Here is a 57671-nt window from a genome sequence, read left to right as displayed (position 1 = left end):
TCAGTTTCCCTTCAATCGGCTGATCTTCGTTGTAGGTAAAGCCTTCAGCGCCATTCCAGCCGAGCAGCCTGTGAATCGTAACAGCCGGCAGACCCGTAGATTCGCTCATCCGTTTTGCGGCTCTTCCGGTCGGCGCGGCAAGCAGCACCGGAAACGCCTCGTCTTTTTTATAATCACCGGGGTCAAGGGATACGCCGTGCAGTTCACTGTATAATTCCACGATTCCTTTAATAACGGTCGTTTTCCCCGTTCCAGGTCCTCCGGTCAGTAAAAGCATCGGTGAAGACAGCGCTTTTTGAATGGCATCCTTTTGGCTTGGTGCGTATTGAACATTCATCCGTTCTTCCAGTTCACCGAGTGCAAGCAGAAATTCCGATTCAGGAAATTGATCGGCATACTCCGTCTGAGCGGCAATGTCGAGCACGCGTTTTGCGACGTTTTGTTCCGCGTAAAACAAGGACGGAAAATAGCAGCGCTCTCCTTCGATGACGATATCCTTACTCTCCCCGAGGGCGATGATGCCGTCAGCCGCATCCATTTCCGTGACGCGGCCGCCTTCAGCTGACTGATTCAGAAGCGTTTGCGTATTGATAATCAGCTGCTTTGTTTCTATGTACGTGTGGCCCTCTGAAAGACATGTCGATTCAATCGTATATAAGATAGCCGCTTTGATCCGCTCCGGGTGGTTTCCTGACAGACCCATTTTTCCGCCCAGCTCGTCAGCTTTCACAAAGCCGATGCCCTCAACGTCTTTTACAAGCTGATAAGGATTTTCCTGAATTTTCTCCAAGGTTTCCGTTTCGTAGGCCTGATATATTTTCATGGATAGCTGGGGCCCGAAACCGTATTGGTTCAGAGAGATCATAATCTGCTCAAGACCCTGATGCCGCTGCAGCTCTCCGGCAAGCTTATCCGCTTTCTTTTTCGACATTTTCGGCACATCGTAAAGCACCGACGCATCCGACAGAATTTTATTGAGCGCGCCGTCTCCAAGCTTTTTGACGATTTCTTCCGCCGTTTTTTTTCCGATTCCTTCAAACAGATCACTTGATAAATAGTGAATGATTCCTTCTTTTGTGGTCGGAATTTCTTTTTTAAAGTGTTCAGCCTGAAATTGCAGGCCGAACTTAGGATGCGTGGCAGTTTTTCCGTAAAATGTGTAGGTCTCATCTTCTTGCAGCAGAGGGAAGTAGCCCGTTACGGATACGACCTTGTCTTCGATCGCCTCAGACGTTTCTGCAACCTTGACTTTCAGCACTGTATACAGGTTGGTGTCATTATGATAAATGACCGTATGAATGACGCCTTTTACATACGGCTGTTCTTCGATGTTCAGCTGATCCACGAGCCTTCCCTCCTTTTGTTATGACTGGGTGATAAGCTGTTTCGCATGAAGCGCAAGCATATGATCAGGCTGTATGCCGATTGCGCCTTCCAGCATCTCAAGCGCCTTTTCACGATTTTCTTTGTACGCGTAAGCGACCCCGGCATTATAAAATGCGTCCGCGTGGCCTGGATCCTGCTCGATCACCGTCTCAAACTGCGCAAGAGCTTCATCCAGCATTTCTTCATTTGCAAGACACATTCCGAACTGGAAGCGCGCTTCCGTGTCATTTTCGTTTAATTCAACGGCACGCTGCAGATACGGCAGTGCAAGCTTCGGCCGCTCTAATTTAACGAGAACGGTCCCCAGCATATAAAACAAATCTCCGTTTTCCATTCCGGAGCGAAGCGCTTTTTCAAACATATCCTTCGCTTCGGAAAACGATTCTTTCATCACATATACGTTTCCCGCACCGTAATAAGCGGCTGCCGCCGAATTGTCCAATTCAAGCGCTCTGTTATAGAATGCAAGCGCCCGTTCGAGTTCGTTCACAGAAGAAAGCAGATTTGCGAAGTTGATGTACGGCACCGGGTCTTGGCCGTTTTCCTCAATCGCTTTCGTAAAAGCCTCTGCCGCTTTTTCAAAATCGCCCTCCTGCATGGCGTCAATCCCGATTTTATTATAATCCATTTTTAACTTCCTTTCGCTAAAAAACCCCAACATGCGAGTTGAGGTTTTTTACATGTGTTATACGTACCACAGTTTTGTTCCGTCTTTATAAACGTCATCTATCGTTCCGCCGCCGAGGCACTCTTCTCCGTCATAAAAAACGACGGCTTGTCCCGGCGTAACGGCGCGTACCTGCCCGGCAAAAATGATTTCCGCTTCATCATCACCCGTCATTTTCACCGTTACTTTGTGATCTTCCTGACGGTAGCGGAATTTCGCCGTGCATGTCATTTCGCCGCCGTCCATCAGACCCGGACGCGTCCAGCTGACATTTGTCGCCGTGATCTTATCGGAATACAGAAGCGGATTATGGAACCCTTGATCAACATACAGAATGTTTTTTTCAAGATCTTTACCGACGGCGAACCACGGCTCGCCGCTTCCGCCGATTCCAAGACCGTGGCGCTGTCCGATTGTATAATACATCAGACCGTCATGACGCCCTTTTATTTCTCCGTCCATTGTCATCATATCGCCCGGCTGAGCGGGGAGATATTGGCTGAGAAACGTTTTGAAGTTGCGTTCGCCGATAAAGCAGATTCCCGTGCTGTCTTTTTTCGCAGCTGTCGCAAGTTCTGCTTCTTTGGCAATTTCCCGCACGCGGCTTTTTTGCAGATCACCGATCGGGAACATGACTTTACTGAGCTGTTCCTGATTGAGCTGATTCAGAAAATAAGTCTGGTCCTTGTTTTCATCCAGACCGCGGAGCATGCGCACTGTACCTGCGCTTCTGTCCACGCGGGCGTAATGGCCCGTCGCAAGATAATCCGCGCCGAGTGACAGAGCATGATCCAAGAAAGCCTTAAACTTAATTTCTTTATTGCACATGACATCCGGATTGGGGGTTCTTCCGGCTTTATATTCATCAAGGAAATATTGAAATACCTTTTCCCAATATTGCTTCTCAAAATTGACGGCATAATACGGAATTCCGATCTGGTTGCAGACCCGGATGACGTCTTCATAATCTTCCGTCGCCGTGCAAAAACCGTTTTCGTCCGTATCATCCCAGTTTTTCATAAAGATTCCGATTACATCGTAGCCCTGCTCCTTCAGCAGAAGGGCCGCCACGGAAGAGTCCACGCCGCCGGACATGCCGACTACGACTCTTGTATCCTCCGGCCGTTTTTCCATTTGCATTCACTCCATTAAAAACGTAAGTCCGCCGTTTTAAGCAAGCCGTTTAACGACGGCGGCAAGCTTTTCGGCGGCTGTTTCGATTTGTTCCGCCGTATTGCCGAGGCCGAAGCTGAGGCGGATTGACGAAGTCAGCCTGCCGCTCTCACTTCCGAACATGGCCGTAAGCACATGGGACGGAAGAACGGATCCCGCTGTACAAGCAGATCCGCTGGATACGGCAATGCCTTCCATGTCAAGATTGACCAGCAGCGCTTCCACCGGCACACCGGGAAAGTAAAGGTTTAAAATATGAGGCAGGCATTTCTCGGCATCTCCGTTCACCTCCGCTGTAACGCCGGCTTCTTCCAGCGTGCTCATGATGATGTTCTTAAACTCCTTATACTTCGCTGTTTTCTCTTCCCTCTCACGGTTTGAAAGGACGACCGCTTCTTTTAAGCCGGCGATGCCCGGTACATTTTCCGTCCCCGCGCGGCGCTTTCGTTCCTGCTCTCCCCCAAGAAGAATCGGTGACAGCTTCACCTCTTGATTTACATATAAAAAGCCTGTCCCTTTAGGCCCGTTAAGCTTGTGACCGGAAACAGACAGCATGTCAATTCTGCTTTTTTTCACATCAATCGGCATATAACCGAATGCCTGGACGGCATCTGTGTGAAAATAGGCCTGATGCCCGCTTAACAGCTCTCCGATTTCGTCAATCGGCTGAATGGTTCCGACTTCGTTATTGCCATACATGACGGTAACAAGGATTGTATCATCACGGAGCGCTTCTTTCACCTGATTTGCACTGATCCGTCCTGAAGGGCCGGGCATGAGGTATGTCACCTCAAAGCCGTCTTCTTCCAGCTTTTCGCAGGCGTGCAATACAGCATGATGCTCAACAGCGGTCGTAATGATATGCTTTCCTTCATTCTTCCGGGCGGCAGCCGTTCCGAAAATGGCTAAATTATCAGCCTCCGTACCGCCGCTTGTGAAAATAATTTCCTGTTCTTTCGCACTGATTTCGCGCGCGATGTCCGCTCTCGCTTCATCGACCCATTTCCGGGATTCTCTCCCGAATGAATGAATGCTTGACGGGTTGCCGAAACTGCCGAAGAAATGGGGCTTCATTTCTTCGAGCACACGTTCATCCATGGGGGAAGTCGCGGCATGATCTAAATAAATCCGTTCCATTGTCTGTACACCTCTGGTTTAAATATAGAACATATAAGCTTCCTGCTCGCCGTCCGTGTAGCTCGCAAGGTCTTCTAACGTCGTGCTGTCCAGCACGTCTTTTACAGCGTCGCGGATGCGGATCCATAACTCCCGCTTGGCAGGCTCTTCATCCTCAAGCACTTCTACCGGGCTGATCGGCCCTTCCAGCACTCTGATAATATCTCCGGCCGTTATCTCTTCAGGCTGACCCCCGAGCACGTAACCCCCGTAAGCGCCTCTGATGCTTTTTACGAGTCCGGCGTTTCTGAGCGGTGATACAAGCTGTTCCAAGTAATGCTCAGAAAGGCTGTTTGTTTGGGCGATGCTTTTGAGCGACGTCGGACCGTCTCCGTGCTTTTTCGCCAATTCAATCATAATGGTGAGCCCGTATCTTCCCTTTGTCGATATTTTCAATATGAACACCCCAGTCAATTCTAATTGTTAATTTATACAAGTAAATGGATATGAATAATCTGTTTAGTATCTTATAGACCAACTGTTATTATAACATAACTTATCCTAATTTTCATTGAAACACGGGGCCCGCCGCAATTCGCTTTTCTAATCGTCCGTTTTCCGTTACCCTGTATATGTAAGGAGAGATGTTCATGAAACCATTGGCGTATCGGATGCGGCCTGCCAATATCGAAGACATTATCGGTCAGGAACATTTGGTCAAAGAAGATAAAATCATCGGCAGAATGGTGCGTGCGAAGCACTTATCATCCATGATCCTGTACGGACCGCCGGGCATCGGAAAAACGTCCATCGCCACAGCGATCGCAGGATCGACAAGCATCGCATTCAGGAAATTGAATGCCGTCATTCATAATAAAAAAGACATGGAGATTGTCGTACAGGAAGCGAAAATGTCAGGCCAGGTCATTTTAATCCTTGATGAAGTGCACAGACTTGATAAGGGAAAGCAGGATTTTCTGCTGCCCTATTTAGAAAACGGCATGATTATTTTAATCGGCGCGACGACCGCCAACCCTTATCATGCCATTAACCCGGCCATCAGAAGCCGGACCCAGATATTTGAGCTTGAACCGTTAACACCCGATCTGATCAAGCAGGCATTGAAAAGAGCGCTCACAGATGAACACCGGGGACTCGGTTCCTACAGCGTTTCGGTGGACGACGACGCGATGGATCATTTCGCACAAGGGTGCGGAGGAGACGTCCGCTCCGCTTTGAACGCACTGGAGCTTGCCGTGCTCTCCACAAAGGAATCAAGCGACGGCACGATCCGGATTACACGGGAAACGGCGGAAGAATGTCTGCAGAAAAAAAGCTATACCCATGATAAAAACGGCGATGCGCATTATGACGTCTTATCCGCGTTCCAAAAATCGATCCGGGGCTCGGACGCAAACGCCGCCCTTCATTATCTGGCCCGTCTGATCGAAGCCGGAGACCTTGAAAGCATATCAAGAAGGCTTCTCGTGATCGCCTATGAAGATATCGGCCTCGCAAGCCCGCAGGCAGGCCCCCGGGTGCTGAGCGCGATTCAGACCGCAGAACGGATCGGCTTTCCGGAAGCGAGAATTCCGCTGGCCAATGCGGTAATCGAATTATGCCTCTCGCCGAAATCAAACTCCGCCATTTCAGCCGTTGATGAGGCGCTCAAAGACATCAGGACGGGTAAAATCGGCGATGTGCCGAAACATTTAAAAGACGCCCACTATAAAGGGGCCCAAGAGCTCGGACGCGGGATCGGCTATCAATATCCCCACGATTTCGAGAACGGATGGGTCGAACAGCAATATTTGCCCGATCCGTTAAAAAACAAGCAATACTATAAACCGAAACAAACGGGGAAATTTGAAGCCGCCATAAAGCAAGTGTATGAAAAACTGATGAAGCAGAAAAAATAACCGGACAAGATCTTTCGTGTAAACGGCGGATTCAAATAAAAAAACAGCCTTTCCTGAAGAAGGCTGTTTTTCTTTTTACTTATCTTTAACCCGTTTAATGTCGATGTCCTTTAAGAGCTCCATGACAACATGTCCGCCCATAATCAGACCGGCCACTGACGGAACCCAGGCGTTGGAAGACGGCGGCATTTGCGCTTTGCGGATTTTCGCTTCATCATTCCCGACTTCTTTTCTGACGTCTTCACGGATGACGATCGGGCTTTCATCAGAAAAAATGACCTGTACGCCTTTTTTAATGCCCTCTTTACGAAGCCTTGTGCGGACGACTTTGGCAATCGGATCAGTATGGGTTTTTGAGATATCAGCAATCTGAAAGCGTGTCGGGTCTGTTTTATTCGCCGCTCCCATGCTTGAAATCAGCGGAACATTCCGTTTCAGACATTCTTTCATCAGATGAATTTTATAATGAATCGTATCCGACGCGTCAATGACGTAATCAAGCGGATACTCAAAGAACTGCTCATACGTCTCTTCTGTATAAAACATTTTTAAGGCGACGACGTCACAATCAGGATTAATATCAGCGATCCGCTCTTTCATCAATTCTGTTTTCGGCTGTCCCACCGTCGACAATAGCGCATGCAGCTGGCGGTTTACGTTTGTAATGTCAACATCATCTTTATCGACAAGCACGATCCGCCCCACTCCGGACCTCGCCAATGCTTCGGCTGCGAATGAACCGACTCCGCCGACGCCGAGAACGGCCACCGTGCTGTTTTTTAACGTGTCCAGCCCTTCTTTTCCAATCGCTAGCTCATTTCTGGAAAACTGATGTAACAAGAACCTCACTCCACATTCTGGTTTTATAAACTCGGCTTGTCAAAAAGCCGCTGGTTTTAGCGCACAAAAAATAAAGTCCCAATTGTGCCGTTGCAGCTTTCCTTCGTTTTGAACCCGCTCTCAGCAGGTGGGTGCCCTTTTTTAAATCTTGTAAGTCCTCTTTAGCGAATGAAAAGAGGCATGTACGCCATTTAAAAATGCGGGCTCCCAAATCAAAAAAATGTTCGGTCAAAACTAGGTGTACAACTAACACATCAGGACTTTATTTAACTTGTCAAAATCATATCACAGCAGATTTTGATTTTCAAGAAACAAACTGCCGATCTTTACTGTTTCACTTTTCTTTTGACAGAAAGGTGAAGTTCTTCAAGCTGGGCGTCGCTCACTTCGCCGGGCGCTTCCGTAAGAAGGCAGCTTGCGCTTGCCGTTTTCGGGAAAGCGATCGTATCTCTTAAGTTAGTGCGGCCTGCAAGAAGCATAACCAACCGGTCTAAGCCGAGCGCGATTCCGCCATGCGGAGGAGCGCCGTATTCAAAGGCTTCAAGAAGGTATCCGAACTCCTCCTCCGCTTCTTCTTTTGTAAAGCCGAGAAGCCCGAACATTTTTTCCTGAACGTCTTTTTCAAAAATACGGATTGAGCCTCCGCCGAGTTCATAGCCGTTTAAGACGAGGTCGTAAGCCTGCGCTTTCATATCTTCAGGCGCCGTTTCAATCAGGTCAAGATCTTCACGGACAGGCATTGTAAACGGATGGTGAGCCGCATAGAAACGGCCTTCTTCCTCGTCATGCTCCAATAACGGCCAGTCCACAACCCACAGGAAGTTGAAGAGGCTTTCGTCAATCAGGCCGCGTTCTTTGCCGAGCTTTAAGCGAAGCGCGCCGAGGGATTGAGCCACAACCTCAAACTTATCAGCGCCGAACAGGAGCAGATCGCCTTCAGAAGCATCAAGCGCTTCAGCCAGTTTTGCCTGCTTCTCTTCATCAAAGAATTTCGCAATCGGGCCTTTTACGCCGTCAGCTTCTACTTTCACCCAAGCGAGACCTTTCGCGCCGTAATTTCCGGCAAAAACGCCGAGCGCATCGACATCTTTTCTGGAATAGTCGCCGGCAGCGCCTTTGACATTGATCGCTTTTACAACGCCGCCGTTTGCCACGGCTGATGAGAACACCTTAAATTCAGTATCTCTCACTATGTCTGACACGTCCGTCAGCAGCATGCCGAAGCGGGTATCGGGTTTGTCGGAACCGTAGCTGTTCATCGCTTCTTCATATGTCATTCGCGGAAGCGGAAGCGATACTTCAACGCCTTTTGTTTCGAGCATGACTTTCGCCATCATCTCTTCCGCCAGAGCCATGATGTCCTCTTGACTCATAAAGGACATTTCAATATCAATCTGCGTAAATTCCGGCTGGCGGTCGGCACGCAAGTCTTCATCGCGGAAGCAGCGGGCCACTTGATAATACCGTTCAAAGCCCGACACCATCAGAAGCTGTTTAAAAATCTGCGGCGATTGCGGAAGGGCGTAAAATTCCCCTTCATGCACCCGGCTCGGCACTAAGTAATCACGGGCGCCTTCGGGAGAACTTTTTGTTAAAATCGGTGTTTCAATATCAAGAAATCCGTTTTCATCCAAGAAATGGCGGATGGATTTTGTGACTTGATGCCGCATTTGCAATGTTTGAAACATCGCCGGGCGGCGCAAATCCAAATAGCGGTGTTTTAACCGGACGTCTTCAGAAACCTCAGCCGCCTGGTCACTGATCGGAAACGGAGGCGTTTTCGCCGTACTGAGCACCGTCACCGCTTCAGCTTTGATTTCAATTTTACCGGTTTTCAGGTTGGGATTCACCGTGCCTTCTTCACGGGCAGAAACCGTGCCTTCGATATCAAGCACATATTCGTTTCTGATTGCTTCCGCTGCGGCAAGGGCTTCCTTCGATACGTCAGGGTTGAACACGACTTGCACAATACCCGAGCGGTCACGCAAATCAATGAAAATCAAGCCGCCGAGATCGCGCCGCTTCTGCACCCACCCTTTCAGTTTGACGGTTTCGCCAATCGCTTTTTCAGTTATCTCGCCACAATAATATGTTCTTCCAAACATAGCGTTCCTCTCCTTCACTGCTTTTGATCTGCCTTTAACACTTGTATCAGCTCGTCTAACACCACTTCACGCTGCTCTCCTGTTTCCGCATCTTTTACATTGATTTTATTTTGGGCAAGCTCATCTTCCCCTAAAATCGCAATAAAACGTGCGCCGAGACGGTCAGCCGTTTTGAATTGGCCCTTCATCTTTTTATTTTCATAATCGATTTCACTTGAGATGCCCGCTTCTCTCAGTTTGTACACGAGGGAAACGGAATAATCCTTCGCTTTTTCTCCGAGCGTCACGATGTAGCAGTCGATCCCCTGATTGACGGGAAGGTCTGTTTTCTCAGCGTCAATGGCTGCCAGCAGTCGTTCGATGCTCATCGCAAATCCGATACCCGGCGCTTCAGGTCCGCCGATCTGTTCAACAAGCCCGTCATAGCGGCCCCCGCCGGCAAGGGTTGTAATCGCTCCGAATCCTTCGGCATTGCTCATAATTTCAAAAGCGGTATGGTTATAATAATCAAGCCCTCTGACAAGGTTCGGATCTATTTCGAACGGGATGCCGAGACCGTTTAAGTATTGTTTTACTTTCTCAAAATAAGCGGCTGATTCTTCATTTAAGTAATCAAGAATGGACGGAGCCGTTTTCATCAGTTCATGCTCTCTGTCTTTCTTGCAGTCAAGAATTCTGAGCGGGTTTGTGTGCAGACGCGACTGGCAGTCTGAGCAAAATTCTCCGATGCGCGGTTCAAAATGTTTGACGAGCGCTTCCCGGTAGGATTTGCGGCTCTCCTGGTCACCAAGGCTGTTCAGCACAAGCTTGACATGTTTCAAACCGGCTTTACGGTAAATACTCATCGCAAGCGCAATGACTTCTGCATCCACGGCCGGATCTTTGGAGCCGATCGCTTCAATTCCGAATTGATAAAATTGGCGGAAACGCCCTGTCTGCGGACGTTCGTAACGGAACATCGGTCCGACATAATAAAGCTTCGTCGGCTGCACCGGGTTCGCAAATAATTTATTTTCATTGAACGCGCGGACTGCGGCGGCTGTTCCTTCCGGCCGAAGCGTCAAGCTTCTCCCTTTGCGGTCTTCAAACGTGTACATTTCTTTCTGCACGATATCTGTAGACTCACCGACGCCTCTTGCGAATAATTCCGTATGTTCGAAGATCGGCGTGCGGATTTCTTTATATTGATAAGTGCGGCACGTCTCCCTCATAATTTGTTCGACGAACTGCCATCTGTCTGATTCACCCGGCAGTATGTCCTGTGTGCCTCTTGGAATGTGATATGCCATGTTACAGGCCTCCTTAATGTCTTTCTTCAAATAAAAAAACTCCCGCTCCTACTATACATGTATAGTAGGGACGAGAGTTATACCCGTGGTGCCACCCTAGTTGGAATGCCGAAGCATCCCCGCTCTGACCTTTAACGCAGGTTCACGTCCGCTGCCTAATGACTTGCAAAAGCGTTCAGCAGGGAACCTCCGGAGTGTTGTTTCGAGAAAGATGCAGTGCGGATCCGCTTTCAGCCCGGGACGGTTCCTCTCTTTTCCATGCATTCTGACCTACTCTTCTCCATTATCGGTTCAAAATCGTTATCATGAGTTATGTACATCAATTTCTATTATAATAATGGGATTGCACTCCCCTGTCAAGTTTTATTCCGTCTGCTTTTCCTTGCGACCGCTTCTTTCGATAAGAGACCGAACTCCGTCGCCGTCTCTTCAAGAAAACCCGCCTTTTCTCTATCGCTCTGATCACTGAAGTGCAGATTTCCTTCCGCATCGTGCAGCGCGCGTCCCATTTTTGGTTGATATTTCATGATTTGCACACCTTTTCGCTGTATTTATGACTAGTATAAACAAACCATTTTATTTTTATTTAACATTCAGCAAGGAAAATACGATATTATACAAGAATGTATTTTAGTTAGTTCAGAAAGGAGGACAGCCATGAAGAAGAGAACTCTTGCTCTTATTTTATGCGGCGTCATCATCACAGCGCTTCTTCCGTCATTTCACACCGCAATCGCCGCAGAGGGAGAAGCGGTCATCGCGACAGACAAGATCAATGTCAGAGGCGGTCCCGGCCTGAGCTACGGAATAAAGGCTGAAGTAAAAAAAGGGGAAAGATACCCGATCGTTAAAGAAGAGGGAGACTGGGTACAGCTTCAGCTGAGCCCCGGTAAAACCGGATGGGTCGTTTCCTGGCTGATATCAAAAACAGCCGGGGGAGCAGACAATTCATCCGCAAAAAGCGGAACGGTCACTTCCACCGATCCTGACCTCCGCATCAGAAAAGGCCCGGGGACATCGTATGAAGTCATCGGCAAACTTCCGCAAGGCGCGCATGCATCCGTGCTGGACAAGAACAGCGGATGGGTGAACATTTCTTATCAAGGCACAACCGGGTGGGTTTCTTCCGAATACGTCACCGCGGACAGCGGCGGATCGGATACGAAAGCAACTTCGGCCCGAAGCGGGTCAAAAAGCGGGACGGTCGGCGTTTCTTCATTGAATGTCAGAAGTGCAGCGTCACATGATTCAGCGATTATGACTAAATTATCACGCGGAACAAAGGTTTCCATCTTAAGTGAAGACCACGGCTGGCTGAAAATTGAAGCAAACGGTCAAAAAGGCTGGGCAGCAAGCCACTACATCATAAAGGATTCTGACTCATCGGGCAGCGCATCCGGCTCGGGAGACGGTTCTGCGGGCTCAGGCTCCTCGAAAAAAGCGTATATTGTTTACAGCGGCACCAACTTAAGGAGCTCGGCCTCGACTTCCGCTTCTATCGTAAAAAGAGCAGATAAAGGCGCAGCCTACCCGATTGTCGGCTCAAGCGGCAAATGGTATGAAGTCCGGCTTGAAAACGGACAAACCGCATATGTGGCAGACTGGGTCGTACAAACGTCAAAAAGCGGTGAGGAAACAGGCGAAGCACCTTCTCCCAACACGTCAGGCGGCAGCGGCTCACTTAAAAACAAAACGATCGTCGTTGATCCCGGACACGGAGGAAAAGACAGCGGAACGATCGGCTACTCCGGAAAGTTTGAAAAAAACGTAACGATTAAAACCGCTAAGCTGTTAGCCGGAAAATTGAGAGCGGCCGGTGCAAACGTGTATATCACCAGACAGGATGATACATTTATCAGCCTGCAGGCCAGGGTTTCAACCTCTCATTACCGGAATGCGGATGCCTTTATCAGCATTCACTATGACAGCTATGCCGATACGTCAACGAGAGGAAGCACGGCTTATTATTACAGTCCGTCTAAGGACCGCCAGCTTGCCTCAGACGTCCATTCTGAAGTAGTGAAGCGTTCCCCTATTCCTGATCGCGGCGTTCTGTTTGGCGATTATTACGTCCTGAGGGAAAATAAACGGCCTGCCATGCTGTATGAGCTCGGCTATCTCAGTCAACCGCAAGAAGAAACAATCATACATAGCGGCTCTTATCAGGAAAAAGTGACAGACGGAATTGAAAGCGGATTGGAACATTATTTTCAATCATAAAAAAAAGCTGCCGAACGGCAGCTTTTTTATTGTTTAGAATCCATAATCAATGTAATCGGCCCGGAATTCGTCAGCTGAACATCCATCATGGCTCCGAATATTCCGGTTTCCACTTTGACTCCTTTTTCCCGAAGGAGTCCGTTCCACTTTTCATAAAGGAGCACAGCCTGCTCCGGTTTAGCCGCATTCATAAAATTCGGGCGTCTCCCTTTCTTCGTTTCGCCGTAAAGCGTAAACTGGGAAACGGATAAAATCTCCCCGCCCGTATCCAATAGCGATAAATTCATCTTACCGCTTTCATCATCAAATATCCGAAGATTCACGATTTTATCCGCCAAGTAAGCGGCATCTTCTTCTGTATCTTCATGAGTGATGCCGACAAGCGCCATAATACCGGGTCCGATCCGGCCGGCGACAGCGCCGTCAACCGTCACACTCGCTTCTGTTACACGCTGAACAACTAATTTCATAGCAAGCTCCTTTTAGTTCATTACCCGCCGGACTGAATAGATGTCTCTGATCTGCTTAATCCGCTCGACCACTTTGTGCAGGTGATTGATGTTTTGAATAAAAATCGCCATATGAATCGTAGCGACTTTATTGCGGTCGGATTTGCCGGAGACAGAGGAGATGTTGGTTTTCGTTTCATTTACGGCTTGGAGCACCTCATTTAAAAGCCCGAGACGGTCATACCCCAAAATCTCAATCTCAACGTTATATTCTTTGCGTCTTTGAACCTGTGATTCATGCTCCCATTCAACAGGGATCAGACGTTCCTGCGCTTCATTCGTTTTGACGTTCGGACAGTCGTCCCGGTGAACGGATACACCGCGCCCTTTTGTAATAAATCCGACAATATGGTCGCCCGGCACCGGGTTGCAGCATTTCGACAAGCGGACGAGAAGGTTGTCAATGCCTTTTACGCGCACACCCGCTTCCCGTTTTCTCCCTTGAGGATAATGTTTCGGCTCGGAAGTGACTTCCTGAACGATTTTTTCCTGCTCTTCCTGGTCACGCAGCTTCCGTTCTTTTTCGGTGAGCCTGTTGGCCACCTGAAGAGCGGTAATGCCGTTATATCCGACCGCCGCGTACATATCCTCTTCATTTGAGAAATTGAACTTGTCGGCAACTTTTTGAAGATTTTCGAGCGTTAAAACATCTTTCACTTCAAAATCAAGATTTTTAATTTCTTTCTCGACAAGCTCACGGCCTTTTTCGACATTTTCTTCACGGCGCTGTTTCTTAAAGAATTGGCGTATTTTGTGTTTCGCCTGGGACGTCTGCGCCAGTTTGACCCAGTCTTGGCTCGGACCGTAAGAATGCTTGGACGTCAGAATCTCGACGATGTCGCCCGTCCGGAGCTTATGGTCAAGCGTCACCATTTTTCCGTTCACTTTCGCCCCGATTGTTTTGTTTCCGATCTCTGAGTGGATCCTGTAGGAAAAATCAATCGGCACAGAGCCTGACGGCAGTTCAATGACATCGCCTTTTGGCGTAAATACGTATACCATGTCAGAAAACAGATCGATTTTCAGCGATTCCATAAATTCTTCCGCATCCGTAGACTCGTTTTGGAATTCCAGAATTTCACGGAACCAGGACAGTTTTTTCTCAAATGTCGCTTCTTCGTTTGCAGCCTTGCCTTCTTTATAAGCCCAGTGTGCGGCCACCCCGTATTCAGCGATCTCATGCATCTCAAACGTTCTGATCTGCACTTCCAGCGGATCGCCTTTAGGCCCGATTACGGTCGTATGCAGAGACTGATACATATTCGGCTTAGGCATCGCAATATAATCTTTGAATCTGCCCGGCATCGGCTTCCAGCACGTATGAATAATGCCGAGTACGGCGTAGCAGTCTTTAATGCTTCCGACAAGAATACGGACGGCGAGCAGATCATATATTTCATTGAACTGTTTATTTTGCAGCGCCATCTTGCGGTAAATGCTGTAGATGTGCTTCGGACGTCCTGAAAAGTCCGCTTTAATATTCACTTCTTCAACGCGTTTTTTCACTTCATTGACAACCTCTTCAACATAAAGTTCGCGTTCCGCGCGCTTTTTCTTCATGAGGTTGACGATTCTGTAATATTGCTGAGGATTCAAATAACGGAGAGCGGTGTCTTCCAGCTCCCATTTGATCTTAGAAATCCCGAGCCGATGGGCCAGCGGAGCGAAAATCTCCAGCGTCTCATTTGAAATTCTCCGCTGCTTTTCCTGCGGAAGATGCTTTAACGTCCGCATATTGTGAAGGCGATCCGCCAGCTTGATCAATATGACTCTGATATCCTGAGCCATAGCGACAAACATTTTTCGATGGTTTTCCGCCTGCTGCTCCTCTTGAGATTTATACTTAATTTTACCGAGCTTCGTCACGCCGTCGACAAGCATCGCCACTTCTTCAGAAAATGCTTCCTTCAGGTCGTCGAGGGTGACATCCGTGTCCTCCACCACATCATGCAGAAATCCGCCCGCAATTGTGGAAGGGTCCATTTCCAGATCGACGAGGATCCCCGCCACCTGAATCGGATGAATGATGTACGGCTCACCTGATTTGCGGTACTGTTCGCGATGCGCGTTTTGCGCATACAGGTAAGCTTTCTCAACAAACGCAATCTGCTCCTCCGGCAGATAAGTGCGCGCTTTATCTATTACTTGCTCGGCAGTCAATACTTGTTCGTTCGCCATGGAATCACCTTTTTTAAATGTAAACTGTATTAGTTTATTATCAAGAAAAAAACGAGAGATGTAAAGGGCAGAAGTTCAAAACACCTAAAGAATCTGTCAGGATGATGAAATAATAGGAAAAAAGCACCCTGACACGAGTGCTTTTTTCCATATGCGGTTAATATTTCATTAATGTTAAAATATCATAATCGTCAAGCTTGTCTCTGCCGTCAAGGTAAGAAAGCTCGATTAAGAACGCAATACCGGCTACGACGCCGCCCAGTTCTTCGACCAGCTTAATCGTTGCTTCGATCGTGCCGCCTGTTGCAAGCAAGTCATCAGTAATCAGCACACGCTGTCCCGGCAGGATCGCATCTTTATGAATCGTCAGTACGTCTTTTCCGTACTCCAAACCGTAATCGACTTTAATGACCTCACGCGGAAGTTTTCCTTCTTTCCGAACCGGCGCAAAGCCGACTCCGAGTGCGTATGCAACCGGACAGCCGATAATAAAGCCGCGCGCTTCAGGCCCGACAACTAAATCAATTTCTTTTTCTTTTGCATATTCAACAATTTGGTCAGTGGCGTAACGGTATACGTCGCCTTTGTCCATCAATGTCGTAATATCTTTAAATTGTACGCCTTCTTTCGGGTAATCGGGCACAATTGTTACGTATTTTTTAAGATCCATCTGTTCTATGTCCTCCTCGTACTTTCATAAGCCTCTGAACCTTGGTTCATCAGCTTATTCAGCCATTCCTTCAGCTCATGGGCTGCGGAATAATTGAGCTTCTGGTCTAATTCCATCAGCTGCTGTTTTACCTGATAGGTTTGCGAATCTGCCAGGTCGCGTTTTTTCGCACCGCTCACGACAGACAGCACACCATCTTCTATTTTAACAAAACCGAGATCAAAAAACACCTTTGTCATGAAATTGATTGTGTCAATTGACCATCCTCTGTGTCTCGCAAGCTCTGAACCATGCTTGCCGAAGTCAAAAGCGCCCCTTTTCAAGAGAAATGCGTAAAACCACTTGAAATCATTCCGCGATGGAAATGAGGACAGGAAATGTTCTTCATGATTGATAAAAACAAAATAAATCCGTTCCGGCTTCTTTCCGTCAAGCAAATGCTGCAGGCGATCCGCTGACGGCGGCACATCCAGAAAAACGGCATATTTTCCGTCAAGCTGGAGAGCTTCCGCCTCGGATTCCGAAGTGATCTCGGCAAGCTCGCCCGTCAGCTCTTTTTCACGGAGCTTCTGAGCGGTTTTTTCGTTAAAGCTGATGAGCACCCGTTTCTCCTTCGGCAGCGCGGTGACCGTATCTTCCCACGTCCGCTTGCCCCGGATATCAAAAAGCTGCCATTCCGGCACCGCAGCATCTTTAATCATCAGCTGGGGCTTCTTTCTGTTGTTCCATTCATTAATGGACATCTCGCCGACAATGGAAATCGTTGATCCGGGAACAACACCGGCTTCCAGCTCTCCTTTGTTAAAGCCGACGCAGTCAAGGACGGCGGAATCACTTTTCACCGTCATTTTCACGTGGTTTTTATTCGCTCCGATCAGGCGCACATCATCAAGCACGGCATTTTTCACCATCACATGCGGTTTAGGGTTAAGCATGCCGAACGGCGACAGCATATTCAATTCTGTAATGCTTTCAACGGTTATGTCTTCAACGCCGCAGACAAGATCAACCTCCTGAACGGGAATAAAATCCTCTTCCGTAAGGGTTTCTTCAGCCATTTGATTCAGCCTGTCCCTTAATTCCGCCACATCTTCAGCCTTCAGCGTCATTCCGGCCGCCATCGGATGCCCGCCGAAATGAGGAAGAATGTCTCTGCACTGTGAAAGGCTCGTAAAAAGGTTGAAGCCTCTGATGCTTCGCGCCGACCCTTTAGCGATTCCCTGCTCCTCATCTATCCCCAGCACAACAGCGGGCCGGTAAAAACGTTCAGCCAGCTTCGATGCGACAATACCGACGACGCCCGGATTCCAGCCGGCTTTTGCCACTACAATGGCAGACGGGTTTCCGCCTTGCTGCTGAACCATTTCAACAGCCTCTTCGGTCATGGTTTTCACCATTTTCTGCCGCTCTTTATTCAGCCGGTCAATTTCCGAAGCCAGTTCCTCCGCTTCAAACTGATCTTCAGTCATCAGCAGGTGTACGGCAGGATCGGCCTGTTCTATTCTTCCGACAGCATTGAGCCTCGGTGCGACCTGAAATCCGATCGTTTCCTCATCAGCTTGTCCGATATCTCCGCCGGAAAGCTTAATCAGAGCTTTGAGGCCCGGCCGATTTGTCGTCCGAAGCCTTTCAATTCCGAGTGACGCAATTAATCTGTTTTCATCATGAAGGGGCACCAGATCTGCAACCGTACCGATTGCCGCCAAGTCCAGCATAGCTTCCGGCAAAGAACCCGTAAGCGCGTGGGCAAGCTTAAACGCCACACCGACGCCGGCCAATTCTTTAAACGGATAGCCGCATCCCGGCTGCTTCGGGTGGATGATCGCAAATACGTCAGGAAGCTCGGGTCCCGGCTCATGGTGGTCGGTAATAATGACGTCTAAGCCCAGCTCTTTTGCGACTTCAGCTTCATGGACGGCGGCGATTCCCGTATCCACTGTAATGATCAGCGAAAATCCCCGCTCTTTTATGGAACGGAAAGCTTGTTCATTCGGGCCGTAGCCTTCTGTAAAACGGTCGGGAATATAAAAGTCAACGTCCGCCGACAGCTGTCTGAGTGCCGTCAGCATCACTGACGTGCTTGTAACGCCGTCTGCATCGTAATCTCCGTAAATCATAATCGGTTCCCCTTGAGAAACCGCCAGTTTTATCCGATCAACTGCTTCCCGCATTCCCTTTAATTCATACGGGTCATAAAAGTCTGCATCCTTTGTATGTAAAAACAGCCTTGCGCTTTCGGCAGTATCAAAACCTCTTTTTACAAGCAGTGATGCCACAAGAGGTGTTATGTCCAATTGTTCTGTGAGTGATTTGACTTTTTCCTGATCCGGCTGCTGGATTTCCCAGCGCATTTTTGACGCTAACATAAATTCACCCCTCAACCACCCTATTATACTAGAGCGGACTGAGGGGTTTCAAATGTTATTCTGATCCTTTTTTCTCTTCAAGCATTTCTTCCGGCGGCGCGGCTGTTTTTTTGCCGTCCGAATCAGCCGTCAATTCACCTGCGGATCTGTTTTCTTTCCGCAGCATTTTAATTTCGCGCTTCAGTTTCATCACTTGAAATATACCGGCTGAAAACACGATCAGCGCTCCCATTAACACAGAGCCTAAAATGACTAAAATCAGCGGCCATTCAGCGGTTCCGAACAGATAATCAACCTCAACCGCACGCACGTTAATGACAGCAAAGATGGCGACAATCAGAGTAAATAGTAAAGCGAATATAATAGTCCATTGTTTATTCATGCGTCTGCCCCCAATTATTGATTCTTATCTTTTCCCCCATTTTCCCGGGAGTAAACCCCGGTCTCAGGAAATCCGGGCCGTTAATTGCTCGCGGACCAGCTTTTTCAGTCCGCTTCTTTCTCCCGATATAACGAGGGTGTCCCCTTCTTCAATTACGGTATCAATGCCGGGGCTCAGCTGTTTTTGCCGGTTTTTCTTCACGATCGCAATAATCTGGACGTTGTAATGTTTCTTGATCTCCAAATCTCCGATTGTGCGGCTGACAGCCGGTGCATGAGATTCGGCTTTAAACCACTCAATGACGAGGTCATCAAGCGCGACTTCCACAGATTCCAGCGCTTTCGGCTTATACGTCATCCCGCCTAAAATAGCGGAAATCTGCCTCGCCTCTTCGTCGTTAAATTCAACAGATGCCAAGCATTCGTCATAATCATTCTCATCGAAGTAATAGAGCTCTTTTCTGCCGTCATCATGAAGAATAATACTGATTTTATCGTGATTTTTCGTAATGACTTCTACTTTCTGGCCGATGCCCGGAAGCTCCGACTCACGAACGTTCATAAGAACCCCCCTACATGTTTTTACAATGATGATTGATTATGTAAGCGTATGTCATTATAGCAAATGCAGGTTTTAAGTTCAATGCGGCCTAAAAAAAACAGGCTGCCTTCCGGAAGACAGCCTGTTTCCTTTTACTCTTCGATTGATTTTTTCCCTTTAAATTCTTTTCCTTTCCATACAAGCCACAGCTGCGCGGCGATGTAAAGAGAGGAATAAACGCCCGTCAATAAACCGACCAATAAAGCGACGGAGAAGTTTGTAATTGACGATGAGCCCAAAATGAGCAGCACGACGACCACAATCACAACGGTCAAGACCGTATTGATCGAACGTGTAAAGGTTTGCTGCAAACTCAGATTCACGATATGTTCCAGATCGGCAAATGACTTCGGCTTGCGTTTTTTCATCTGCTCGCGTATCCGGTCAAATGTAACGATCGTATCATTTATCGAGTAACCGATTATGGTGAGAATAGCGGCGATAAAGGTTACGTCAACCTCCAGCCTTGTAATGCTGAAAAACGCGACGATAAAGAAAGCGTCATACAGCAGGGATACAATCGCGGCGATTGCCATTCTGTACTCGAAACGGATTGACACGTAAATAATGATGCCGATTGATGCAATTGCCACGGCATATAAAGCATTACGGGCCAGTTCTTTTCCGACTGTCGGCGATACCGTGCTGACGTTCGGTTCAGATCCGTATTTGTCCTTAAAGTACGTTTTGATTTCAGCGATTTTTTCTTTGGATGGCTCTCCGACAAACCGGGCCGCGGCAACATGGTTCTCTTTACCCGAGAGCACGATGTTTTCCGGATCCATGCCGAGAGAGTCAAAGTCTTTTTCAACCTGCTGCGCCGTCAATGCATGATTGCTCTGCACGTCAATCCGCGCACCGCTTGCAAAATCGATTCCCAGGTTGAGTTTAAAGACCAGTAAGATGATAATTCCCGCAATGGTTACAGCGCTTGAGAAAATAAAGAAATATTTTCGTTTGCTCGTGAAATCCCATTTCTGGAATGCCGTATGCGGTTCAGTATTTTCATCTGTTTTTTGAATGTCCATAATATGTTTTTTCTTGACGCCGAACCAGCTTTTTTTCCGGTCAAGCCATCTGCTTTCCACAAGAAGGGCGAGCAGGAATCTTGAAAGGAAGACAGCTGTAATAAAGCTTGTCAGTATTGACAAAATCAGCATCGTCGCAAACCCTTTTACAGAGCTTGTCCCGAAAATAAAGAGCACGACCGCTGCGATGATCGTTGTGATGTTCGCATCAAAGATCGTCGCAAATGACCGTCTGTTCCCTGAACGGAAAGCTGAGCGGACGGATTTGCCGAGTTTCAGTTCTTCTTTTATCCGTTCATAGGTGATGATGTTGGCGTCAACCGCCATCCCGACACCCAAAATGAGCGCCGCAATACCCGGAAGCGTCAGCACCGCCTGCATCCAGTCAAACACTTGAAGCGTAATATACACGTATACAGAAAGCGTAATGACCGCTATGAGTCCAGGCAGTCTGTAATAAAGCAGCATAAATAAGAAAACAATTGCAATACCGATGATGCCGGCCTCTACCGTATCATGCAAAGCCTGCTGTCCGAATTGCGCCCCTACTGAAGTAGAGTATTTTTCGGTCAGTTTCACAGGCAGCGCACCCGCGTTTAAAATATTGGCCAAGTCCTTCGCTTTTTGAACGGTGAACTGACCTTCAATCGTGACATCCTTCGTGTTTAATTCCTGGCTCACATTCGGAGCGGATACATATTTCGGATGTTTTTTGCCGACTTCTTTTTTAAATGAATCGCCCTTTTGGTAATCAAGCCAGATCACAAGCTGATTATTAGGGGCCATTTTCTTGACTTTTTTCGTCACTTCTCCGAACTTATCCGCATCCTTCAGCTTAACGCTGACAATCGGTTCGTTCGTCGTCGGATCAAAGGTTTGCTTCGCGCCGTTTTCCACGAGATCAGAGCCGTTTAACAGCTCTTTATCATTCGTATCCCTGAACGAGAGCTGCGCTTCCGTTGACAGAATTTCGCGCGCCCTGTTCTGATTCGTGACGCCCGCCAGCTGAACGCGTATGCGGTTATTTCCTTCAATCTGAATGTTCGGCTCGCTTACGCCGAGAACGTTAGCCCGGCGGTTCAGCGCCTGCACCGTGCTGACGAGCACGTCTTTTGTGATTTTATCGCCTTTTTTGACGGGCTGCACATCGTACAGAACTTCAAACCCGCCGCGTAAATCCAATCCTAACGTAATATTATTGGCAGCCGGTTTTGTAAAATACCCCAGCCCTGTGCCGATCAATAATACGATCAGGAAAAACGCAATCAAGCGTCCTTTTTTCATTATGTATTTCCTCCTTAAACCTATGCCGTCAAATCATTATCTCAGCAGTTCATCCAAAGCTTCCTGACCCTCATCGCTTTCCAGCCAATTAGACGACTTAAAAGCTTCAACGGTTGCATAGTTCATAAAATCGCCAATTTTAACTGATAAAATATTACCGGCCAATTCATGCAGCGGCAATTCCTTTTTCTGTTTCCACTTTTTATGTATTAAGTATGACCATAAACTCTCGTGCTCAACATCATCGTATCCGAGGATTTTGAACTCTTCAAGTTTACTGTACAAGAAAGGCCGCAAATGATCTTTGTACATTTCGGCGGGATGTTTCTCCACTGGGCGCTCGCTCCTTTTTCCATTTTTCTCGAAGACTTGTCATGCTCGGACGACATCGGCGCATATCTTTATTGTATATGATTCCAGGTAGTTTGAGAAGGCAGGGGTTTATAAAATGGCAAAACAGACTTTTTTAAGGGGCACTCTTATTCTCATTGCAGCCGGGATGATTACGAGAATGCTCGGCTTTGTCAACCGGGTGGTTATCGCCCGGTTTATCGGTGAAGAAGGGGTCGGTTTATACATGATGGCTGCCCCGACATTTTTCTTGGCCACCACTTTGACTCAATTCGGCCTCCCCGTTGCCATCAGCAAACTTGTCGCTGAAGCAAGCGCGCGGGGGGACCGGCAGAAAATGAAACACATTTTAGTGATGGCGCTTACCGTCACCGGGATATTAAGTCTCATCTTCACGCCGCTGTTTTTATGCTTTGCGCCGATTATGTCAGAAACGATGCTGACGGATCAGCGCACGGTTTACCCGCTTCTGGCGATTACGCCCGTCGTGCCGATTATCGCGATCTCCAGCGTGCTGCGCGGTTACTTTCAGGGCAGGCAGAATATGAACCCGCTGGCGTTTTCCCAAGTGCTTGAGCAGATCGTGCGGATTTCACTTGTCGCAGTCTGCACGACGGTGTTTCTGCCGTACGGGATTGAATATGCCGCAGCAGGAGCCATGATTTCGTCTGTCATCGGGGAGCTTGCCTCTCTAATTTATTTATTCATTTGTTTTAAAGCAAATAAAACAATCAGAATCAGAAAACAATTTTTCAAGTCGATTGCAAATGGAAAAGAAACCTTCCGCCAGCTGATGAGCGTGTCGCTCCCGACAACCGGAAGCCGCTTCATCGGAAATTTATCTTGGTTTTTTGAACCTATTGTCGTCGCGCAGAGCCTTGCGATTGCAGGAGTGGCCACCGCTGCCGCCACCAGCCAGTACGGGGAGCTGACCGGATTTGCCATGACGGTTTTGACGCTGCCCAGCTTTATAACCTATTCTCTGTCAACAGCGCTTGTTCCTGCGATCAGTGAAGGAATGGAGCAAAAAAAGCTGCAAGTTGTCGAATACCGTCTGGAACAGGCGATGAGGCTGTGTCTTTTAAGCGGAGGCATTTCGGTGGTTATTTTATTCTCTTTCGCTGATGAACTGATGTCCGTCATGTACGGATCAACTAATGCGGCGGTATTTGTTAAAGTGATGGCGCCGTTTTTTCTGCTTTACTATTTTCAGGGGCCTCTTCAGGCGGTGCTGCAGGCTCTCAATTTAGCCGGGGCCGCCATGATGAACAGTTTTATCGGCGCCGCTGTCAAAACCGGCCTAATTTTTGTTTTGGCGACCAGGCCTTCCTTAGGCATCATGGGCGCCGCACTTGCGATTGTAACGGGGATGGTCCTTGTCACCCTGCTGCATGCGGCCACCGTAAGCAAGGTGCTTCCGATCAGCATTAAAATAAAAGAATACGCGCTCTGTTTTGCCGTCATATTCATTTGCGGTTATGTCAGCCGCATCATCAAGCACACCGTTCATTTTTCAGGATCAGAAGCTGTTAATCTCACAGGCTGGATTGCAATGACGGCGGCTTTGTACATTGCGCTTCTTCTGTTATTCAGGCTGATTAAAAGGGAAGAGCTGATCCGGATTCCGGTCATCGGCAAGTTCGTGACGCGGTGAAACCGATTTATGGCTCCCCTTTTTCATCTTTAAGATCAATAAAAAAAGCGCCGTCCGTAAACGTGCAGAATGATATAACCGAAAGATCGCGATATCCTCTTTTTGCTAAATTTTTTTCAAGCCAGTGTTTATCTTTCCCGATTCTGTCCAGATGCTCGTTCTGAATGACCCCGTCAACGATAAGCGATGTTTCCATCTGCTTATCCTTATTGTTTTTCTTTTTGACGATTGACAGTTTGCCCGAAGACTCCAAAATGGCGTACGACACGTCAGAGATTCTATCGATGTTATTCTCCCTCAGCTGCATAAGAAGATCGTCAAAATTGTAGCGCTGCGATCTCATCGCCCGTTCATCAATTTTTCCCTGTTTTATAATAATGGTGGGTTTTCCGTCAAGCAGCTGCCGTATTTTTTGGCTTTTGAGCGAAATAAAAGCAAGGCTTACTTGAATAATCATTAAAACGACAATCGGCACTATTGTGTGCAAAAGCTTATCTTTTACATTTTCAATTGCCAATACGGCAATCTCGGCAATCATAATGGAGACGACAAGGTCTAAAATGCTCAGTTCTCCGATTTCCCGTTTTCCCATCAGTCTGAAAATCACAAGAATGATAAAATAAAGCACAATCGTACGAAACGTAATAATGAAAATATCTTCCATATCGCACCTCCAACGGTCATAGCATTTGCCATCGGCTCTGAATTATGTAATAAACGGGCTGAACATCATGCATTTACGTCTAATTCGAACATTCAGAGAATACATTTAGAAAAAGACGGGCTCCGGCTTGTCATATATCAGGCCGCAGAGCGGAGAGGAGATAAAAATGGAAGAAACGAAACAAGTGGGAAGAGGCGTCTTGTACGGCTTAGTGGCTATTTTTGCGGTGATGCTTCTTACGAGTTTGGCGTTTTCGCTTTTACTGACAGTCACCTCAATGGAAGAATCATCTTTCAGCTGGCTGATCACCGCGCTTTCTTTTCTTTCTTTATTTGCGGGAGGTTTTATATCGGGCGGCAAAACGAAGGAAAAAGGCTGGATGATCGGAGCGTTAACCGCCGTCTGTTTTTCATTAATCATCTTGCTTTTTCAATATTTAGGGTTCGGAAAAACGTTTACATCCGGTCAGCTTTTGTTTCATCTCGGCTTTTTGGGAGTCAGTATGCTGGGCGGCATTTTCGGAGTGAATTTGAAAGGAAGCAGATCAGCGTAATAAAAAAAGAGCGGATTCTCCGCTCTTTTTTTGTATGTATGAGCTTCGCTGTTATTCAGCGGAAGCTTCTCTGATTGCGCGGCGGTCAAATGTTAAACGGGTGTTATCACCTGTTTTAATGACGACCTTGCTTTCATCAATTGAATCAACAGTGCCGTGCAATCCTCCGATTGTCACCACTGAATCCCCTTTTTTCAGCTCTTCCTGCATCTGGCGGACGGCCTTCTGCTGCTTTTGCTGCGGACGGATGAGCAGGAAATAAAGCACTGCAAACATTAAAATAATAGGAACGATTGTGCCTAAAGTACCCATCTGTTTCCCTCCTTTCATGAATGGTTTTATTTAGAAGCTTTTCGCATTTGGCTTATTATAGCCGTAACGCTCAAAGAACTCTTCTCGGAAATCACCAAGACGATCCTCCCGGATGGCTTGTCTGACCTGCTCCATTAAGTGTAACAGAAAATGAAGGTTATGGTAAGTTGTTAATCGAATTCCAAACGTTTCATTACAGCGGATCAAATGTCTGATGTAAGCGCGGGAGTAATTTTGGCATGTATGGCAGCTGCACTCTTCGTCAATCGGACGGAAATCACGCTCATATTTGGCGTTTTTCATATTCAGACGCCCTTCATTCGTAAACACCGTGCCGTTTCGGGCAATCCGGGTCGGCAGTACGCAGTCAAACATATCCACGCCGCGGATGGCGCCGTCAATTAAGGCATCCGGTGAACCCACACCCATTAAATATCTCGGCTTGTCCTTCGGTAAAAGCGGGGTTGTAAACTCAAGCACTCGGTTCATGACGTGCTTCGGCTCGCCGACAGATAATCCGCCTATGGCATACCCCGGAAAATCAAGCGAAACCAAGTCTTTTGCACTTTGTGTCCGCAGGTCTTCGTATTCTCCGCCCTGTACGATTCCGAACAGCCCCTGCTCATCTGAGCGCCCGTGCGCCTCCAGGCAGCGTTCCGCCCAGCGGCTGGTCCGTTCCACAGAGCGTTTCATGTAATCATACTCTGCCGGATACGGCGGACACTCATCAAACGCCATCATGATATCAGAGCCGAGGGCGTTTTGAATTTCCATCGCTTTTTCCGGAGATAAAAACAGCTTGTCTCCGTTTAAGTGATTGCGGAAATGAACACCTTCTTCTTCTATATTACGAAACTTGCTCAATGAAAAGACCTGAAAACCGCCGGAATCTGTTAAAATCGCGCGGTCCCAGTTCATAAACTTATGAAGCCCGCCCGCTTCTTTTACAATGTCGTGTCCCGGGCGGAGCCATAAATGGTACGTATTGCTTAAAATAATGCCCGCATCCATAGATTTCAGCTCATCCGGAGACATCGTCTTTACCGTAGCAAGCGTGCCGACCGGCATAAATACAGGCGTCTCAAAGGAGCCGTGGGGCGTATGAACTCTGCCCAGCCGCGCTCCCGTTTGTTTGCATTCCTTTATAAATTCATAACGTATCGGTTGTTCAGCCACTTTGTATGAGGCCTCCTGTCATTCAAATTAGATAATCAGCATGGCGTCGCCAAAGCTGAAGAAACGGTATTCCTCCTCTACCGCATGACGGTAGGCGGAAAGAACATGCTCTCTGCCGGCAAGCGCAGAAACGAGCATGATAAGGGAAGATTTCGGCAGATGAAAATTGGTGATCATGCCGTCAATCGCTTTAAATTCATATCCCGGATAAATGAAGATGGACGTCCAGCCGCTTGAAGCGGTAAATACGCCGTCATGCTCGCCGGCAATGGTTTCCAGGGTGCGCGTTGATGTCGTCCCGACCGACACGATGCGCCCTCCCGCCTTTCTGACCTCGTTTAAAGAGGCGGCGGTTTCTTCCGTCATTTCATAAAATTCCGCGTGCATGTTATGCTCTTCCACATCATCCGCACTGACCGGGCGGAATGTGCCGAGTCCCACATGAAGTGTGATAAATTCAATCCGCACACCCTTTTGCTTCAGCTCGTCCAGAATCTCTTCCGTAAAATGAAGTCCGGCCGTCGGAGCTGCGGCAGATCCGATTTCTTTTGAAAAGACGGTCTGATACCGTTCTTTATCATCAAGCTGCTCTTTAATATAAGGAGGCAGCGGCATTTCACCGAGTGATTCAAGCACTTCGTAAAAAATCCCGTCATACCGGAATTCTATTTTTCTGCCTCCGTGATCAAGCTCCTCCGTGCAGACCGCTGTCAGCCGGCCGTCGCCAAATGTCAGGACCGTTCCTTTTTTTACGCGTTTCGCCGGCTTTACGAGCGTTTCCCATGTATCATTTTCTTCCTGTTTTAATAACAGAAGCTCCACTTTCGCTCCCGTATCTTCTTTTGTGCCGAATAATCTTGCAGGCAGCACACGGGTATTGTTCAAGACGAGACAATCCCCTTCATTAAAAAAGCTTACAATCTCTTTAAATGAACTGTCCGTCAGCCCGCCCGTCTGTTTGTCGAGCACCATCAGCCGCGATGCGTCACGCTCTTTCAGCGGCACTTGGGCAATGAGGCGTTCAGGCAGTTCAAAATCAAATAAATCGACTTTCATCATTTCACCTTTATTCTGTCTATTGTTATTTCATTCTGCCGAAAAAATTAAGCAGAATGGATAGTATCACACTGATCACAATACAAGTGACAACGGGAAAGAAAAATGTAACATTTCCCTTCTTAACGAAAATATCTCCGGGCAGCCTTCCGACAAAGTGCCAGACTGCGCCGGCAATAAGCAAAACGGCACCGAGAACCATGAGAACCTTCGGAAAGTCAGTCACGGGCGGGCGCCTCCAATCGAAAATGTTCATACACAGCCGGAGTCACGACCCGTCCCCTCGGCGTCCTCTGGAGAAATCCGATCTGCAGCAGATACGGTTCGTACACATCCTCTATTGTATGCGGTTCTTCGCCGATTGTCGCGGAAATCGTATCAAGGCCGACGGGACCGCCGCTGAATTTTTCGATCATGCCCATCAGCAGCTTATGGTCGATATGGTCAAGGCCGAGCGCATCGACTTGAAGACGTTCGAGCGCGTCGTGAGCGATTTCTTCCGTGATGCGGCTGTCGCCGAGCACCTGGGCAAAATCCCTCACCCTTCTGAGAAGCCGGTTTGCAACCCGCGGCGTTCCCCTTGACCGTCTGGCGATCTCCAGAGCCGGAGCTTCTTCGATATCCACTTCAAAAACGTCAGCCGTTCTTGACACGATATCTGTCAGCTCTTCCTGCGTATAGTATTCAAGGCGCGACAGCACCCCGAACCGGTCTCTGAGCGGTGCGGTCAATAATCCGACCCTTGTCGTCGCTCCTACAAGCGTAAAAGGGGGAAGATCGAGACGGACGGAGCGGGCGGACGGGCCTTTTCCAATGACGATATCAAGGCAGAAATCCTCCATCGCCGGGTACAGCACTTCCTCAATTGAGCGGTTCAGCCTGTGAATTTCGTCAATAAACAGCACATCCCCTGGTTCGAGCGCCGTCAAAATGGCTGCCAAATCTCCCGGTCTTTCGATGGCGGGACCTGACGTCGTCCGCATCTCCACCCCCATCTCATTGGCCACGATAGACGCAAGCGTTGTTTTCCCGAGACCCGGAGGCCCGTATAAAAGAACGTGGTCCAGTGTTTCCTGCCTCATTTTCGCCGCATCGATAAACACGCGCAGATTTTCTTTCACCTTCTTTTGGCCGATATACTGGGCGAGATTCTGCGGCCTGAGGCTTTGCTCGATTATTGATTCATGGCTGTCTGCTTCACTTGAAACGAGCCGTTCATCCATGAACATCACCTTACTTTAATAATTTTTGCAATGCTTTTTTCACATATTGATCTGTTGAAAGCGCCGTTTCCTCTTTTAAGTGAGGAAGCACTTTTTTAATTTCTTTTTCGGCGTAGCCGAGAACCCTAAGAGCTTCAAGCGCCTCGTCAAGCGCCGTTTCAGCCTCTTGTTTTTCAATGCGCGCTTCATGATTGAACAGGTTGTCAATCATTTCAGGCACGACGTCGGCCAGTTTGCCTTTCAAATCAAGAATAATCTGCCGCGCCGTTTTTTTGCCCACACCCGGAAATTTCACCAAAAAGGCTTCATCTTCCTGTTCGATCGCTTCGATGACGGCTCCGGGGTCACCGGAACCGAGGATGGCGAGGGCCCCTTTCGGCCCGATGCCGGTGACGTTCAGCAGCTTTGTGAAAAGCGCTTTTTCTTCCCGGGTTGAAAAACCGTACAAAGAAAAGGCGTCTTCTTTTATATGATGATACGTAAAAATGGTCTCTTGATTGCTTACCTTATAAATAAACGGATTCGGAGTGAAGACCTGATAGCCGATTCCGCCGTTTTCAATCACGATGTATTGGGGAGATACATAATCAATCGTCCCCTTCACGAATTCAATCACACCTATTCACCTCTTTGACTGCTTATCATTGTAACACAAAAACAGCCAAAGTCTTATAGAAAAGTTAACGTATGTTCGCTTTGACATCTTCCATTCAGAAAAAAAAGACATGTGTCACATGTCTTGCGTCAAAGTCAGCCGCTGTAAGTCTTAATATGATCGATCACGCTCTCAAACTCCGCTTTTGTCCTGTACGGTATGCCGTGTTCCAAGTGCTTTTGCAATCGGCTTTCCAGCCTTTCTATATCAATCTGGAAGAAAGATTGAATCGGCTCGGCCAGCGATCCGGGACGGCCGTGAAAAGTGGAGATGACGCCTCCGTCCGTGACGCCGATATAACCGTTAACCTTACTGAGCGGAGAAATGTCATCAACATGCTTACGGAAAAGAACGAAGCCTTTTTTCTGCTCAACGAGCGTCCAGCCCGCATATGCGGCCCAAAAATCCTCCATCGCCAAAACGGTTTCATCCGTATGTTCGATGCCGACATCACCGTCCAGATAGACCTTTTCCAGCTGGACGTGCACCCGAAGCGGCCCGTAATGCTCAACCTCCGCCCCGTATGCGCCTTTTCCTCCGCAAATCAGGACTGCAGCCGATAAGATAAGCATAAACAATAGACGAGCACCGTAAATTCGTTTCACCAATAACACCTCTTTATTCAATCAAACTCTTGATGCTAGTTTGACCAAAGATGCCGGTGCTTAACCGTTTTCTTTCATTTGTCTGTTTCAGCCGAATAAAAGCAGCCTCTATTATGAAGGCTGCCCCGATGATTATGCCCGGCCGGCTGAAATCAGTTTCATTTGTCCGGACGTCAGTTTGAGCCGGTATCCCCTTACGGTCAGATACACAGTTTTTTCTCCGCGGCTTTTGTCATGCTCCGTTTTTTTCATTCCGGCCCCTCCGTTACGTTTTATTACTTTTATGTTAACACCGCAACATAAAGAGCGTTTTAAGAATATGTAAAGAAATGATGAAGCTTTATCCATAAAAATACTGCCGGATGAAATCATCCGGCAGTCCCGTTTAACGGCTGTTTCTGTTCATGTCTTGCAGCTTTGTAAAAGTAGCGTTGTCGGTAAACACTTGAATTGTACGGCCGTCCGCAAATCTTTTGGCCGCATGTTTGACATGTTTATCATCATTTTTCGTAAAAGGATGATTTGTTCTGACGGCAATGACGACTCTCGTGTCAGTCACGATGACCTGACTATCCTGTACGCCTTTTACTTTTTTCACGCGGTTTGCAACTTTTGCCGCCAGCCTGATGTTTTCGGCGTTGTCATACCCATTATAAGACATAGCTGCCGGCGGCGTATTGACATTTCGGCCGTTATATGTGCCGTCCGTCGTTAACGGAACCCCGTCATTAGGCGCATACTGGTCGGACACGTTTGTCGTATTATGACGGCCGTTTCGGTTTTCCATCATTTCAGAAACGGGTCCTTGATGGTCCATTCCGTACTGGCGTCTGCCGTTATCATTATCATTCGAATAATATCCGACCGGACGTGTTGACTGATTGTAGCGTCCGTCATTCATGGCATTATTTGCTCCGCATGCCGTTAAGCTTGCCGTCACGGCTAAAACGCCTGCGATCGTCATCAGTTTTTTACCCAATGGAAAAACCCCCCGTGGATTCATCGCTGTTTGAGCGTTTTCCGCTCATGTTTAGGATGTGCGGCCGACGGCGGGTTTAAGCTTGTCAGTTATGTCCATTCCTCAGTTGGACATAAAAAAAGGAACGACATACATCGTCCCGAAACATTAATCTTCTTCTTCCTCCGGCCGTCCGAATACTTGATTTGGACTCGGCTGATTCGGTGCGGCATTAGGATTTGCTCCGCCGTAAGGCATAAAATATCCGGCGTTTGCACCCACATTCGGATACGGCTGCACAGGCATATTTGCGTGATGGTGATGTGAACCGTGGTGATGATGGTGGTGGTGATGTGAATCATGGCAGCCGCAATCATCATCCTTAAATTTCCCATCATGATGAGGCGCGTTTGCGTAATGTGACGAATATCCGCCGTAATACGGCATTTGACCGTACGGAGCACCGCCGAAACCGGATCCAGAACCATCATAATGCTCTGCATTTTCATGGGCCTGGTTTTCATATTCACCGTAACCCGCTTGCGGCCAAAATCCCGGATGATGGAATCCGTGATGATGGAATCCGTACGGTAACGGCATCGGCATTACCGGAAAGCCTCCATAACCTCCTCCAAAACCGCCGAAACCTCCGCCTACCGGGAAGCACGGATGGCATAGTCCCGAACCCGGCAGCATCGGTGTCACCGGAACCGGACAAGGACAAGGCATGCACGGCATCGGGTAATGCATAAAAGGCGGTTCAACGGCCGGCATATTCGGAAACGGGACATTCGGAATGTTTGGCATGTTCGGCAGATGATAAGCGGCGTTTTCTTCTTCCATCTTTCCGGCTTCAGGCGCCTTCGGCATATTCGGGTAATTCGCGTTTTCCATGTTGATCATTTCCTCCTGTTGTGGAATGTTATTGTCATGCTCTTTTTCTTTCGGCTCGACAAAATGTGTCACCGGTTCCTCCGGCTTAGGAGGCGACCACGGCTGAAACAGCTGATTGGACGGATAATATTGGTTCATATCAGCTTCCGGCAGCACATTTTCATGCTTTTCAGGGATTGGCGGCACATACGGAATTGACGGCTTCGGTTCTTCCGGTATGGTGTCTTCAATGTCCACAACTGATTTCGGTTTTTCTTTGGCATATGGATGCTCATGCTTATGCGCAGACGTTCCGAAGCCGGCCTTGGGTTCTTTTCTGACCGGAACGGCTTCTGAAGGCACCTTTATCTTCATTCCAGGCATAATTAAGTCTGGATTGCTAAGCTGATGATTCAGTTTTTTTAACTCTTCAAGATCAACTCCGTATTTTTCAGCTATTTTCCAGAGCGAATCGCCTTTTTGAACGATATGAATTTTCAACGTTTTCCCCTCCTATGCACAAAACGTGAACGGTACATTTGTCATTACAATATGTTTCTTCACACTATATGCCGGTGGACTGGGCATGATGATAAAAAATTTGGGAAGGAGGGGAAATTTTTATGATTACGTATGACTCAGCATTCTGTTCAAAGCACGAAGCGCTTCTGTCCGAACCGCTTCCGGAACTTTAATGACACCCTTCGGCTCGCCTTTTTCAAGCTGCTCAAGCGACCACAATAAATGCGGCAGGTCGATTCTGTTCATTGTCAGACACGGACACATATCGGGATTCAATGATTCAATCTGTTTATCCGGGTGCGAGTGAATGAGGCGCTGAACAAGATTCATTTCCGTGCCGATCGCCCACTTGCTTCCCGGTTCAGCCTGTTCAATCGTATCAATAATATATTTGGTAGACCCGCTGTCGTCACTGAGCGAGACCACTTCCCGCGAACATTCCGGATGAACGATAATGCGGATGCCGGAATCCCGCTGCCGCAGCTGAGAAATATTTTCCGCTGTAAACTTTTCGTGTACGGAGCAATGTCCTTTCCAAAGGATGACTTTAATGTTTTCCGGATGGTCAGTAAGCAATCGGTTCTGCCCCGGGTCCCATACAGCCATTTCTGTCAGCGGAATGCCGAGGTCATAGGCCGTATTTCTGCCTAAATGCTGATCCGGCAAAAATAAAATTCTTTCTTTTTGTTTAAAAGCCCATTTCAGCACACTCCGGGCATTCGAAGAGGTGACGGTCGCTCCACCGTGCCGACCGACGAATGCTTTAATTTCCGCCGTCGAGTTAACATATGTTAACGGAATGATGGTGTTACCGTACAGTTCTTGAAGCTCTTGCCATGCTTTGTCCGTCTGCTGAATATCTGCCATATCAGCCATCGAGCATCCGGCGCGCATGTCGGGCAAAATGACGGTTTGGTTATCATCAGTCAGCATATCAGCGGTTTCCGCCATAAAATGCACGCCGCAAAACACAATATATTCCGCCTCTTTATTTTTTTCTGCCACTTGAGCAAGCTGCAGGGAGTCACCTGCCGTATCGGCGAATTGTATCACTTCGTCTTTTTGATAGTGATGCCCCGGAATGAACAGGCGCTTTCCGAAATCCCGTTTTATGGCGGCGACACGCTTTTCCATTTCTCCGGTGCTCATGTCTTTATAATGGCTCGGCATCATTTCGGCTGATGCAGTTAACACGTCAAAAATAGACATCTTAAAAATCCCCCTGTTCCGCAGCCTCAACATCCATGCTGATGTCGGCGCTTTTTACTGAATGAGTCAGAAATCCGAGTGAAATATATTGGACGCCCGTTCCTTTATAAGCGGGCAATGTGTCGAGCGTTATGCCTCCGGATGCTTCCGTTTTGATATGGCCCGGTGTCATGCCTGCAAAACGCCGGACGGACTCAGGCGGACAGTTGTCAAACATAATAATGTCTGCGCCCGCTTCTATTGCCTCGAGCAGCTGCTGTTCGGATTCGATCTCGACTTCCACCGCAAGCATCTGCCCTGCCGTTTCTCTTGCCCGCTCCACGGCCGCCTTTATCGATCCGCAGGCGGCAATATGATTATCTTTAATCATGATGCCGTCATATAAGCCGAAGCGATGATTAAAGCCGCCTCCGACCCGAACGGCGTATTTTTCCAGCATTCTGAGCCCCGGTGTCGTTTTTCTCGTATCACAAAGCTTAATGGACGGATCATCAAGACGCCTTTTAGCCTCGTCCGTCATTGTCGCAATGCCTGACATTCTTTGTATGAGATTCAGAATGACCCGCTCCCCAGTAAGAAGAGCTGCCGCCCGGCCTTCCATTTCAGCGAGCACGTCTCCTTTTTTCATCCGTTCTCCGTCTTTTTTCAGAGGGCGGATGCGGATATCATCGTGTAAAAGCTTCCATCCTTCACGGATAACGTCTTCTCCGGCAAACACGCCGTCTGTTTTTGCGATGATCCGCGCTTTACATTGCTGATCAGAAAAAATCGCTTGTGACGTCGCATCACCCGTTCCGATATCTTCCTGAAAAAAATGAGTCAGCATTTGTTTCAGCTGCAGAATGTCCATAGTTCCCCAATCCTTTCGTTTTTTCTGATAACCGTTCCAGATGTTGAATGAATGATTTGTTTTCCGTGCCAATCTTTCTCCGTCCCGGGAAAATCAGTGCGAAAATGAGCGCCTCTGCTTTCTTCACGAATAAGGGCTGAGGTGACAACAAGTTGCGCAGTCTTCCATAGGCAGGATAGCTCTGCTTGTTCCATTGTGATATCCTTCACATTTATATGACGCACAGATACGTTGTTAAGCCAGGATGCCAGCGCCTGCAGGTTTTCTTTTTCCCTGACGATGCCCGCTCCGGTTGTCATTTTGGCTTGAAGCACATGAATCGTTGTGTCCGGCACTTGTAAAATGACATCAGTTTTCTTCGGGTTTTTTTTATATCTTCCGTTTAACGGTGTTTGAATGATATGTTCAGCACATCGTTGCCCGCTTGCCAGTGCTTCCAGCAGTGAGTTGCTCGCAAGGCGGTTCGCCCCGTGCAAGCCTGTGCAGGCGGTCTCGCCTATGGCGTACAAATCAGGCACGGACGTTTTCCCCCATGTATCGGCTTTTACTCCGCCCATTAAAAAATGCATTCCGGGTGCTATGGGTATCCCGCTTTCAAGATCAACGCCGGCTGTTTGACAAATTTCTGTTATGGTCGGAAAACGTTTGTTAAAATCGGCTATTCGGCTGCAATTTATAAAAACAGGATTTTCTTTCATCATTTCTTCATAAATCGCCCGTGAAACCACATCCCGGGGCGCCAAATCCTCAAGCGCGTGTCTGCCAGCCATGATCCTGCGCCCGAAGCGATCTGCTAAATATCCGCCTTCTCCTCTCACTGCTTCAGAAATCAGACCGTAAACAGTCCCGTTTTTCACAAGGAGGGTCGGGTGGAACTGGGTGAACTCCATATCCGTGATCTCAGCTCCCGCGCGGAAGGCAAGAGCGATGCCGTCTCCCGTTATGGCGGAATCATTTGTGTGATATTGGTACAGACTGCCGCAGCCGCCTGAAGCAAGCACTACACAATCCGCTCTTCTGTAAGAAACGGCACCTGAAGCATCCTTTACGGCAACGCCTGCGCATCGCCCGTGTTCAATCAGCAGATCAACAACCGTCTCGTGTTCAATGATCCGAATGCCGTCCCTCAGCTGCCGAACCAGAAACTCAACCAGCATCCGTCCGGTCGCATCTCCCCCGGCGTGCAGAATCCTCCTTTTGGAATGAGCGCCTTCCCTGCCGAGACAAAACGTTCCGTCCGACTTCGTATCAAAAGGGAAATGGCCTTCTATCAGACTGTTTATCATGCTCTGTCCGCTTTGCAGCAAATGCCGCACGGCTGTCACGTCATTGTGTCCGCATCCCGCATACAGTGTATCGTTCACATGGGATTCTATCGAGTCATCTTTTGCGTATGAAACAGCAATCCCGCCTTGAGCATAATACGAATTGCTGTTCGTTACGTTTCTCTTTGTGATGACGGTTACTTGGTATGATGGAGGAAATGAGGAAGCACAGGCAAGGGCCGCCGTCCCCGTACCAATGACGATAATTGTTTTTTCAGACATACATCACCCTCCCATTATATTTACACCTGTCTTGACACCTATATTTACACAACGATAAAATAAACTCAAGCTTTTTTTAACATAAACGGATAGGAGACGGGCTGTATGATTTATCTTGATTACGCGGCGGGAACGCCTTTAAGCAAAGAAGCCGCGAAAGTCTTTCAGCATCTCAGCACAGAGGTATACGGCAATGCTAGCAGCCTTCATGACGCCGGAGGAAGAGCGGCGGACGTGCTTGAATATTGCAGACATTCTGCAGGAAAATTGATCGGCGGAGCGGCAGACGGCATTCACTTTACAAGCGGCGGAACGGAATCGAACATCTTGGCCGTCCAATCATTGCTGTACGGTCTGCCCGATCATAAAAAACATTTTATTACGACCGCAATGGAACACCACTCGATCCATAATGCCGCGGCATTTTTAGCTGACCGGGGAATTGATGTCACCATCATATATCCCGACGAAAACGGCCTTATAACCGAGGACATACTGGCGGCTCATATCCGTCCTGACACGGGGCTCGTTTCCATACAGCACGCCAATTCAGAAACCGGCCTCATCCAGCCTGTGAATCGTCTGGCCGCTTTTCTTCACCAGAGAAACATTTTACTGCATTGCGATTGTGTTCAAAGTTTCGGCAAACTGCCGATTGATGCGGATCAGGCGGGAATCGACGCCCTTTCCGTCTCCGGTCATAAAGTATACGGCCCGAAAGGCACCGGGGCTGTTTACATTCGGCCGGGTGTCAGCTGGAATCCGGTTTATCCGCATACCGTGCATGAAAACGGATTCAGGCCCGGTACGGTGAATGTGCCGGCCATCGGCACTTTTACCGCTGCTGCGGAGTATGCAGTGAAACATATGGAGGAACACCGTGAGCATGCTGACAGGCTGAGGAATTATTTGTATGACCAAATTCGGCGTCAAGGCCTCCCCATTTCATTTTCAGAGGAAGAAACTGACGGTGAATGCCTGCCCCACATTGTCGGGTGTTTTTTTCACTCCTTTGAAGGACAATATATTATGTTAGAATGTAATCGTAACGATATTTGCATCTCAACCGGGAGCGCATGTTCCGCCGGCAGCCACGGCCCTTCTTCAGCTATGAAGGCGCTGAGAAAAACCGAACGGGAAGCACGGCAGTTTTTCCGGATCTCATTCGGAAACGAAACAACATGTGAACAGCTCGATATGCTGATACATACATTTACGGCGCTGTGGGAGCAAAAGAAAGGAGAATCAGCAATTTGACAGAAGGAACGAAGCTTACTGGGGCGAAAAGACGCGACATGCTGCTTCATTGGCTGAAAGAAGCCGGCTCGCCATTAACAGGAGGCGAATTGGCCAAAAAAGCAAATGTTTCAAGACAGGTGATCGTGCAGGACATATCGCTCTTGAAAGCAAAAAGCGAACCGATTATCGCGACGAGCCAAGGCTATTTATACATCAGCATGAATGCCGGCGGCGAAAAAAACGCCGAACGGATTGTCGCCTGTCTGCACGGCCCGGAGCGGACGGAAGAAGAGCTTGAACTCATTGTCGATGAAGGCGTCACCATAAAGGACGTCATTATTGAACACCCCGTATACGGCGATTTAACCGCCGCCATAAGAGTCAGCACACGGAAAGAAGTCAAACAATTCATGGATCACATTAACTCGACAAATGCCGCTTACCTTTCACAGCTGACCGGAGGCGTGCATCTCCATACGTTAAGCGCCCCGACAAAAGAACGGATTGACCAAGCCTGCCAAGCGCTGGACGACGCGGGTATTTTAATAAAAGATTAAAAAAAAAGCCCCCTGAAGGGGAGCTTTTTTTATATCGAATAGGATTGATATGTTCCCAGAAGCTTGACCCGGCAGCCGAGGGCTTCCATCTCTTGAACGGCACCGGGAATGAGAACCTGATCCATCGCCTGTTCAATATCAATAATAAAGAAATAGTTGCCGAGACCCGTTTTGGTCGGGCGCGATTCGATCTTTGATAAATTCAGGTTTCTCCATGAAAAAGCGGACAGCACCCTGTGGAGCGCGCCTGATTGGTCATCTTGGGGAAGCGTTACCATCATCGTCGTTTTCGGCCGTGAAGACAGTTTCGCATTCACTTCGAATGAGACGTCTTTTTCAGGCGAAAGAATGACAAATCTCGTGTGGTTGTCCTGATAATCCTGAATATCCCGCTTCACGATGCTCAATCCGTATGTAGCGGCCGCCATTTCATTTGCAATCACGCCGATCGGAAGGTCCGAATGCTCACTGACATACTTGGCAGCCGCACCTGTTGACTTCGCATACTCATAAGGAACGGACGAAAAATGCCGGTGAAGAAATTTGTGGCATTGCGCAATCGCATGGGAATGAGAATAAATTTTCTCAAGCTTTTTCCACTCATTTTCCCTTGAAGGGTGAACGAGGAGATGCTGGTGAATCGGCAGCGTCATTTCCCCCACGATCGCAAGAGGCTGCTCATGAATCAAGTAGTCAATCGTTAAGTTAACCGAGCCCTCCAGCGCGTTTTCCAAAGGAACAAATGCAAGATCAACTTCTCCCGCAACCGCCGCATCCATGCATGCCGGTATTGTTTGATAAGGTGCTTGTGTCACGCTGTTTTGAAAGCAGGAACTGACTGCTAGATGTGTAAATGTGGCTTCTGGCCCTAAATAACCGACTTTCATGTCTCTTCTCTCCTTACGCGCCTGACCCTAAGATCTCAACTTTTTCTATAAAATCAAATTTTCTCAGTTTATTCATTAACGTATGAATGTTTTCTTCCATTGCGGACGTACTGATTGAGAGCGTGACATTCGCCCTGCCCTGAAGCGGAATCGTCTGGTGAATGGAAAGCACGTTGCTTCCTGAGTCAGCCACCGCCTGCAAAAGCTGGGATAACGCGCCTGACCGATCCTCCAAATGAAAGAAAAGTGTGATTATTTGTTCTTTAACCATCGTGTAAAAAGGGAAAACCGCATCTCGGTATTTGTAAAAAGCGCTTCTGCTTAAATCAACTTTCTGCACGGCATCTGCAACCGATTCAGCCTTTTTTCTGTCGAGCAGCTTTTTGACTTCAAGGGTTTTCCGCATCGCATCAGGCAGAACGTCTTCACGCACTAAATAAAATGTCTCTTCTTTCACCTGCACCCCTCCCTTTTACATCAGAGAGCCTGCATTGCAAGCTCTCCGTCTTTTTAATCAATAAATTCAAATTCAAATTCCAGCAGCCGGATGATATCGCCGTCTTTAGCACCGCGTTCTCTGAGCGCTTCATCAACGCCCATACCGCGCATCTGTCTTGCAAAACGCTTGACGGATTCGTCACGGGAGAAGTCAGTCATTTTAAAGAGACGTTCCAGACTGTCACCTGAAAGCACAAACGCGCCGTCCGGATCACGGGTAATGTCAAATGGAATTTCTTCATCTTCCATCGTGTACATTACGCGGTTTTCCGCCAGTTCTTCTTCATCATACAGCGGGAATTCAGGCGTTGTTTCCAGCTGGTTGGCGACTTCAAACAGAAGATCGCGGAGTCCTTCTCTCGTCACCGCGCTGATCGGGAAGACAGGATGGTCATCCTGAAGCTTTTCTTTAAACGCTTTTAGATTTTCAGCCGCTTCGGGCATGTCCATTTTATTCGCAACGATAATTTGCGGACGCTCCGTCAGCCGCAGATTATATTCACTGAGCTCCTGATTAATGGTCACATAATCCTCATACGGATCACGGCCTTCCATCGCTGACATGTCAATGACGTGAACGATGACGCGCGTCCGTTCGATATGGCGGAGAAATTGGTGGCCTAAGCCTACTCCTTCGTGCGCTCCTTCAATCAAACCGGGCAGGTCCGCCATGACGAAGCTTCTTCCGTCATCCGTTTCCACCATGCCCAGATTCGGAACAAGCGTCGTAAAATGATAATCGGCGATTTTCGGCTTTGCTGATGAAACGACAGACAGAAGCGTAGATTTTCCGACGCTCGGGAAGCCGACGAGACCTACGTCTGCAAGCACTTTCAGTTCAAGCACGATATAGCGCTCTTTTCCGGGCTCTCCGTGTTCTGACAGCTGCGGCGCCGGGTTAGCCGGGGTCGCAAAGCGGGTATTTCCGCGTCCGCCGCGTCCGCCTTTTGCGATGACGGCGCGCTGCCCGTGCTCTGTCAGATCGGCAATGACCTGTTTTGTATCGTCATCCGTTACGACTGTGCCGGGCGGAACTTTAACAACCATATCGTCCGCATTTCTGCCGTGCTGGTTTTTAGACATGCCGTGCTCGCCGCGTATCGCTTTGAAATGGCGCTGGTACCGGAAGTCCATGAGCGTGCGCAGTCCTTCATCAACCTCAAAAACGACGTCGCCTCCATTACCTCCGTCACCGCCGGCAGGCCCGCCTTTCGGCACATATTTTTCACGGCGGAACGCAACCATTCCGTTACCGCCGTCGCCGCCTTTTACATATACTTTCACCTGATCTACAAACATAATATCCTCCGTTCTAAACCGTAAAAAACCGCTAGTTCATTCCAATTTCGGCCACACATTCATGGCCGGTCAGCTCAAATTGCATGACATCAAAGTCCTCATACCGCGATTTGCGAAATTCATCAAACACATCTGCATTTGCAATCGTTCCATGAAAATCGAGATATACAATAAGCTGTCTGTCAGGGTGATCCGTCTGCAGCGATACGGTCAGATGATTTTCACTTTCATTGCTTACCGCCAGACCGAACAGATGAAACAGTTTTCTCATCAGGTTCGACAGCTTTTGATCATATGCCGATAAATCTTTAATTTCTCCGAGCACTTCGTATTCGAGCCTCATATAACGGGACTTCCAATTAAATGTCAGAAAGTCAAACGCCAAGTGCGGGGTTTTCAGGTTTGAGAGCTTTGACTCGTGCTTTGCATCTATGACCATTTCGTCGATTATTTCAACGACCCTGTCATACTTCTGCAAACTTAAGTTTCCTTTTATCAGCTGCAGCTTATTCATCCAATCATGACGGAAATGGCCCATTAATTGGATCAGTTCATTGATCAGAGCCGCATCGCTTACAGGTTCTTCTTGTTTCTTCGATACATCCTTCATTTTCGCACTCCCAATCGTTTAATTTCTTTTTAGGAGTCTTGATAAGTGTGTACTATGAATTATAACAGAGAAGGCTTTGTTAAAAAAACACTTGTTTTTCCTGGTTCATCATGTTCCTTTTTCGGATCGCATACAATGCGGATGCCAGGCAGAAACATTTTTGGTATCACTGCTTGGGGAACATATCCAGTGGGTATGAGAAGCTGATGTCCTCATTCAAGGCGGGGTTCACTCATGCATCCTCTGCTTTTCATTCTTGATGTTACTCCGCTTACTGCAAAAAAAACTCCAGTCAACGACCGGAGTTTTTTGTGTCATTATTGAGCTACAGGATATACGCTCACTTTTTTGCGGTCACGGCCGAAACGTTCGAATTTAACAGTTCCGTCGATTTTAGCAAAAAGAGTGTCATCTCCTCCGCGGCCCACGTTTTCACCTGGGTAGATTTTCGTTCCGCGTTGACGGTAAAGGATAGATCCGCCTGTTACGAATTGACCGTCTGCACGTTTAGCGCCTAAACGTTTAGATTCAGAGTCACGTCCGTTCTTTGTAGAACCTACACCTTTTTTAGAAGCGAAAAACTGAAGATCTAATCTAAGCATGTAACTCACCTCCTATATTTGGTTTGCAGTCAACCGTAAGTGTTCACTGTAATCCCGCTCGATCGTTTCAAGAGAAACAATCATGCCTTCAATCAGCAGCTGCGCTTTTTGCAAAGCTTCCTGATCAGCGGCTTCAGGGAATTCAAAGTAGAAATAACCCCCGTCCTCGCCTATATCAAGAATCGGTTCGAGAGGAGCCAGCGCGATAACCGCATTGACCGCTCCGAAAACGACAGCCGTGACCCCGGCGCAAACGAGATCTCGTCCATGTTCAGCAAAATCGGCATGTCCCGTCATTTCAAAGGACAAAATGCCCCCGTCATTCCGAGATCTTCGAATTGTTGCCTCAATCATGCTTACGCGTTGATTTTTTCGATTGTCAATTTAGTATAAGGCTGACGATGACCTTGTTTTTTATGAACATTTTTCTTTGGCTTGTAACGGAAAACAGTGATTTTTTTCGCACGGCCTTGTTTTTCAACTTTAGCTGTAACTGTCGCGCCTGCAACTGTTGGGTTGCCGACTTTCACGCTGTCTCCGCCAACAAACAATACGTCTTCAAACGTCACTGTTTCACCTGCTTCAGCAGCAAGTTTTTCGATGTAAACAGTTTGACCTTCTTCAACTTTGATTTGTTTTCCGCCTGTTTTAATGATTGCGTACATTCTCTGCACCTCCTATTAGACTAAGACTCGCCAGCAACAGGGGGCTTTAAAGCTCTTATCACCTGTCCCGAGCGGTTGTAGCATTGGTGCTACATCCATAACATTAAAAAATATATCAGAACCAAAAGGATATGTCAATCTATTTCTAGTAAGGCAGCAGCAGGTCTTCCATAGAGGAATCTGTCCGTTTATCGGCAAAATACGCATGAAGCACTTCATTTTCATCGAGCTGGCTGAGCTTTTCGCCGGCTTTTTCAATGATAATGGGGTGCTTGCATCCCCGTTTGAATTCGGCCATGACATGCTTTACTTTGGCATCGGCCGCGACCGTCAAAGGATGCAGCATGGCGACATCGCGGTTTTTGCCGTAGTACCTCTCCAAAAGAAACCTCAGCTGAATATAATGCCGCTTCCGGTATTCATCCCATAAAGAAGCGGCGAGAAAGACGAACAGCACCCATGCGCTGACCTGAAGGGGGACGGCCAGCACAATCCAGCAACAGAGCAAAAGCGAGGAAACGGCCGATGTCTGCAGGCTGAGGAGATGCGCTTTTTGAAAAGCCATTTGTTTAGAGAAGTATAAAAACACGAACTTGCCGCCGTCAAGCGGCCAGATCGGCAAAAGATTGATGAAAAGAATGGAGAGGTTATAAAAGGTAAACATCTCAAATGTCTGCCCACTTGCAAAGCCTGACGTGAAAAAGAGCCAGGCTGCCGCCTGAAGCCATACATGCTGAAGCGGGCCCGCCAGGATGACCGCGAATTCCTCTTTAAGCGGCCGGTTTCCGTGCTCCTCCACCTCAACCGTCCCGCCGAAAGGGAGCAGAAAGATGCGTTTAATGCGCCACGAAAAAAACACAGCCAGAGCAGCATGCCCCAGCTCATGAACGGATACGACCAGCAAAAGACACAGCAGCGCTTTGATGTGCCCCGTCATAAGACCGAGCCCCATAATAATCCAAAGAAAAGGATGGACATGAATTTTAAAAAGGAGGATGAGCCATTTATTCATCAAATGTGATCACCTGGATCGGATCTATGAATTTATCGCCATCCTGGATCGCGAAATAGTACTGGCCTTTACTTTTATCGTTGAGCTTGATCGAACCGATCTTTTTCCCTTTATCGACAAAATCGTACAATGAAACGTTAACATCTTTCAGCCGGCCGTAAATGCTGCTTGTATTATCGGCGTGCTGCACCTTCACCGTCAGCCCTGTTTTTTTATCTTTGCTCACTTCCATAATGTAGCCTTCTTTTACGCTGTCAATGGCTTCACTGGCGGTTTCGACGACGACGCCCTCTCCGTTATTTTGAAAGTCCTGCTGGATTTTCCCCGCGGCAGGAACGGCCATATCCTGACTGACCGCCACCTGACCGTCCTTCTTTTTCGTTCCCGGCGTAAGAAAAGCGAGCGGGTTTCCGAAGGAAGATACGAACCAATTGCTTACGGCAGCAAACTGAAATTCTTTTTGAAAGGTTTGTGCGATTGCCGGTTTGATCTGACTCAGCGGCTGTTTGTCAGTTTTATAGGCAATAGCGGAGATCAGTACGAGACAGGCGGCCAGCAGGCATTTTAAAATAATAGAATGAGCGCTGATCAATGGATGCCGCCCGTTAAATTCGGGCGGGTGTTCCGTTTGATATTCGTAGTCCGGAAGAAGCTTGTGCTTTTCCTGCTCCTTGACCGTCTGCCACGCGGGAAAATTCTGCGTTTGAGCGTTTTGAACGAAAGTCCGTTTTGATTCAGGCCGCTGTTTTCTTCTTTTGGCCAGTCTTTTTCTAATTTCATCAGCTCTGTGACTCATCGCCATCATCCTTTGCAATCGTTGGGTTTGTACATCCTATGTCTTGTCCATTGCAAATATGCGCTCTTAAAAAACAAAAAAGACCTGATAAGCTGGGCTTCATCAGATCTTTGTATTCTGGTATATATTATGAACGCACGCCGAAAAATGACTTAATTTTCGCCATCATCCCTTTTTGCTGCTCTTCAAGCACCTGCAAAGGAACGGATTCTCCTAAAATGCGCCGGGCGATATTGCGGTACGCAATGCTGGCGCGGTTTTTGGAATTCATGGCAATCGGTTCGCCGATATTTGAAGCCCTGATCACTTCATCATCGTCAGCAACGATTCCGAGGAGATCAATAGACAGATGATGAACAACTTCATCCACATCCATCGTGTCACCGTTTTTCACCAGGTGATTTCTGATACGGTTCACGATAAGGCGCGGCGGTTCGATATCTTCCTGCTCCAAAAGTCCGATAATGCGGTCAGCGTCCCGCACCGCTGATATTTCCGGCGTCGTCACAACAATCGCCTTATCAGCTCCGGAGACGGCATTTTTATAGCCTTGTTCAATTCCCGCCGGACAATCAATAATGACATAATCAAATTCCTGCTTAAGCTCCTGCACAAGCGATTTGATCTGCTCAGGGACAACAGCCGTCTTGTCGCTTGTCTGGGCAGCCGGCATTAAATGAAGCAGATCATCAAAACGTTTGTCTTTGACAAGCGCCTGATGCGTCTTGCATCGGCCTTCAATTACATCTACTAAGTCGTAAATAATTCTGTTTTCAAGACCCATTACGACATCAAGGTTGCGCAGTCCGATATCTGTGTCTACCAAACAGACGCGCTTCCCTAAAATGGCTAAGGCGGTACCGAGGTTTGCAGATGTTGTTGTTTTACCTACTCCGCCTTTTCCCGAAGTTATTACGATAGCCTCACCCAATTTCACATTCCTCCCTCAAGCCTTGTTAGATCAGGTCTTAAATGAGCCAATTGCTGAAGGCGTTCAATGACCATATTTCCGTCAGTATCTAAATAAGCACATTCCATGTCGTTCCCTTTCTGAATGTGGTCTGGGGAGCGATTTAACACGTGATTGATCCTCAATTGTGTCGGCATCATTTCGGATGCGGCGATCACAGCCCGGTTATTTCCGTTATAACCCGCGTGGGCAATCCCTTTTAATGAACCGAGAACAAATATATTTCCTCCGGCTCTGATCGTACCGCCGGGATTCACATCTCCGATTAAAAGCAAATCTCCCGTCACGTGAAGCACCTGGCCCGAACGGACGATTTTGGAAACCGAAACAATTTCCTGCTCCTCTTTCATCCGCTGCGCTTCTTCTTTGGCGATGACTTCACTGTCAATTGAATGCACGACTAAATCTTTCTTTGACGCGATCAGATCAGTCAGCTGCTCTGCCTGTTCCTGATACAGATACCGATGCCCGAGTTTAATATGAACACTGATTTTTTGGCCTTTGCCATCAGTATATTGTTCAATCGACAGCATGTTTTGAAGACCATCGAGGAGCTCATCAAAAGAACACGCATCATCCAGATGCAATGTTAAGCCGTTTTTTGTTCCTTTTATTGTTACATATTGCTGCTTTTTGGTCTTCATCAATGTTCACCTCAACAACACTCTTTTCGTCAAAAAAAGATAAAATCCTTTTTACTCATCTCTTAATTCTTTCTTCAGACTTATATAAAACAGCCTGAAGGGCAGGACTAATATAACGGCTCCCGCGATATTCAGCAAAGCGGTCGGCAAGAACCGCTGAATGACAAAATCGTTAAACGTCATAGTGCCGCTGCGGATTAACGTCTGAATGCCGTAGACGTAAAATTCAAGCACACATACGCTCAGCACCGCGACCAGAATGACCATCAGGGCGTTTGTCTGCAGCACTTTAAACGCTTTGGCCGCCAGATAGCATAATCCGGCAAAACCAAACATATAAACGCCTAAAACACCCGTATAATTGATGTCATAAAGAAATCCGAAAATGAAACCGTAGATCACCGCATGCTTTTGGTTGATATAAGCCGACATAAAAATCAGCGCAAGCAAAAGAAAATGCGGAACGACCTGCTGCTCGACGGAAACGAAAGGAAAACGCACCAGATCGGTATAGATGCTTTCCGCACAAAAGACCAAAATCATAATCAAAGGGAGAAGGAAACGTTTCACGATCCTTCCTCCCCTGTTGCTACGCTTCGGTTCACGACGATGACATGGTCAAGATCGTACAAGTCGGCAGCCGGTTTCACATAAGCGATTTTCGTCAGGCCGTAAGCATCTGATTCTACATCGGTCACTTCGCCGACCGTCAGCCCTTGAGGAAATACGCCGCCCGTTCCGGAGGTTTCCACGAGGTCGCCTTTTTTCACTTCACGTTTTTCATCCGGTTCAAGGATGGTCATTTTCAGGGTCTGTTTCTTTTTATCATACCCTTCAATTAAACCGTAGCCTTTGCTTCCCTTTTTGCCGGAGATTTTGGTGGCCACTCTGTTATTGCGGTCAACATCGCTCAGCAGCTGAACGGCGGATGTGAAACTGTTGAGTCCGCTGCTTTTGATCTTCCCGACCAGCGCACCCTTTTCGTTCGTGACAGCCATGTCTTTGGCCACTTTGTGCTTCGTTCCCTTATTGATCATGATCTGCTTGTACCATTGATCAGGGTTTCTGGCGATAACGGTCGCTAAAATCGGATCATAGTCGGAAATTGATTTGACATGCCCGAGTTCATCACGCAGCTTCTTGTTTTCATCTTTGAGTTCTTGGAGCTTCGCTTCATATTGTGTCTGTCCGTCCAGCTTTTGTCTTAAGCGTTCGTTTTCTTTGTACGTGTTTTTCAGGTCTTTTATGTCCCCGAAGAACCCTGCAAAATATTCGGCAGGCGTGTGAAAAATGTTTTGAAATACTCCCGTCGTATCACCGATCAGCTTTTCAGGCCAGGTGGTATTACGGCCGTTCTTCAGCGAGAATCCAATCATAGCCACCAATATGATAATACACAGAAGTAATAGCATTAACCGTTTGTTCGGCATCGTGATACACCTCTTCTATTTAACTCCTGATTATCTTGTTTTTCCTTTGAAAAGATGGATGTGCTCCAGTGCTTTTCCAGTGCCGATCGCAACACAATCCAGCGGATCTTCAGCGATAAGAACAGGCATTTTCGTTTCGTCACTGATGACTTTGTCGAGATTGCGGAGCAGGGCGCCTCCCCCTGTTAATACAATACCTCTGTCCATAATGTCAGCGGCCAGCTCAGGCGGTGTTTTTTCAAGCGTGCTCTTCACCGCATCAACGATTGAGAGAACTGTATCACGCAGTGCATTTGCAATTTCCGTTCCCGTGATTTCGATCGTTTTCGGCAGACCTGTCAGAAGGTCGCGGCCGCGAATTTCCATTGACGCATTTTCTTCACCGGTTTCTGCTGAACCGATTTCCATTTTAATGGCTTCCGCCGTACGGTCACCGATCATCAGATTATATGTTTTTCTGATATAGCTGATGATTGAGTCGTCCATTTCGTCACCGGCTACACGGATTGACTGAGACGTGACAATGCCGCCTAAAGAAATGATCGCCACTTCAGTTGTTCCGCCGCCGATATCAACGACCATGCTGCCCGTCGGCTCCCATACCGGAAGATTCGCGCCGATTGCTGCCGCAAACGGTTCTTCAATCGGATAAGCGTCACGTGCGCCCGCTTGTCTTGTCGCGTCGATGACCGCCCGTTCTTCAACGGCCGTAATACCTGACGGCACACACACCATAACGTACGGCTTTCTCGCAAACAATCCTTTATTTTTCACAGCCTGATTAATGTAGTATTTCATCATTGTCGCAGTTGTTTCATAGTCAGCGATAACGCCGTCTTTCATCGGACGGAGCGCAACCACGTTGCCCGGAGTTCTTCCGATCATGTTTTTCGCATCGTTACCGACCGCAACGATTGACTTCGTATCCGTTTGCAGAGCAACGACAGACGGCTCTCTCACTACGATTCCTTTACCTTTAACAAACACAAGCGTATTCGCGGTTCCCAAATCTATACCAAGGTCTCTTGTACCAATTCCGAACATATGTATGTATCTTCCTTTCTTAAAGCAAAAATACCCTAAAGGGAAAAACTCATAAAATCTATTATATCTTAAATCAACGAAAAAAAAAGTGTTACAAATATCCTTTTTCCTTTAAACTCACAAATTTTTTATCACCAATGACCAAATGATCCAGCAGCTCGATGCCGATTAAATTTCCGCACTCAAAAAGCCGCCTGGTTACCTCTATATCTTCCCTGCTCGGTGTAGGATCTCCTGAAGGATGATTATGAACGCAAATGAAGGACGCGGCGGATCGTTTGAAAGCTTCTTTAAACACCTCCCGCGGGTGGACAATAGATGAATTCAGACTTCCGATAAAAACGGTGCGTTTATGAATGACTTGATTTTTGGTATTTAAATATAAACAGACAAAATGCTCCTGGGTTAAAAAGCGCATATCCTCCATCACATACTTCGCCCCGTCTTCCGGAGAGCGGATGACGCAATGCTCCCCGGCGGATGTCTTATGAATGCGGCTCCCCAGCTCAATTGCGGCAAGAATCTGAACGGCCTTCACCGTTCCGATTCCCGGAATGCTGGAAAGCTCCTGGGCAGAGGCGCCTTTTAACAGGCGCAGCCCGTCAAACGTCCGCAGCAGCCGGTGAGCGAGGTTCATGACGGACTCATGTTTCGTTCCCGTCCGCAGCAGGATGGCGAGCAATTCATTGTTAGAGAGATGTTCGGCTCCGAAGTGCAGAAGCCGCTCTCTCGGTTTTTCTTTTTCGGGGAAATCTCTTAATTTTAACGGCAGATCACGGATGATCAACCCCTCCTTGTTCCCCTTCCCGGTTTGAACATCAAGCTTTTATATTAAATTCTTTCAAGGCTCTCATTGTTTTAGCGACAGGAAGCCCGACGACAGAATAAAAATCACCGTCTATTTTTTTCACTAAAAGCGCGCCTTTTCCTTGGATGCCGTATGCACCTGCTTTATCCATCGGTTCTTTTGTTTCAATGTAGAGCTGTATGTCGTCTTCACTGAGCGGCCAAAACGTCACTTCCGTTGTGTCACAGAATGTTTCTTTCCGGTCATGCGTCTGAATGCTGACCGCCGTAATGACTTGATGGCTTCGGCCGGAAAGCCTCCGCAGCATCTGTGCCGCTTCTTCCCTGTCACGCGGTTTGCCGAGGCACTCGCCGTCTGTGCACACCATCGTGTCAGCCCCGATAACGACTGCATCGGGATTTTCGGCCAATACAGCACTAGCTTTTTGCTCGGCCAAACATTGGACGTTTTCTTCCGGCGAAAGGTTTCGATTTAATTTTTCTTCTGTGCGGCTCGCAATAATGCTGTAAGGAATCTGAAGAAGATTAAGGAGTTCTTTTCTTCGCGGAGATTGTGATGCGAGTATTAAGCGTTTTGTCATGGTTGTCATCCTTTCAGGGTTTGCTTAAGAAAAAAAGATACTTGTCTATCCTACCAAATCAAACGGGCAACCACAATTTCAGAAAAATAACTTTTTGATGACAAAATAAAAAATCCCGCCGGATGACGGGAAATGAGATACTATTTTACAACACTTAAAAGCTCTTTTTGGGCTTTCCAGCCGGATTCCGAACCCGACGTTTCCAGTTCTTTCAGCGCTTGAAGCACGGCCTCTTTCTGCTTTTTGTCAGCGGCGTCTGCGCCGTCTGCCGCTTTTGCCGCTTCAGCCACTTCCGTTTTTGAAAGATTTTTGCCGGTAATCGCTTTGGCGGAGAGCTCAGATGCCTGTTTAAAAGAGTCTTCCAGCCCTGAATCGACCGCAAAGCTGAGCTCCTTTCCGCCCCAAGCCTCAAAATCATGGTCTATCAGTGTCTGACCCAATTGCTGTGATAAGCTTTTTTCCGCTGCAAGCCCGGCGATCACGTATGTGTATCCGTCTTCTTTTGCCAGAGAGACGGCCGAGTATCCTTTTTCAGTCAGCTGGTCAACAAGCGTTTGCGCTCCTTTTTCTGATGAAAATTTTCCGGCCTGCACCGCATATGTTTTATAGTTTCCCGCTGAAGATTCCGCATCTCCTGTGCCGGCTGTTTCAGATTTGTCGTTAGAAACATCTCCCGCTTTCACCGTCTGCCCTTGTGAACCTTTGTCAGCTGATGCCGGAGCGGAGGCTTCTTTACTTCCCGACATATTTAAGGCGACAAGGCCGAGCCCGGTGCCTAAAACAGCCGCAACGGCAATTGTCGTGACCGCCTTTTTAACTGGAGAAGACGGCTGCTTTTTTTTCGGAAAATGAGGGCCGTTTTTTTTCTTCTGGTATGGCGGAACGACTTTCGGGTCATCTTCAAATACCTCAGAATTCTTCTCATGATCCCAATTGAAATCTTCTTCTTTCGGATCTTCATGGGATGCGGCAGTCTCCTGTTCCGCCTTTTTTGTTTCTTCCCAATTGGAAAATGTGACGGTCTTCTCCCCGCCTTCATTCACATCTTCTTGTCCATACATCGTTTCTTCTTGTCCGTTAATGGTTACTTTAAGGGCATTGTTTTTAGCTTTGCTGTGCTTTTTGCTCTTCCTTTTTTTCAACGTCTCTTCCCCCTTGCATTCGTCTTGGCCGTACCTTGAACTGATCATGGTTCACACTTTAGCATAGGCGAAAAAAAAAAGAACAAGACTTTTGTCGTCTTGTCCAAAAAACGTTCGCCAAATTTTTCAAGCCCCGCCTGAAGCGAGCTTGATGTAAAACGAAAACAGCTCATCACCGTATAAATAACTCAAAGCGCTCCCGGCTGAGATGGCCGGCGCAAACGGAAATGGCTGCTTTTTACCAAGACTGCCCCGGGCTGCGGCGCACATACCGTATACCGCTCCGATCATAACGGAAAGAAAGAATGCAATGAGCACGAGCTTCACGCCGAGCGTCAGGCCGATCACCCCAAACAGTTTCACATCACCTGCGCCGATGCCTCCTTTACTGACAAACATGATAAAAACAAGCAGAAAAAATCCGCAAACGGCTCCGGCAAACCCCGCATACCATGAATCCAGCGGAGAAAACATACGGCCGGCGATGAAAAGCGGAAGAAAAAACAGCAGAACTTTGTCAGGAATCAGCATATATTGCAGATCCGTCATAGTAACAATCATGAGGAGAGACAGAAATAACAGCGCGACTAACAGTTCTTTTGAGAAACCGAAATGAATGCCTGCAGCCGTGAATAAACACGCCGTCCAGCATTCCGCCGCCGGATACATAACCGACAGCTTCGCACGGCAGTTTCTGCATCTGCCTCTTTGCAGAATATAGGAGACGACGGGCACAAGCTCCCCCCAGGAGAGCGGCAAGCGGCAAAACGAACAGGATGAACGCGGCGAAATAACCGAGATTCGCAGCGGGATACGGCACGCTGCTGTATAAAAAAAAGAACCGAAAATCAAGCCGAGAAAAAACAGAATCAAAAGCACTCAGACCACACCTTTACTATCAATCTGGCTCAGATTATAGCAAAGAAAAACACCATGACTGAAATGGCTGAAAATATATTTTCAGCATAAAAACACCCGGCAAAACCGGAAAATGGTCTGCCGGGCATCCGAGGGGCTGTCAGATAAGCCGCTTTCTCATCTCTGAAATAAAATATAAGGAGCCGGTAATGATGATGACATCATCCGCCCCGTCTTTTTGTTCTATCCATTCTTTCACACTGTCCGGGTTCTCATCGAAGCTCTTAGATGCAAGACTGCTTGCATTGTAAAGGGCTTCGGCGCTTGAAGCACGCGGAAAGTCAAATGATACAAAGTGAATGGAATCCGCTTCGGTTTCAAGCTTTTTAATCATTTCCTGATACGGTTTGTCTTTTAATGCGCTGAATACGACATGGACGTTTTTACCGGCAAAGCGCTGCCGGATCGTTTCTGTCAGCGTTTCAACACCCTCTTCGTTATGGGCGCCGTCCGCAAACACTAAAGGGCGGCTTTGAAGACGTTCAAACCGGCCCGGCCAGGAAGCTTTTTTCAGGCCGTTTCGCATCGCTTCTTCTGAAATGACTGCGGCTTCCAGGCGATTCAGCCATTCAGCGGCCAATATCGCCAATGCCGCATTCTGCCTTTGGTGAATGCCGATCAGCGACGTTTGAATGTCTTCATAGCATTTCGTTTCTGTTTCCAGCGAAAAGCTTTCGCCGGACGGAAGCGCCGCTTCATTAAACAGTCTGCATGTTTTATAAAGTGACTGATACGGAGCCTGCTTTTTTTCGGCTTCCGCTTCAATAACGCCGAGTGCTTCCGGCTGATTGACGCCCGTAATGACCGGAATGGAATTTTTAATAATACCGGCTTTCTGCCCGGCGATCTCCTCGATGGTATTGCCTAAAATGGCCATATGGTCATGTCCGATACTTGTAATGACCGACAGAAGCGGTTTCACAATATTGGTTGAATCAAATGTGCCGCCGAGCCCCGCTTCAAAAATGACAAAATCGATATCAGCCCGCTTCGCAAAATATAAAAATGCACACGCTGTAATGATTTCAAATTCCGTCACCGTTCCGGCATCGGTCTTATCAAGCTCATCGACTATCGGTTTTATGTCATTAACGAGCGTTCTCCATTCCTCATCGGTAATCGGCGTGCCGTTGACGCTGATTCGCTCATTAAACGTAATCATGTAAGGCGATGTGAACGTGCCGACCGTATAACCGGCTTCTTGAAGGACGGAACGGATAAAAGAAACGGTTGATCCTTTGCCGTTTGTGCCCGCCACATGAATGGCGCGAATGTTCTTTTCCGGGTGTTCCAGTTTTTCCATCAGCTTTTCCATACGGAGAAGGCCCGGCTTAACGCCGAACTTGAGTCTGCCGTGAAGCCAGCTGATCGCTTCTTTGTACGTATTAAACAATGAAATCCCCTCTTTTATACGACAAGGCGGTTTCTTAGGAAACCGCCCCGCTGTTTTATCAGCCTTTCAGCTCTGCAATCCGCTGCCGGACAGCTTCGCGTTTTGCCGTGTAGTCTTTCTCTTTTCCGCGTTCTTCTTCAATGACATGCTCAGGAGCTTTTTTAATGAATCCTTCGTTGCCGAGTTTTTTCTGAACGCGTTCGACTTCTTTTGTCAGCTTGTCGAATTCTTTTTGCAGACGGGCGATCTCCTCATCAATGTTAATCAGCCCTTCAAGCGGCAGAATGACTTCCGCTCCGGTGACGACCGCTGTCATCGCTTTGTCTGCCGCAGCGATATCCGTCCCGATTTTCAGCGTGCTCGGATTCGTAAAGCGTTCAACGTAAGAACGGTTCTTCTCAAGGCGGCCGGCAATGTCTTCGGTAGATGTTTTAATGTAAAGTTCAACCTGCTTGCTCATCGGCGTGTTGACTTCGCTCCGGATATTGCGGACAGAACGGATTAATTCAACGAGCAGTTTCATATCCGCCGCTGCCTCTTTATCCGTATGTTCCGGCACCGGAACCGGCCAAGAGCTGATCGTGATTGACTCACCTTCATGAGGAAGGTGCTGCCAGATTTCTTCCGTTAAGAATGGCATAAACGGGTGAAGAAGACGCATCGTCTGGTCAAGCACGTATGCCAGAACAGACCGGGTTGTTTTCTTCGCCGCTTCATCTTCCCCGTACAGCGGAAGCTTCGCCATTTCGATATACCAGTCGCACACATCGTCCCAGATAAAGTTGTACAGGTGGCGTCCGACTTCACCGAATTCATAACGATCCGCAAGCTGTGTCACGTCTTCTATCGTTTCATTCAGTCTTGTGAGGATCCACTTATCAGCAACTGATTTTTCACCGGACAGATCAAGCTCGTCATACGTCATGCCGTCCATGTTCATTAATGCAAAACGGGAGGCGTTCCAAATTTTATTTGCGAAGTTCCATGTGGATTCCACTTTTTCATAGCTGAAACGGAGATCCTGTCCCGGTGAACTTCCGGTTGCCAGGAAATAGCGCAGGGAATCCGCTCCGTACTTGTCGATGACATCCATCGGGTCCACGCCGTTCCCAAGGGATTTACTCATTTTTCTGCCCTGCTCGTCACGGATTAAGCCGTGAATCAGCACGTCTTTGAACGGACGCTCGCCGGTAAACTCAAGACCTTGGAAAATCATCCGGGATACCCAGAAGAAAATGATGTCATATCCCGTTACAAGTACATCGGTTGAGTAATACCGCTTAAAGTCTTCAGCGTTTTCATCAGGCCAGCCCATTGTAGAAAACGGCCAAAGCGCGGAGCTGAACCATGTATCAAGCACGTCTGAATCCTGCTCCCAATTTTCGCTGTCTTCAGGCGCCTCAAGGCCGACGTACACTTCTTTTGTTTCTTTATGATACCAAGCCGGGATGCGGTGGCCCCACCACAGCTGACGGGAAATACACCAATCACGGATGTTTTCCATCCAGTGCAGGTACGTTTTCTCGAAACGGTCAGGAACGAAGTGAACCTTCTCTTCCTTTGCCTGAAGGTCAACCGCAGCATCGGCCAGCGGCTGCATTTTGACAAACCATTGTGTGGACAGGTACGGCTCAACAACGGCGCCGCTTCTCTCACTGTGGCCGACAGAATGCATATGGTCTTCGATTTTAAAGAGAACGCCGGATTCCTGAAGATCTTTGACGAGTTTTTTGCGGCATTCAAACCGATCCATGCCGTTATATTGCAGCGCTTTTTCATTCATTGTTCCGTCTTCATTCATGACGAGAATCCGCTCTAAATTGTGGCGGTTTCCGAGTTCAAAGTCATTCGGGTCATGGGCAGGCGTGATTTTAACGGCGCCTGACCCGAATTCCATATCAACATAATCATCGCCGACAATCGGAATTTCGCGGTTTGTAATCGGCAGAATCACCGTTTTGCCGATTAAGTGCTTGTAGCGCTCATCTTCAGGATGAACCGCGACAGCCGTGTCGCCAAGCATCGTTTCCGGACGGGTGGTCGCGATTTCAATTGAGCCTGAACCGTCTGCTAACGGGTAGCGCAAATGATAAAACGCGCCCTGTACGTCTTTGTAAATCACTTCAATATCGGATAAAGCCGTTTTTGTGGCAGGGTCCCAGTTGATGATATATTCGCCTCTGTAAATCAAGCCTTTCTCGTACAACTTGACGAAGACTTCACGCACGGCTTTGTTCAGCCCTTCATCAAGAGTAAAACGTTCACGTGAATAATCGAGTCCGAGTCCCATCTTGGCCCATTGGCTGCGGATGAAATCAGCATACTCTTCTTTCCACTTCCACGTTTCTTCTAAAAACTTTTCACGGCCGAGGTCATAACGGCTTGTGCCCTGTTCGCGGAGTTTCGCTTCGACTTTTGCCTGAGTGGCGATGCCGGCGTGGTCCATGCCCGGAAGCCAGAGCACGTCATAGCCCTGCATGCGTTTCATACGCGTAACGATATCTTGCAGCGTCGTATCCCACGCATGTCCGAGGTGCAGCCTGCCCGTCACATTCGGCGGCGGAATGACGACAGAATACGGCTGTTTCGTTTGATCGCCGCCCGCTTCAAAATATTTTCCTTTCAGCCAAAAATCATAGCGGCCTTTTTCAATCGCAGACGGATCATATTTTGTCGGCATTGTTTGTTCGTTTGTATCCATGATAACCCTCCAGCATGTTTAGAAATGGCTGAGCAACTAAAAAAGAGCCTTCATCCTGATAAAGGACGAAAAGCTCTTTCGCGGTACCACCTTTTTTCATGAACAGATTTGTTCATGCACTTAAACGGATAACGGGTGCGGCCCGAATTTCTCTACTGTATGTTCAAGAAATTATGCTCCCGGGCGACCTTCCAATGAGACGGCATAAGAAGCCTTTCAGCACAGTAGCTTCTCTCTCTTCATGCGTCTTTCTTGTACTCTTCCCGTTCAAAGCAGGTGTATTTATATCAGCTCATGATCTTATTTATTATGTTCTTTATTATAGTAAAAGTGTTTTTGATTCGTCAATCATCTTTTCCAAAAACCGCTGCCGTCATACATAAATGGGCATGCACCCCGCTCTTCCCCTTACATACGATACATAGAAAGGCGAATGTGAGGAGGAATTGCCCGTGAGAAAAAAATTCAATTCTTATTCGCTCCCCCAGTGGGCCAGACAGGTCCGCCTTGTATCCGTGCAAGTCATTATCCCGATTACGATCTTTCAGGGGATCAGGACGATTTTCTTTCCGACGACTTTTGATGTCCTGCTGCTTGCCATCCTGCTGTTTTTAGCGTGCGCCCTGCATTTGGAATGGATATAAAAAAACGAGTCCCGTTATGAAGAGGACTCGTTTTCCGCTTTTATTTTTTTCTCCCGTTCAATCTGATGAACCTTCATGAGAAAAGGCTCAACGTTTTTCATCTGCCAAAACGCTCTTAATAATTGCGTGCACTCTTCTTTTTCAGAGCCCCTTTGGCCGGTCTGATACCGTTTCAGCACTTTGTACATGGCGGACGGATAAGCCATATAGCTGAGAAACAGACTGATTTCCGCTTCACGGAGCGGGAATGATTTGTGATACGTATAAAACCAGTCCAGACATTCCGGACATGCTTTCGGATAGCTTCTGAACATTCTGGAGTAAAAGCCGAGCAGGTCATTTTGCGGAGGGCCCAGTGCAGCTTTCTCGAAATTCGTGAAAAAGCCCGATCCCGCATCATTATACAGAAAGTGGCGGCTCGATAAACTGCCGTGGTTGATCACCGCTCTCGTCTTGTCATGATCCTTTGCTGCGTCAAACCATTCTTCCAGACGTTCCAGAGCAAAATTGACGGCGGAAACCGTTTCTGTAAGATACGTAACGGCCTGCAGTTCAAAAGGTGAAAGGTACCACTCTTTTTCCGCCCGGTCGGCGAATTGTTCATAGACAAGCTTATCATTTTCCCAATCTCTTTTCGTTGCTTCATAAAAGCCGCTGATATCTTCAGTCCGGATTTGGATGTCCCGCACAGTCGCAGAATGGAGCTTCGCGACCTCTTTAAAAAGGTAAACATGTTTTTGGTCCCGTTCTTCCTCCTGATCGTACTGAAGCCAAGGCATTAAATAATAAGAATTCTCCGTCTGTCTCCCTGCAAAAAAATCGCCGGCATACGTGCGGCAGATCGGCACAAATGATCGGTAGCCTTTCTCCTCAATCTCAATCATAAGATCCGTAAATTCACTGCTGCGGGCCGGCTTGAGCTGTTTCAAAGCAAAAATGCCGTAGTTTGAGTAGACCTTCCAAACATGCGGGCTGACAGGCTCAATATACTCAGCCGCCAGCCCGTATTCCTGAAGCACTGATTGGACTGCTTCCATTCCATTCACCACATTTTTACGGCCTCTTTGTGCTTACACATGGCTGTTATTATATTCAGGTATATACAGAAGCTGACCTTCCTCAAGCTCGTCATCAAACGATAAAGCATTCGTTCGGATGAGCTGCTGGGATGTAATGTCATATCGTTCACACACCCGGTCGATTGTATCTTGCTGCTGCACGATACAAATTTTCATTCTTGAAAACTTTTCTTCTTCCCTTGTAAATAATTTTGTCAAGTAATGAGAGTTGTC

60 protein-coding genes, 1 other RNA gene and 3 other annotated features (2 of these 64 only partly in view) are annotated in these 57671 nt (G+C 47.8%); of the genes, 7 read left to right on the top strand and 54 right to left on the bottom strand.

What is annotated here, in order from left to right:
* The 5 genes from recD2 to cymR all read right to left on the bottom strand — a co-directional run.
* Positions 1–1345, bottom strand: partial view of an SF1B family DNA helicase RecD2 gene (recD2, locus tag C5I45_RS06885; RefSeq protein WP_025853055.1) — the 5' portion only. The gene continues 1034 nt to the left of window position 1, outside the view; 1345 of the gene's 2379 nt are visible here — the first part of the coding sequence; the start codon lies at positions 1343–1345; its stop codon lies beyond the left edge, outside the window.
* A gap of 18 nt (positions 1346–1363) precedes the next feature.
* The gene (locus C5I45_RS06880) at positions 1364–1984 is read right to left on the bottom strand and encodes a tetratricopeptide repeat protein (protein WP_088005508.1); all 621 of its coding nucleotides are present in this window, start codon (positions 1982–1984) and stop codon (positions 1364–1366) included.
* An 87-nt stretch (positions 1985–2071) separates the two neighbouring features.
* Positions 2072–3187, bottom strand: a complete 1116-nt coding sequence (gene mnmA, locus C5I45_RS06875; protein ID WP_032856904.1) for a tRNA 2-thiouridine(34) synthase MnmA — start codon at positions 3185–3187, stop codon at positions 2072–2074.
* A gap of 36 nt (positions 3188–3223) precedes the next feature.
* Complete coding sequence (locus C5I45_RS06870) at positions 3224–4363, bottom strand: cysteine desulfurase family protein (RefSeq protein ID WP_003152731.1); 1140 nt, start codon at positions 4361–4363, stop codon at positions 3224–3226.
* Positions 4364–4381: 18 nt separating this feature from the next.
* Positions 4382–4798 (bottom strand): cysteine metabolism transcriptional regulator CymR, encoded by a 417-nt coding sequence (gene cymR / locus C5I45_RS06865; RefSeq protein ID WP_003152730.1) that lies wholly within the window; start codon positions 4796–4798, stop codon positions 4382–4384.
* A gap of 194 nt (positions 4799–4992) precedes the next feature.
* Between cymR and C5I45_RS06860 the strand changes: the two genes are divergently transcribed.
* Positions 4993–6261, top strand: coding sequence for a replication-associated recombination protein A (locus C5I45_RS06860; RefSeq protein WP_003152729.1), 1269 nt, complete (start codon positions 4993–4995; stop codon positions 6259–6261).
* A 75-nt stretch (positions 6262–6336) separates the two neighbouring features.
* Here C5I45_RS06860 and C5I45_RS06855 read toward each other — a convergent pair whose 3' ends face one another.
* From C5I45_RS06855 to C5I45_RS19635, 5 genes are all read right to left on the bottom strand, one after another.
* A complete protein-coding gene (locus C5I45_RS06855; protein ID WP_003152728.1) occupies positions 6337–7101 on the bottom strand; it encodes a tRNA threonylcarbamoyladenosine dehydratase in 765 nt (254 codons plus the stop codon).
* Positions 7102–7172: 71 nt separating this feature from the next.
* Positions 7173–7365, bottom strand: a non-coding RNA gene (ssrS, locus tag C5I45_RS06850) — 6S RNA.
* Positions 7366–7427: 62 nt separating this feature from the next.
* Positions 7428–9206, bottom strand: a complete 1779-nt coding sequence (aspS, locus tag C5I45_RS06845) for an aspartate--tRNA ligase (protein WP_069013532.1) — start codon at positions 9204–9206, stop codon at positions 7428–7430.
* 14 nt (positions 9207–9220) lie between these two features.
* A complete protein-coding gene (hisS, locus tag C5I45_RS06840) occupies positions 9221–10495 on the bottom strand; it encodes a histidine--tRNA ligase (RefSeq protein WP_003152726.1) in 1275 nt (424 codons plus the stop codon).
* 63 nt (positions 10496–10558) lie between these two features.
* Positions 10559–10791 (bottom strand) — a binding site (T-box leader).
* 60 nt (positions 10792–10851) lie between these two features.
* A complete protein-coding gene (locus C5I45_RS19635) occupies positions 10852–11022 on the bottom strand; it encodes a YrzK family protein (protein ID WP_095324140.1) in 171 nt (56 codons plus the stop codon).
* Positions 11023–11152: 130 nt separating this feature from the next.
* On the opposite strand from C5I45_RS19635, the gene C5I45_RS06835 reads away from it, so the two are divergent.
* Entirely contained in the window at positions 11153–12715 is a 1563-nt protein-coding gene (locus tag C5I45_RS06835) for an N-acetylmuramoyl-L-alanine amidase family protein (protein WP_025853067.1), read from the top strand.
* 26 nt (positions 12716–12741) lie between these two features.
* Here the strand turns inward: C5I45_RS06835 and dtd are convergent, their stop codons facing one another.
* The 8 genes from dtd to C5I45_RS06795 all read right to left on the bottom strand — a co-directional run bounded on the left by dtd (position 12742) and on the right by C5I45_RS06795 (position 22065).
* Positions 12742–13185, bottom strand: a complete 444-nt coding sequence (gene dtd / locus C5I45_RS06830; protein WP_107994294.1) for a D-aminoacyl-tRNA deacylase — start codon at positions 13183–13185, stop codon at positions 12742–12744.
* Positions 13186–13197: 12 nt separating this feature from the next.
* The gene (gene relA, locus C5I45_RS06825; RefSeq protein ID WP_003152716.1) at positions 13198–15402 is read right to left on the bottom strand and encodes a GTP diphosphokinase; all 2205 of its coding nucleotides are present in this window, start codon (positions 15400–15402) and stop codon (positions 13198–13200) included.
* Between the two features lie 157 nt (positions 15403–15559).
* Entirely contained in the window at positions 15560–16072 is a 513-nt protein-coding gene (locus tag C5I45_RS06820; RefSeq protein ID WP_003152714.1) for an adenine phosphoribosyltransferase, read from the bottom strand.
* 5 nt (positions 16073–16077) lie between these two features.
* A complete protein-coding gene (recJ, locus tag C5I45_RS06815) occupies positions 16078–18438 on the bottom strand; it encodes a single-stranded-DNA-specific exonuclease RecJ (RefSeq protein WP_024085650.1) in 2361 nt (786 codons plus the stop codon).
* 55 nt (positions 18439–18493) lie between these two features.
* Positions 18494–18820, bottom strand: coding sequence for a LapA family protein (locus C5I45_RS06810; protein ID WP_003152709.1), 327 nt, complete (start codon positions 18818–18820; stop codon positions 18494–18496).
* A 63-nt stretch (positions 18821–18883) separates the two neighbouring features.
* On the bottom strand, positions 18884–19381 hold the full coding sequence (locus C5I45_RS06805) for a cation:proton antiporter regulatory subunit (RefSeq protein WP_003152707.1): 498 nt from the start codon (positions 19379–19381) through the stop codon (positions 18884–18886).
* Between the two features lie 131 nt (positions 19382–19512).
* Positions 19513–21732 carry a protein translocase subunit SecDF gene (gene secDF / locus C5I45_RS06800; RefSeq protein ID WP_003152704.1) on the bottom strand — a complete coding sequence of 740 codons (2220 nt, stop codon included), beginning with the start codon at positions 21730–21732 and terminating at the stop codon, positions 19513–19515.
* Between the two features lie 36 nt (positions 21733–21768).
* On the bottom strand, positions 21769–22065 hold the full coding sequence (locus C5I45_RS06795) for a post-transcriptional regulator (protein ID WP_003152702.1): 297 nt from the start codon (positions 22063–22065) through the stop codon (positions 21769–21771).
* A gap of 115 nt (positions 22066–22180) precedes the next feature.
* On the opposite strand from C5I45_RS06795, the gene spoVB reads away from it, so the two are divergent.
* On the top strand, positions 22181–23737 hold the full coding sequence (gene spoVB, locus C5I45_RS06790; protein WP_107994293.1) for a stage V sporulation protein B: 1557 nt from the start codon (positions 22181–22183) through the stop codon (positions 23735–23737).
* A gap of 7 nt (positions 23738–23744) precedes the next feature.
* Here spoVB and C5I45_RS06785 read toward each other — a convergent pair whose 3' ends face one another.
* The gene (locus C5I45_RS06785) at positions 23745–24401 is read right to left on the bottom strand and encodes a DUF421 domain-containing protein (protein ID WP_003152699.1); all 657 of its coding nucleotides are present in this window, start codon (positions 24399–24401) and stop codon (positions 23745–23747) included.
* A gap of 166 nt (positions 24402–24567) precedes the next feature.
* Here C5I45_RS06785 and C5I45_RS06780 point away from each other — a divergent pair, with 166 nt between their 5' ends.
* Positions 24568–24954: a TIGR04086 family membrane protein gene (locus tag C5I45_RS06780; protein WP_107994292.1), complete on the top strand. Its 387-nt coding sequence runs from the start codon at positions 24568–24570 to the stop codon at positions 24952–24954.
* Between the two features lie 51 nt (positions 24955–25005).
* Here C5I45_RS06780 and yajC read toward each other — a convergent pair whose 3' ends face one another.
* From yajC to nadB, 13 genes are all read right to left on the bottom strand, one after another.
* Complete coding sequence (gene yajC / locus C5I45_RS06775) at positions 25006–25266, bottom strand: preprotein translocase subunit YajC (RefSeq protein WP_003152695.1); 261 nt, start codon at positions 25264–25266, stop codon at positions 25006–25008.
* Positions 25267–25296: 30 nt separating this feature from the next.
* Positions 25297–26442: a tRNA guanosine(34) transglycosylase Tgt gene (tgt, locus tag C5I45_RS06770; RefSeq protein ID WP_014305500.1), complete on the bottom strand. Its 1146-nt coding sequence runs from the start codon at positions 26440–26442 to the stop codon at positions 25297–25299.
* Positions 26443–26469: 27 nt separating this feature from the next.
* Positions 26470–27498, bottom strand: a complete 1029-nt coding sequence (queA, locus tag C5I45_RS06765) for a tRNA preQ1(34) S-adenosylmethionine ribosyltransferase-isomerase QueA (protein WP_003152692.1) — start codon at positions 27496–27498, stop codon at positions 26470–26472.
* 25 nt (positions 27499–27523) lie between these two features.
* Positions 27524–27724, bottom strand: a complete 201-nt coding sequence (locus C5I45_RS06760; RefSeq protein WP_003152687.1) for a DUF2905 domain-containing protein — start codon at positions 27722–27724, stop codon at positions 27524–27526.
* Positions 27717–28721: a Holliday junction branch migration DNA helicase RuvB gene (gene ruvB, locus C5I45_RS06755; protein WP_003152685.1), complete on the bottom strand. Its 1005-nt coding sequence runs from the start codon at positions 28719–28721 to the stop codon at positions 27717–27719. Before ruvB ends, C5I45_RS06760 begins: the two co-directional genes overlap by 8 nt.
* Before the next feature lie 10 nt (positions 28722–28731).
* Entirely contained in the window at positions 28732–29337 is a 606-nt protein-coding gene (gene ruvA / locus C5I45_RS06750; protein WP_003152683.1) for a Holliday junction branch migration protein RuvA, read from the bottom strand.
* A gap of 134 nt (positions 29338–29471) precedes the next feature.
* Positions 29472–29981 (bottom strand): intercompartmental signaling factor BofC, encoded by a 510-nt coding sequence (locus tag C5I45_RS06745; RefSeq protein ID WP_107994291.1) that lies wholly within the window; start codon positions 29979–29981, stop codon positions 29472–29474.
* 132 nt (positions 29982–30113) lie between these two features.
* Positions 30114–30233, bottom strand: coding sequence for a hypothetical protein (locus tag C5I45_RS20205; RefSeq protein ID WP_024085651.1), 120 nt, complete (start codon positions 30231–30233; stop codon positions 30114–30116).
* Between the two features lie 133 nt (positions 30234–30366).
* Positions 30367–30960 (bottom strand): YhcN/YlaJ family sporulation lipoprotein, encoded by a 594-nt coding sequence (locus C5I45_RS06735; protein ID WP_003152677.1) that lies wholly within the window; start codon positions 30958–30960, stop codon positions 30367–30369.
* A gap of 147 nt (positions 30961–31107) precedes the next feature.
* Positions 31108–32313: a SafA/ExsA family spore coat assembly protein gene (gene safA, locus C5I45_RS06730; protein WP_107994290.1), complete on the bottom strand. Its 1206-nt coding sequence runs from the start codon at positions 32311–32313 to the stop codon at positions 31108–31110.
* 126 nt (positions 32314–32439) lie between these two features.
* Entirely contained in the window at positions 32440–33543 is a 1104-nt protein-coding gene (nadA, locus tag C5I45_RS06725) for a quinolinate synthase NadA (RefSeq protein WP_024085652.1), read from the bottom strand.
* 1 nt (position 33544) lies between these two features.
* Positions 33545–34393, bottom strand: a complete 849-nt coding sequence (gene nadC, locus C5I45_RS06720) for a carboxylating nicotinate-nucleotide diphosphorylase (protein WP_060657406.1) — start codon at positions 34391–34393, stop codon at positions 33545–33547.
* Entirely contained in the window at positions 34375–35940 is a 1566-nt protein-coding gene (nadB, locus tag C5I45_RS06715) for an L-aspartate oxidase (protein WP_107994289.1), read from the bottom strand. The genes nadC and nadB overlap by 19 nt, the downstream gene beginning before the upstream one ends.
* A 105-nt stretch (positions 35941–36045) precedes the next feature.
* Here nadB and C5I45_RS06710 point away from each other — a divergent pair, with 105 nt between their 5' ends.
* Together C5I45_RS06710 and C5I45_RS06705 are read left to right on the top strand one after the other, a co-directional pair.
* A complete protein-coding gene (locus tag C5I45_RS06710) occupies positions 36046–37197 on the top strand; it encodes an IscS subfamily cysteine desulfurase (RefSeq protein WP_107994288.1) in 1152 nt (383 codons plus the stop codon).
* Entirely contained in the window at positions 37194–37736 is a 543-nt protein-coding gene (locus tag C5I45_RS06705; RefSeq protein ID WP_014305508.1) for a transcription repressor NadR, read from the top strand. Before C5I45_RS06710 ends, C5I45_RS06705 begins: the two co-directional genes overlap by 4 nt.
* Before the next feature lie 29 nt (positions 37737–37765).
* Here C5I45_RS06705 and pheA read toward each other — a convergent pair whose 3' ends face one another.
* The 20 genes from pheA to C5I45_RS06605 all read right to left on the bottom strand — a co-directional run bounded on the left by pheA (position 37766) and on the right by C5I45_RS06605 (position 55735).
* Complete coding sequence (gene pheA / locus C5I45_RS06700; protein WP_003152668.1) at positions 37766–38623, bottom strand: prephenate dehydratase; 858 nt, start codon at positions 38621–38623, stop codon at positions 37766–37768.
* 13 nt (positions 38624–38636) lie between these two features.
* Positions 38637–39080 carry a transcriptional regulator ThrR gene (gene thrR / locus C5I45_RS06695; RefSeq protein WP_007408173.1) on the bottom strand — a complete coding sequence of 148 codons (444 nt, stop codon included), beginning with the start codon at positions 39078–39080 and terminating at the stop codon, positions 38637–38639.
* 53 nt (positions 39081–39133) lie between these two features.
* Positions 39134–40420 carry a GTPase ObgE gene (obgE, locus tag C5I45_RS06690; RefSeq protein ID WP_003152665.1) on the bottom strand — a complete coding sequence of 429 codons (1287 nt, stop codon included), beginning with the start codon at positions 40418–40420 and terminating at the stop codon, positions 39134–39136.
* Between the two features lie 31 nt (positions 40421–40451).
* Positions 40452–41030: a sporulation initiation phosphotransferase B gene (locus tag C5I45_RS06685; protein WP_003152664.1), complete on the bottom strand. Its 579-nt coding sequence runs from the start codon at positions 41028–41030 to the stop codon at positions 40452–40454.
* A gap of 317 nt (positions 41031–41347) precedes the next feature.
* Positions 41348–41632, bottom strand: coding sequence for a 50S ribosomal protein L27 (gene rpmA / locus C5I45_RS06680; RefSeq protein ID WP_003152662.1), 285 nt, complete (start codon positions 41630–41632; stop codon positions 41348–41350).
* A gap of 12 nt (positions 41633–41644) precedes the next feature.
* Positions 41645–41986, bottom strand: a complete 342-nt coding sequence (locus C5I45_RS06675) for a ribosomal-processing cysteine protease Prp (protein ID WP_012118103.1) — start codon at positions 41984–41986, stop codon at positions 41645–41647.
* Between the two features lie 2 nt (positions 41987–41988).
* Positions 41989–42297, bottom strand: coding sequence for a 50S ribosomal protein L21 (gene rplU, locus C5I45_RS06670; protein WP_003152660.1), 309 nt, complete (start codon positions 42295–42297; stop codon positions 41989–41991).
* A 13-nt stretch (positions 42298–42310) separates the two neighbouring features.
* Positions 42311–42384 (bottom strand) — a sequence feature (ribosomal protein L21 leader region).
* Positions 42385–42442: 58 nt separating this feature from the next.
* Positions 42443–43309, bottom strand: a complete 867-nt coding sequence (locus tag C5I45_RS06665) for a M50 family metallopeptidase (protein WP_107994287.1) — start codon at positions 43307–43309, stop codon at positions 42443–42445.
* On the bottom strand, positions 43302–44105 hold the full coding sequence (locus C5I45_RS06660; RefSeq protein WP_007408168.1) for a M23 family metallopeptidase: 804 nt from the start codon (positions 44103–44105) through the stop codon (positions 43302–43304). Before C5I45_RS06660 ends, C5I45_RS06665 begins: the two co-directional genes overlap by 8 nt.
* 127 nt (positions 44106–44232) lie before the next feature.
* Positions 44233–45036, bottom strand: coding sequence for a septum site-determining protein MinD (gene minD, locus C5I45_RS06655; RefSeq protein ID WP_003152655.1), 804 nt, complete (start codon positions 45034–45036; stop codon positions 44233–44235).
* 2 nt (positions 45037–45038) lie between these two features.
* Positions 45039–45719: a septum site-determining protein MinC gene (minC, locus tag C5I45_RS06650; RefSeq protein ID WP_003152653.1), complete on the bottom strand. Its 681-nt coding sequence runs from the start codon at positions 45717–45719 to the stop codon at positions 45039–45041.
* A 51-nt stretch (positions 45720–45770) separates the two neighbouring features.
* Positions 45771–46289, bottom strand: coding sequence for a rod shape-determining protein MreD (gene mreD / locus C5I45_RS06645; protein WP_003152650.1), 519 nt, complete (start codon positions 46287–46289; stop codon positions 45771–45773).
* The gene (gene mreC, locus C5I45_RS06640) at positions 46286–47149 is read right to left on the bottom strand and encodes a rod shape-determining protein MreC (protein ID WP_003152649.1); all 864 of its coding nucleotides are present in this window, start codon (positions 47147–47149) and stop codon (positions 46286–46288) included. Before mreC ends, mreD begins: the two co-directional genes overlap by 4 nt.
* A gap of 30 nt (positions 47150–47179) precedes the next feature.
* Positions 47180–48193: a cell shape-determining protein MreB gene (mreB, locus tag C5I45_RS06635; protein ID WP_003152647.1), complete on the bottom strand. Its 1014-nt coding sequence runs from the start codon at positions 48191–48193 to the stop codon at positions 47180–47182.
* A 91-nt stretch (positions 48194–48284) separates the two neighbouring features.
* Complete coding sequence (gene radC, locus C5I45_RS06630) at positions 48285–48980, bottom strand: RadC family protein (RefSeq protein ID WP_003152646.1); 696 nt, start codon at positions 48978–48980, stop codon at positions 48285–48287.
* Positions 48981–49011: 31 nt separating this feature from the next.
* Positions 49012–49581, bottom strand: coding sequence for a Maf family protein (locus C5I45_RS06625; protein ID WP_003152645.1), 570 nt, complete (start codon positions 49579–49581; stop codon positions 49012–49014).
* Between the two features lie 140 nt (positions 49582–49721).
* Entirely contained in the window at positions 49722–50723 is a 1002-nt protein-coding gene (locus C5I45_RS06620) for an SPOR domain-containing protein (protein ID WP_003152644.1), read from the bottom strand.
* Positions 50724–50849: 126 nt separating this feature from the next.
* The gene (locus C5I45_RS06615; protein ID WP_003152643.1) at positions 50850–51602 is read right to left on the bottom strand and encodes a prepilin peptidase; all 753 of its coding nucleotides are present in this window, start codon (positions 51600–51602) and stop codon (positions 50850–50852) included.
* A 139-nt stretch (positions 51603–51741) separates the two neighbouring features.
* Positions 51742–53034, bottom strand: coding sequence for a bifunctional folylpolyglutamate synthase/dihydrofolate synthase (locus C5I45_RS06610; protein WP_107994286.1), 1293 nt, complete (start codon positions 53032–53034; stop codon positions 51742–51744).
* Between the two features lie 58 nt (positions 53035–53092).
* A complete protein-coding gene (locus C5I45_RS06605) occupies positions 53093–55735 on the bottom strand; it encodes a valine--tRNA ligase (RefSeq protein WP_003152640.1) in 2643 nt (880 codons plus the stop codon).
* A gap of 58 nt (positions 55736–55793) precedes the next feature.
* Positions 55794–56015, bottom strand: a binding site (T-box leader).
* Positions 56016–56187: 172 nt separating this feature from the next.
* On the opposite strand from C5I45_RS06605, the gene C5I45_RS06600 reads away from it, so the two are divergent.
* Entirely contained in the window at positions 56188–56379 is a 192-nt protein-coding gene (locus C5I45_RS06600; protein WP_003152639.1) for a hypothetical protein, read from the top strand.
* A 14-nt stretch (positions 56380–56393) separates the two neighbouring features.
* Here the strand turns inward: C5I45_RS06600 and ysxE are convergent, their stop codons facing one another.
* Entirely contained in the window at positions 56394–57416 is a 1023-nt protein-coding gene (ysxE, locus tag C5I45_RS06595; protein WP_012118110.1) for a spore coat protein YsxE, read from the bottom strand.
* Between the two features lie 33 nt (positions 57417–57449).
* Positions 57450–57671: the end of a LysM peptidoglycan-binding domain-containing protein gene (locus tag C5I45_RS06590; RefSeq protein ID WP_107994285.1), read on the bottom strand. The gene runs 1686 nt beyond the window's last position; only the last 222 of its 1908 coding nucleotides appear in the window; its start codon lies beyond the right edge, outside the window — the gene reads right to left on this strand; the stop codon is at positions 57450–57452.

The organism is Bacillus sp. ZY-1-1 (assembly GCF_003047165.1).
Lineage (GTDB): Bacteria > Bacillota > Bacilli > Bacillales > Bacillaceae > Bacillus > Bacillus velezensis.
Note: the sequence above shows the minus strand (reverse complement) of the source record. Positions and strands in the feature narration are given on the sequence as shown.

Coding starts and splice junctions, on each gene's coding strand:
- C5I45_RS06880 (WP_088005508.1), bottom strand. CDS start 1,984: ATGCAGGAGGGCGATTTTGAAAAAGCGGCAGAGGCTTTTACGAAAGCG.
- mnmA (WP_032856904.1), bottom strand. CDS start 3,187: ATGGAAAAACGGCCGGAGGATACAAGAGTCGTAGTCGGCATGTCCGGC.
- C5I45_RS06870 (WP_003152731.1), bottom strand. CDS start 4,363: ATGGAACGGATTTATTTAGATCATGCCGCGACTTCCCCCATGGATGAA.
- C5I45_RS06860 (WP_003152729.1), top strand. CDS start 4,993: ATGAAACCATTGGCGTATCGGATGCGGCCTGCCAATATCGAAGACATT.
- aspS (WP_069013532.1), bottom strand. CDS start 9,206: ATGTTTGGAAGAACATATTATTGTGGCGAGATAACTGAAAAAGCGATT.
- hisS (WP_003152726.1), bottom strand. CDS start 10,495: ATGGCATATCACATTCCAAGAGGCACACAGGACATACTGCCGGGTGAA.
- C5I45_RS19635 (WP_095324140.1), bottom strand. CDS start 11,022: ATGAAATATCAACCAAAAATGGGACGCGCGCTGCACGATGCGGAAGGA.
- C5I45_RS06835 (WP_025853067.1), top strand. CDS start 11,153: ATGAAGAAGAGAACTCTTGCTCTTATTTTATGCGGCGTCATCATCACA.
- dtd (WP_107994294.1), bottom strand. CDS start 13,185: ATGAAATTAGTTGTTCAGCGTGTAACAGAAGCGAGTGTGACGGTTGAC.
- relA (WP_003152716.1), bottom strand. CDS start 15,402: ATGGCGAACGAACAAGTATTGACTGCCGAGCAAGTAATAGATAAAGCG.
- C5I45_RS06820 (WP_003152714.1), bottom strand. CDS start 16,072: ATGGATCTTAAAAAATACGTAACAATTGTGCCCGATTACCCGAAAGAA.
- recJ (WP_024085650.1), bottom strand. CDS start 18,438: ATGTTAGCGTCAAAAATGCGCTGGGAAATCCAGCAGCCGGATCAGGAA.
- C5I45_RS06810 (WP_003152709.1), bottom strand. CDS start 18,820: ATGAATAAACAATGGACTATTATATTCGCTTTACTATTTACTCTGATT.
- C5I45_RS06805 (WP_003152707.1), bottom strand. CDS start 19,381: ATGAACGTTCGTGAGTCGGAGCTTCCGGGCATCGGCCAGAAAGTAGAA.
- secDF (WP_003152704.1), bottom strand. CDS start 21,732: ATGAAAAAAGGACGCTTGATTGCGTTTTTCCTGATCGTATTATTGATC.
- spoVB (WP_107994293.1), top strand. CDS start 22,181: ATGGCAAAACAGACTTTTTTAAGGGGCACTCTTATTCTCATTGCAGCC.
- C5I45_RS06785 (WP_003152699.1), bottom strand. CDS start 24,401: ATGGAAGATATTTTCATTATTACGTTTCGTACGATTGTGCTTTATTTT.
- C5I45_RS06780 (WP_107994292.1), top strand. CDS start 24,568: ATGGAAGAAACGAAACAAGTGGGAAGAGGCGTCTTGTACGGCTTAGTG.
- yajC (WP_003152695.1), bottom strand. CDS start 25,266: ATGGGTACTTTAGGCACAATCGTTCCTATTATTTTAATGTTTGCAGTG.
- queA (WP_003152692.1), bottom strand. CDS start 27,498: ATGAAAGTCGATTTATTTGATTTTGAACTGCCTGAACGCCTCATTGCC.
- ruvB (WP_003152685.1), bottom strand. CDS start 28,721: ATGGATGAACGGCTCGTTTCAAGTGAAGCAGACAGCCATGAATCAATA.
- C5I45_RS20205 (WP_024085651.1), bottom strand. CDS start 30,233: ATGAAAAAAACGGAGCATGACAAAAGCCGCGGAGAAAAAACTGTGTAT.
- nadA (WP_024085652.1), bottom strand. CDS start 33,543: ATGTCTATTTTTGACGTGTTAACTGCATCAGCCGAAATGATGCCGAGC.
- nadC (WP_060657406.1), bottom strand. CDS start 34,393: ATGGACATTCTGCAGCTGAAACAAATGCTGACTCATTTTTTTCAGGAA.
- nadB (WP_107994289.1), bottom strand. CDS start 35,940: ATGTCTGAAAAAACAATTATCGTCATTGGTACGGGGACGGCGGCCCTT.
- C5I45_RS06710 (WP_107994288.1), top strand. CDS start 36,046: ATGATTTATCTTGATTACGCGGCGGGAACGCCTTTAAGCAAAGAAGCC.
- pheA (WP_003152668.1), bottom strand. CDS start 38,623: ATGAAAGTCGGTTATTTAGGGCCAGAAGCCACATTTACACATCTAGCA.
- obgE (WP_003152665.1), bottom strand. CDS start 40,420: ATGTTTGTAGATCAGGTGAAAGTATATGTAAAAGGCGGCGACGGCGGT.
- C5I45_RS06685 (WP_003152664.1), bottom strand. CDS start 41,030: ATGAAGGATGTATCGAAGAAACAAGAAGAACCTGTAAGCGATGCGGCT.
- rpmA (WP_003152662.1), bottom strand. CDS start 41,632: ATGCTTAGATTAGATCTTCAGTTTTTCGCTTCTAAAAAAGGTGTAGGT.
- C5I45_RS06675 (WP_012118103.1), bottom strand. CDS start 41,986: ATGATTGAGGCAACAATTCGAAGATCTCGGAATGACGGGGGCATTTTG.
- rplU (WP_003152660.1), bottom strand. CDS start 42,297: ATGTACGCAATCATTAAAACAGGCGGAAAACAAATCAAAGTTGAAGAA.
- C5I45_RS06665 (WP_107994287.1), bottom strand. CDS start 43,309: ATGAATAAATGGCTCATCCTCCTTTTTAAAATTCATGTCCATCCTTTT.
- C5I45_RS06660 (WP_007408168.1), bottom strand. CDS start 44,105: ATGAGTCACAGAGCTGATGAAATTAGAAAAAGACTGGCCAAAAGAAGA.
- minC (WP_003152653.1), bottom strand. CDS start 45,719: ATGAAGACCAAAAAGCAGCAATATGTAACAATAAAAGGAACAAAAAAC.
- mreC (WP_003152649.1), bottom strand. CDS start 47,149: ATGCCGAACAAACGGTTAATGCTATTACTTCTGTGTATTATCATATTG.
- mreB (WP_003152647.1), bottom strand. CDS start 48,193: ATGTTCGGAATTGGTACAAGAGACCTTGGTATAGATTTGGGAACCGCG.
- C5I45_RS06625 (WP_003152645.1), bottom strand. CDS start 49,581: ATGACAAAACGCTTAATACTCGCATCACAATCTCCGCGAAGAAAAGAA.
- C5I45_RS06605 (WP_003152640.1), bottom strand. CDS start 55,735: ATGGATACAAACGAACAAACAATGCCGACAAAATATGATCCGTCTGCG.
- ysxE (WP_012118110.1), bottom strand. CDS start 57,416: ATGGAAGCAGTCCAATCAGTGCTTCAGGAATACGGGCTGGCGGCTGAG.